This window comes from Embleya sp. NPDC025285 (assembly GCF_055558835.1).
Map to the genome: position 1 here is coordinate 55,823 of NZ_JBVHLU010000012.1, position 57,671 is coordinate 113,493.

At 71.0% G+C, this 57,671-nt stretch carries 49 protein-coding genes and 2 pseudogenes; 28 read left to right on the forward strand and 23 right to left on the reverse strand.

Annotated elements, in window-relative coordinates:
• Positions 1-196 precede the first annotated feature (196 nt).
• Positions 197-457, forward strand: a complete 261-nt coding sequence (locus ACZ4FV_RS10475; RefSeq protein ID WP_395861250.1) for a hypothetical protein — start codon at positions 197-199, stop codon at positions 455-457.
• Positions 458-684: 227 nt separating this feature from the next.
• On the opposite strand, the gene ACZ4FV_RS10480 is transcribed toward ACZ4FV_RS10475, so the two are convergent.
• From ACZ4FV_RS10480 to ACZ4FV_RS10490, 3 genes are all read right to left on the reverse strand, one after another.
• Positions 685-2,067, reverse strand: coding sequence for a glutamate decarboxylase (locus ACZ4FV_RS10480; RefSeq protein WP_402236337.1), 1,383 nt, complete (start codon positions 2,065-2,067; stop codon positions 685-687).
• A gap of 150 nt (positions 2,068-2,217) precedes the next feature.
• On the reverse strand, positions 2,218-2,616 hold the full coding sequence (locus ACZ4FV_RS10485; protein WP_395861246.1) for a DUF7144 family membrane protein: 399 nt from the start codon (positions 2,614-2,616) through the stop codon (positions 2,218-2,220).
• Positions 2,617-2,881: 265 nt separating this feature from the next.
• Positions 2,882-3,334 carry a DUF3052 domain-containing protein gene (locus ACZ4FV_RS10490; RefSeq protein WP_402236334.1) on the reverse strand — a complete coding sequence of 151 codons (453 nt, stop codon included), beginning with the start codon at positions 3,332-3,334 and terminating at the stop codon, positions 2,882-2,884.
• Positions 3,335-3,701: 367 nt separating this feature from the next.
• On the opposite strand from ACZ4FV_RS10490, the gene ACZ4FV_RS10495 reads away from it, so the two are divergent.
• Positions 3,702-6,320, forward strand: coding sequence for a hypothetical protein (locus tag ACZ4FV_RS10495; protein WP_465322429.1), 2,619 nt, complete (start codon positions 3,702-3,704; stop codon positions 6,318-6,320).
• A gap of 144 nt (positions 6,321-6,464) precedes the next feature.
• Here ACZ4FV_RS10495 and ACZ4FV_RS10500 read toward each other — a convergent pair whose 3' ends face one another.
• Complete coding sequence (locus ACZ4FV_RS10500) at positions 6,465-8,576, reverse strand: SpoIIE family protein phosphatase (RefSeq protein ID WP_465322431.1); 2,112 nt, start codon at positions 8,574-8,576, stop codon at positions 6,465-6,467.
• A gap of 497 nt (positions 8,577-9,073) precedes the next feature.
• On the opposite strand from ACZ4FV_RS10500, the gene ACZ4FV_RS10505 reads away from it, so the two are divergent.
• A complete protein-coding gene (locus ACZ4FV_RS10505) occupies positions 9,074-9,385 on the forward strand; it encodes a chaplin (RefSeq protein WP_395861238.1) in 312 nt (103 codons plus the stop codon).
• A 157-nt stretch (positions 9,386-9,542) separates the two neighbouring features.
• Here ACZ4FV_RS10505 and ACZ4FV_RS10510 read toward each other — a convergent pair whose 3' ends face one another.
• Positions 9,543-9,899, reverse strand: coding sequence for a MarR family transcriptional regulator (locus ACZ4FV_RS10510; RefSeq protein WP_395861236.1), 357 nt, complete (start codon positions 9,897-9,899; stop codon positions 9,543-9,545).
• Between the two features lie 252 nt (positions 9,900-10,151).
• On the opposite strand from ACZ4FV_RS10510, the gene ACZ4FV_RS10515 reads away from it, so the two are divergent.
• The 3 genes from ACZ4FV_RS10515 to ACZ4FV_RS10525 are packed head-to-tail and all read left to right on the forward strand — an operon-like array spanning position 10,152 to position 10,999.
• On the forward strand, positions 10,152-10,544 hold the full coding sequence (locus ACZ4FV_RS10515; RefSeq protein WP_395861234.1) for an STAS domain-containing protein: 393 nt from the start codon (positions 10,152-10,154) through the stop codon (positions 10,542-10,544).
• Positions 10,541-10,777: a DUF2795 domain-containing protein gene (locus tag ACZ4FV_RS10520; RefSeq protein WP_395861232.1), complete on the forward strand. Its 237-nt coding sequence runs from the start codon at positions 10,541-10,543 to the stop codon at positions 10,775-10,777. The genes ACZ4FV_RS10515 and ACZ4FV_RS10520 overlap by 4 nt, the downstream gene beginning before the upstream one ends.
• A 51-nt stretch (positions 10,778-10,828) precedes the next feature.
• Complete coding sequence (locus tag ACZ4FV_RS10525) at positions 10,829-10,999, forward strand: hydrophobic protein (RefSeq protein ID WP_395861230.1); 171 nt, start codon at positions 10,829-10,831, stop codon at positions 10,997-10,999.
• Positions 11,000-11,228: 229 nt separating this feature from the next.
• On the opposite strand, the gene ACZ4FV_RS10530 is transcribed toward ACZ4FV_RS10525, so the two are convergent.
• The 3 genes and pseudogenes from ACZ4FV_RS10530 to ACZ4FV_RS10540 all read right to left on the reverse strand — a co-directional run.
• Entirely contained in the window at positions 11,229-12,155 is a 927-nt protein-coding gene (locus tag ACZ4FV_RS10530) for an aldose 1-epimerase family protein (RefSeq protein ID WP_465322432.1), read from the reverse strand.
• A 74-nt stretch (positions 12,156-12,229) separates the two neighbouring features.
• Positions 12,230-13,600, reverse strand: a complete 1,371-nt coding sequence (locus tag ACZ4FV_RS10535; protein WP_402236325.1) for a chloride channel protein — start codon at positions 13,598-13,600, stop codon at positions 12,230-12,232.
• A 191-nt stretch (positions 13,601-13,791) separates the two neighbouring features.
• A pseudogene (locus ACZ4FV_RS10540) lies at positions 13,792-14,289 on the reverse strand (DUF389 domain-containing protein); the annotation flags it as partial.
• A gap of 1 nt (position 14,290) precedes the next feature.
• Between ACZ4FV_RS10540 and ACZ4FV_RS10545 the strand changes: the two are divergent.
• Positions 14,291-14,596, forward strand: a pseudogene (locus ACZ4FV_RS10545) (GMC family oxidoreductase); the annotation flags it as partial.
• A 213-nt stretch (positions 14,597-14,809) separates the two neighbouring features.
• Here ACZ4FV_RS10545 and ACZ4FV_RS10550 read toward each other — a convergent pair.
• The 5 genes from ACZ4FV_RS10550 to ACZ4FV_RS10570 form a co-directional block, all read right to left on the reverse strand.
• Positions 14,810-15,829 carry a cytochrome d ubiquinol oxidase subunit II gene (locus tag ACZ4FV_RS10550; RefSeq protein WP_402236322.1) on the reverse strand — a complete coding sequence of 340 codons (1,020 nt, stop codon included), beginning with the start codon at positions 15,827-15,829 and terminating at the stop codon, positions 14,810-14,812.
• Positions 15,826-17,331, reverse strand: coding sequence for a cytochrome ubiquinol oxidase subunit I (locus ACZ4FV_RS10555; RefSeq protein WP_395861222.1), 1,506 nt, complete (start codon positions 17,329-17,331; stop codon positions 15,826-15,828). Before ACZ4FV_RS10555 ends, ACZ4FV_RS10550 begins: the two co-directional genes overlap by 4 nt.
• Positions 17,328-18,698, reverse strand: a complete 1,371-nt coding sequence (locus ACZ4FV_RS10560) for an NAD(P)/FAD-dependent oxidoreductase (protein WP_465322433.1) — start codon at positions 18,696-18,698, stop codon at positions 17,328-17,330. The genes ACZ4FV_RS10555 and ACZ4FV_RS10560 overlap by 4 nt, the downstream gene beginning before the upstream one ends.
• 4 nt (positions 18,699-18,702) lie before the next feature.
• Positions 18,703-19,542, reverse strand: a complete 840-nt coding sequence (locus ACZ4FV_RS10565; protein ID WP_395861218.1) for an SDR family oxidoreductase — start codon at positions 19,540-19,542, stop codon at positions 18,703-18,705.
• A gap of 565 nt (positions 19,543-20,107) precedes the next feature.
• A complete protein-coding gene (locus tag ACZ4FV_RS10570; RefSeq protein ID WP_395861216.1) occupies positions 20,108-20,704 on the reverse strand; it encodes an NADPH-dependent FMN reductase in 597 nt (198 codons plus the stop codon).
• A gap of 112 nt (positions 20,705-20,816) precedes the next feature.
• Between ACZ4FV_RS10570 and ACZ4FV_RS10575 the strand changes: the two genes are divergently transcribed.
• Entirely contained in the window at positions 20,817-21,653 is an 837-nt protein-coding gene (locus ACZ4FV_RS10575) for a helix-turn-helix domain-containing protein (protein WP_402236314.1), read from the forward strand.
• Between the two features lie 315 nt (positions 21,654-21,968).
• On the opposite strand, the gene ACZ4FV_RS10580 is transcribed toward ACZ4FV_RS10575, so the two are convergent.
• Positions 21,969-23,057, reverse strand: coding sequence for a DUF8189 domain-containing protein (locus tag ACZ4FV_RS10580; protein ID WP_402236313.1), 1,089 nt, complete (start codon positions 23,055-23,057; stop codon positions 21,969-21,971).
• A 337-nt stretch (positions 23,058-23,394) separates the two neighbouring features.
• Between ACZ4FV_RS10580 and ACZ4FV_RS10585 the strand changes: the two genes are divergently transcribed.
• Positions 23,395-26,037: an ATP-binding protein gene (locus ACZ4FV_RS10585; RefSeq protein WP_465322435.1), complete on the forward strand. Its 2,643-nt coding sequence runs from the start codon at positions 23,395-23,397 to the stop codon at positions 26,035-26,037.
• 154 nt (positions 26,038-26,191) lie between these two features.
• Here ACZ4FV_RS10585 and ACZ4FV_RS10590 read toward each other — a convergent pair whose 3' ends face one another.
• A complete protein-coding gene (locus tag ACZ4FV_RS10590) occupies positions 26,192-27,712 on the reverse strand; it encodes a hypothetical protein (RefSeq protein ID WP_465322437.1) in 1,521 nt (506 codons plus the stop codon).
• Positions 27,713-28,380: 668 nt separating this feature from the next.
• Between ACZ4FV_RS10590 and ACZ4FV_RS10595 the strand changes: the two genes are divergently transcribed.
• Together ACZ4FV_RS10595 and ACZ4FV_RS10600 are read left to right on the forward strand one after the other, a co-directional pair.
• The gene (locus tag ACZ4FV_RS10595) at positions 28,381-28,608 is read left to right on the forward strand and encodes a glycine zipper domain-containing protein (protein WP_465322438.1); all 228 of its coding nucleotides are present in this window, start codon (positions 28,381-28,383) and stop codon (positions 28,606-28,608) included.
• Between the two features lie 563 nt (positions 28,609-29,171).
• A complete protein-coding gene (locus tag ACZ4FV_RS10600; RefSeq protein WP_465322439.1) occupies positions 29,172-30,260 on the forward strand; it encodes a carboxylate-amine ligase in 1,089 nt (362 codons plus the stop codon).
• Positions 30,261-30,678: 418 nt separating this feature from the next.
• Here the strand turns inward: ACZ4FV_RS10600 and ACZ4FV_RS10605 are convergent, their stop codons facing one another.
• The 4 genes from ACZ4FV_RS10605 to ACZ4FV_RS10620 all read right to left on the reverse strand — a co-directional run bounded on the left by ACZ4FV_RS10605 (position 30,679) and on the right by ACZ4FV_RS10620 (position 35,552).
• Positions 30,679-32,583 carry a pentapeptide repeat-containing protein gene (locus ACZ4FV_RS10605; protein ID WP_402236302.1) on the reverse strand — a complete coding sequence of 635 codons (1,905 nt, stop codon included), beginning with the start codon at positions 32,581-32,583 and terminating at the stop codon, positions 30,679-30,681.
• Positions 32,584-32,871: 288 nt separating this feature from the next.
• Positions 32,872-33,810: an alpha/beta hydrolase gene (locus ACZ4FV_RS10610; protein ID WP_465322481.1), complete on the reverse strand. Its 939-nt coding sequence runs from the start codon at positions 33,808-33,810 to the stop codon at positions 32,872-32,874.
• A 690-nt stretch (positions 33,811-34,500) separates the two neighbouring features.
• Entirely contained in the window at positions 34,501-34,683 is a 183-nt protein-coding gene (locus tag ACZ4FV_RS10615; RefSeq protein WP_402236300.1) for a DUF397 domain-containing protein, read from the reverse strand.
• Positions 34,683-35,552 carry a helix-turn-helix domain-containing protein gene (locus tag ACZ4FV_RS10620; RefSeq protein WP_402236297.1) on the reverse strand — a complete coding sequence of 290 codons (870 nt, stop codon included), beginning with the start codon at positions 35,550-35,552 and terminating at the stop codon, positions 34,683-34,685. The genes ACZ4FV_RS10615 and ACZ4FV_RS10620 overlap by 1 nt, the downstream gene beginning before the upstream one ends.
• A 205-nt stretch (positions 35,553-35,757) precedes the next feature.
• Here ACZ4FV_RS10620 and ACZ4FV_RS10625 point away from each other — a divergent pair, with 205 nt between their 5' ends.
• Genes ACZ4FV_RS10625 through ACZ4FV_RS10645 form a run of 5 tightly spaced genes read left to right on the forward strand, consistent with a single transcriptional unit; the run spans position 35,758 to position 37,958 of the window.
• Positions 35,758-36,201 carry an ATP-binding protein gene (locus tag ACZ4FV_RS10625; protein ID WP_402236294.1) on the forward strand — a complete coding sequence of 148 codons (444 nt, stop codon included), beginning with the start codon at positions 35,758-35,760 and terminating at the stop codon, positions 36,199-36,201.
• Positions 36,198-36,467, forward strand: a complete 270-nt coding sequence (locus tag ACZ4FV_RS10630; protein WP_402236292.1) for a hypothetical protein — start codon at positions 36,198-36,200, stop codon at positions 36,465-36,467. The genes ACZ4FV_RS10625 and ACZ4FV_RS10630 overlap by 4 nt, the downstream gene beginning before the upstream one ends.
• Positions 36,464-37,342 (forward strand): hypothetical protein, encoded by an 879-nt coding sequence (locus ACZ4FV_RS10635; RefSeq protein WP_465322440.1) that lies wholly within the window; start codon positions 36,464-36,466, stop codon positions 37,340-37,342. The genes ACZ4FV_RS10630 and ACZ4FV_RS10635 overlap by 4 nt, the downstream gene beginning before the upstream one ends.
• Positions 37,339-37,761, forward strand: a complete 423-nt coding sequence (locus tag ACZ4FV_RS10640) for a hypothetical protein (RefSeq protein WP_465322441.1) — start codon at positions 37,339-37,341, stop codon at positions 37,759-37,761. The genes ACZ4FV_RS10635 and ACZ4FV_RS10640 overlap by 4 nt, the downstream gene beginning before the upstream one ends.
• Complete coding sequence (locus ACZ4FV_RS10645) at positions 37,758-37,958, forward strand: hypothetical protein (RefSeq protein ID WP_402236286.1); 201 nt, start codon at positions 37,758-37,760, stop codon at positions 37,956-37,958. Before ACZ4FV_RS10640 ends, ACZ4FV_RS10645 begins: the two co-directional genes overlap by 4 nt.
• Positions 37,959-38,045: 87 nt before the next feature.
• Here the strand turns inward: ACZ4FV_RS10645 and ACZ4FV_RS10650 are convergent, their stop codons facing one another.
• Positions 38,046-38,717, reverse strand: coding sequence for an NAD(P)H-binding protein (locus ACZ4FV_RS10650; protein ID WP_402236284.1), 672 nt, complete (start codon positions 38,715-38,717; stop codon positions 38,046-38,048).
• A 144-nt stretch (positions 38,718-38,861) separates the two neighbouring features.
• Entirely contained in the window at positions 38,862-39,833 is a 972-nt protein-coding gene (locus tag ACZ4FV_RS10655; RefSeq protein ID WP_395861179.1) for a GlxA family transcriptional regulator, read from the reverse strand.
• A 71-nt stretch (positions 39,834-39,904) separates the two neighbouring features.
• On the opposite strand from ACZ4FV_RS10655, the gene ACZ4FV_RS10660 reads away from it, so the two are divergent.
• The 4 genes from ACZ4FV_RS10660 (at position 39,905) to ACZ4FV_RS10675 (ending at position 44,520) form a co-directional block, all read left to right on the forward strand.
• Positions 39,905-40,546, forward strand: coding sequence for an HD domain-containing protein (locus tag ACZ4FV_RS10660; RefSeq protein ID WP_395861177.1), 642 nt, complete (start codon positions 39,905-39,907; stop codon positions 40,544-40,546).
• Positions 40,547-40,684: 138 nt separating this feature from the next.
• Positions 40,685-41,287: a DJ-1/PfpI family protein gene (locus tag ACZ4FV_RS10665; RefSeq protein WP_402236280.1), complete on the forward strand. Its 603-nt coding sequence runs from the start codon at positions 40,685-40,687 to the stop codon at positions 41,285-41,287.
• Positions 41,288-41,423: 136 nt separating this feature from the next.
• A complete protein-coding gene (locus tag ACZ4FV_RS10670; protein WP_395861173.1) occupies positions 41,424-41,633 on the forward strand; it encodes a hypothetical protein in 210 nt (69 codons plus the stop codon).
• Between the two features lie 382 nt (positions 41,634-42,015).
• Positions 42,016-44,520, forward strand: a complete 2,505-nt coding sequence (locus tag ACZ4FV_RS10675; protein WP_465322443.1) for a hypothetical protein — start codon at positions 42,016-42,018, stop codon at positions 44,518-44,520.
• A 115-nt stretch (positions 44,521-44,635) separates the two neighbouring features.
• Here ACZ4FV_RS10675 and ACZ4FV_RS10680 read toward each other — a convergent pair whose 3' ends face one another.
• Positions 44,636-45,274 (reverse strand): eCIS core domain-containing protein, encoded by a 639-nt coding sequence (locus ACZ4FV_RS10680; RefSeq protein WP_465322444.1) that lies wholly within the window; start codon positions 45,272-45,274, stop codon positions 44,636-44,638.
• Between the two features lie 430 nt (positions 45,275-45,704).
• Positions 45,705-47,144 carry a COG1470 family protein gene (locus tag ACZ4FV_RS10685; RefSeq protein ID WP_465322445.1) on the reverse strand — a complete coding sequence of 480 codons (1,440 nt, stop codon included), beginning with the start codon at positions 47,142-47,144 and terminating at the stop codon, positions 45,705-45,707.
• 202 nt (positions 47,145-47,346) lie between these two features.
• Between ACZ4FV_RS10685 and ACZ4FV_RS10690 the strand changes: the two genes are divergently transcribed.
• From ACZ4FV_RS10690 to ACZ4FV_RS10725, 8 genes are all read left to right on the forward strand, one after another.
• Entirely contained in the window at positions 47,347-48,072 is a 726-nt protein-coding gene (locus ACZ4FV_RS10690) for a response regulator transcription factor (RefSeq protein ID WP_395861167.1), read from the forward strand.
• 305 nt (positions 48,073-48,377) lie between these two features.
• Positions 48,378-51,617: a hypothetical protein gene (locus ACZ4FV_RS10695; protein ID WP_465322447.1), complete on the forward strand. Its 3,240-nt coding sequence runs from the start codon at positions 48,378-48,380 to the stop codon at positions 51,615-51,617.
• The gene (locus ACZ4FV_RS10700) at positions 51,614-52,318 is read left to right on the forward strand and encodes a DUF4255 domain-containing protein (RefSeq protein ID WP_395861163.1); all 705 of its coding nucleotides are present in this window, start codon (positions 51,614-51,616) and stop codon (positions 52,316-52,318) included. The genes ACZ4FV_RS10695 and ACZ4FV_RS10700 overlap by 4 nt, the downstream gene beginning before the upstream one ends.
• On the forward strand, positions 52,315-54,531 hold the full coding sequence (locus ACZ4FV_RS10705; RefSeq protein ID WP_395861161.1) for an ATP-binding protein: 2,217 nt from the start codon (positions 52,315-52,317) through the stop codon (positions 54,529-54,531). The genes ACZ4FV_RS10700 and ACZ4FV_RS10705 overlap by 4 nt, the downstream gene beginning before the upstream one ends.
• Positions 54,532-54,700: 169 nt before the next feature.
• Positions 54,701-56,239, forward strand: coding sequence for a phage tail sheath family protein (locus ACZ4FV_RS10710; protein WP_395861159.1), 1,539 nt, complete (start codon positions 54,701-54,703; stop codon positions 56,237-56,239).
• A gap of 38 nt (positions 56,240-56,277) precedes the next feature.
• Positions 56,278-56,718 carry a phage tail protein gene (locus ACZ4FV_RS10715; RefSeq protein WP_395861157.1) on the forward strand — a complete coding sequence of 147 codons (441 nt, stop codon included), beginning with the start codon at positions 56,278-56,280 and terminating at the stop codon, positions 56,716-56,718.
• Positions 56,715-57,194: a hypothetical protein gene (locus ACZ4FV_RS10720; protein WP_395861155.1), complete on the forward strand. Its 480-nt coding sequence runs from the start codon at positions 56,715-56,717 to the stop codon at positions 57,192-57,194. Before ACZ4FV_RS10715 ends, ACZ4FV_RS10720 begins: the two co-directional genes overlap by 4 nt.
• Entirely contained in the window at positions 57,191-57,349 is a 159-nt protein-coding gene (locus tag ACZ4FV_RS10725; protein ID WP_228387052.1) for a DUF6760 family protein, read from the forward strand. Before ACZ4FV_RS10720 ends, ACZ4FV_RS10725 begins: the two co-directional genes overlap by 4 nt.
• Positions 57,350-57,671 lie beyond the last annotated feature (322 nt).

A 57,671-nucleotide genomic window follows, 5' to 3' on the forward strand; every position in this document is an offset into this window, starting at 1 on the left:
TCGAGCTCCCGGTTTCGTGCGCACAGCCCGCAACGCGACGCGTCGGACGCCACCGAGGTGGCAACGGGCCGGCCAGGCAACGTCGGCATGGGGGACATGTCGAAGGGGTTCCGGCTTCGGGAGGCGGACACCGCGAAGCCTTTCGGTAGGCTCTGTCGTCGCATGTCGATGGGTCTGCAACCGGAGGGAAGACACCATGACGACGCGAGCGACGTTGACGGACACGATGGCCTTGTCGACCGGCGACTGCGCAGTCTTCATGACTGTCGAGAGCGGAGAGTTCACCCGAGGGCAACGCGTCAAGGTGACTCGCGACGCATGTCTCCTGGGCGAAACGGTGATTCATTTCGGATTCGCCGCGGCGGCGGCGGACGAGGAAGGCAACCGTTCATCTCATGCCCTGATCAAGGGCATTGCCTGTGTTCGCGGTGACGTGATCGAAGGCTTGGAAGGGTGACGTGCCTCCAGGCAGCGAGGAACTCGGCTACCCGGAGGCCACGTTGGGCCTTTGATCCGGGCCGGTAGTCCCCGGCGCCGTAACCGGTTCGACACAGCCGGGACGGGTTGACGGCGGTGCGACCGGACTTGCTCGGCGGGGTGGGACGGTGTGGCGACCGATGGACCACAGGCGCTCGCGGCCCCGGCCCACGACCGGCCCGACCGCGGAGAGCCGTTCGAGGCCGGTCAGTGGTGGAAGCCGCCGCGGTTCTCGTCGCTCGGGTGGCCGTCTTCGAGTTCCCTGATGGCCCGGCGCATGTCGTCGGCGAGCAGATCGATCTCGTCGCGGTCGACGCCGTGGCGCACGAGTACCCGCTGGATGACGGTCTCCTGGCGGTCGGGCGGCAGCGGGTAGGAGGGCACCTGCCAACCGCGCATCCGGAGCCGGTCGGTGAGGTCGTACAGACTCCACTCGCGCGTGTCGGAATCGGTCAGCGTGTAGGAGACGGCCGGCAGCGCTCCCACCCCGTCGTAGAGCAGGGTGAAGGGGCCCATGTCGGCGATCTGCCGGGCCAGGCCCTGGGCCGTGTGCGCACACGCCTCGTAGACCCGCCGATACCCCTCCCGGCCCAGGCGCAGGAACAGGAAGTACTGGGCGATGACCTGCCCGCCGGGGCGCGAGAAGTTCAGGGCGAGAGTCGGCATGTCGCCGCCGAGGTAGCTGACGTGGAAGACGAGGTCGGCGGGCAGGGCGGCGGTATCGCGCCACAGGGCCCAGCCGACACCGAGCGGGGCCATGCCGTACTTGTGGCCCGACGAGTTGATCGAGGCAACGCGCGGCACCCGGAAGTCCCACAGCAGGTCGGGATGCAGGAAGGGGGCGATGAACCCGCCGGAAGCCGCATCCACGTGCACGGGGATGTCGAGGCCGGTTTCCGCCTGGATCCGGTCGAGTTCGGCCGCGATCTCGGCGACCGGCTCGTATGTGCAGGTGTAGGTGACACCGAGGATCGCCACGACGCCGATGGTGTTCTCGTCGACGTAGTCGCGCAGTTGGTGCGGCTCGAGGCCGGTCGCTCCCGCCTCCACCGGGACTTGGCGCAGCTCGACGTCGAAGTAGCGGGCGAACTTCTCCCAGCACACCTGTACGGGCCCGCACACCAGGTTGGGCCGATCGGTCGGCAGGCCCGCCTCACGCCGCCGGTTGCGCCACCGCCACTTCAGCGCGAGGCCGCAGAGCATGGCGGCCTCGCTGGAACCGGTGGTGGAGCAGCCCACGGCATTGTCGCCGCCGGCCGGCGCGTGCCACAGGTTCGCGAGGATGTTGACGCATCGCGACTCGATCTCCGCGGTCTGCGGGTACTCGTCCTTGTCGACGATGTTCTTGTCGAGGCACAGATCCATCAGGCGGCGCACCTCGTCGTCCGCCCAGGTGGTGCAGAACGTGGCGAGGTTCTGTGCGGCGTTGCCGTCCAAGAGCAGTTCGTTGCTCAGCACCTGGAAGACGATGTTCGGGGGCGTCGGGAGTTCGGGGATGGCTCGCTTGGACAAGGGGCGTTCGCTCAGCGGGGAGGCGAAGACGTCGTCGGCGGGGCTACCGACCTGTTCCCTGGCCTTGTGCAGAGCCATCAGAAAGCCTCTCATATCGCCGTATAAGCATCTCCTTCCGAACAATACGAGTGAACTCCGACGCCCGATAGCGGGCATACTCCGCCCGAGGTTCAGCGGTACGCGCCGCCCGGGATGTCGGACGCGGCACGGCCGACCGTCCTGCGTGGCTTACCGGTTGCTCCGTTGTGGGCCGGTACACAACGCCCAGATGATGGCGATGTCGATGGCGATCACGATGATCGACCACACCGGGTAGTGAGGCAGCCAGACGAAGTTCGCGAGCATGCTCAGCCCCGCCAGGAGTACCCCGAGGAAGCGGGCCCAGAGGGCATTCGTGAACAGGGCGAGGCCCGCGAGGAAGACGACGATGCCCAGGATCAGGTGGATCCAGCCCCAGCCGGTGGTGCTGTACGAGAAGGAGTAGTTGCGCGTCTCGACGATGACATCGTCTTTCGCGATGGCGGCGATTCCTTGGAAGACCGCCAGGACGCCGCCGATGGTCATCAGCACCGCGGCGAACGTGGTCCAACCCGACGAGTGAGTGGCTCGTTGTGTGTGCGTGGCCATGTCCAGGCCTCCCTATCGGGGCAACCCCTGGGGTGGATGTCCCCTCCTCCCACACTGACCCCTCCGGTGGGTCCCTGCGACTGGGATCACCCGGTTCCACCGGCAAACGGGTCCGTGCCGCGTATTCGTCCTCCGAGGGGCCGCGCCCGGTCCACGACCATGCCGATCTCCCATGGCAATCGGCGCCGTGCGGATGCGGGCTCCCGGAGCGGGTACCGATGCGGGCGCCTGGGCACGTCACTCGGGGAGCGGTCCGAGGCGTGCCTCAAGGACCCTGCTCGCGCGGTGTCGATTCGGGCTGGACCAGAGGGTTGCCGGACCATGCCCCGAGGGTGACGGTGCCGATGGATGCGAGGCCGGCCGTTTTCGCCGCTTCGGCGATCTCGCTCGGATCGGCGTGGCCGGGCCGGCCCGTCTCCGGAGTGAGGACCCAGAGCACGCCCTCGTCGGCAAGGGGTGCCGACGCATCCGCGAGTTCGTCTGCCAGGTCGCCATCGCCTTCCCGCCACCACAGCAGGACGACGTCCACGACTTCGTCGGTTTCGTCGTCCACCATCTCGGTGCCGATCGTGTCCTCGATGTCGGCACGGATCTCGTCATCGGTGTCATCGTCCCAGCCCAACTCCCGGACCACCGCGGACGGAACGATGCCCATCCTCCGCGCGTAGTCCTGCGCACCCCCGGCAGCCACCATCACGGCCCCCTTCTCGAAACCCACGCCCTGGCACGACGATGCACAAGTACGCAAAGCGGTTCTCAGTCTCATCGCCGGGGTGGCACCCGTTCAAGGCTCGACCCGAAAACATTCTGGCGGCAGGCCTGTTGACTGAAGGGGCGATCGTGGCCGCCGGGGCACCTCGGGCGCAGCACACCACAGCACATCGGCGCCGCAGCACCACACCGCACCGGTTCATCCCCTGCCGAGTACGAGGGTGGACCGGGGGCGCTCGTGTCGCCGATGCTGGGCACGGCGCCGTCGGGCGCGTCGGCTGGTACCGGTGCGGCGGAGGAGGGACCGGTGCACACGACCGCGAGGGCGCCGCGTGGCGAACATGCCGGCGACGACGTGCGGAACGGGGTGGCGGATGGTATTCGGGAGCGCGTCCGATCGGGGCGCCGCGGCGCTGGTCGCGTTGCGGTGGGGAGACCGGGCCTGGGCCGATGAGCTCATGGGGCGGTTGCGTGCCCCGCTCCTGGACGCGCTCGCCACGGCACCGATGCTGCCGCCGACGCTCGTCCGGGCCGCGGTGGCCGGCGAGGACGCCGAGGCGCTTGCGGCGCTGGGCAGGAACCAGACCCCGACGCCGGCTGCCGCATTGGCGATCGCGACGCTCGGCAGCCCGGCTCTGGGGGTGCGCCTGTACCTGGCCGAGTTTCCCTTCGGCTCCGACGTGCTCGGCCGGTTCGGCCCCGCCACACAGCCGGAGCCGGTCGGCGACCGTGCCCGGGCCCAGGCCCGCAGGACCGAGATTCGGCGCGCCGTGGCGAACGCGCTCCCGCTCAGGGGCGCTGTGCTGGCCGCCGCCGATCCGGCCGATCCGCGGTGGCGCAGGCCCGGCGGCCTGGTCGAGCGGGTGTTGGAGACCCGGGCGGACGACCGGCTCATCCCCGCGCTGCGTGGGCCGTTCCCCGAGTTGATCGGCCACGCGCTGCGGGTACTCGGCGTGGATCTGCCCCGGCCTGTCCTGCTCGACGCCGCCCGCAGGCTGTTGGAGTCCGACGGGGAGTCGTTCGACGCCTTCGTACGTGCTGCCCGGATGCACGCCGACTTCGGCCACGCGGACCTGGCGGGCCGATGGCACGAGGCTGCCGCGACCGCCTTGCCGGTCGACGACGCCACCTTCGCCGATCACCTGCTGCTGCTCGGGTTGCGCCACCTCGACAAGCGGGTCCCGCGCGGCGAGTGCAAGTATACGGACGACCAGGACGAGGACTGGAACGCCGACTTCGCCGTCTACGCCCTGCATGCGTTCGCGAAGGTCACGGCCGATGTGCCGCTGTGGGACCTGGTCCGGGCCGAACACGCGCGCCGCCCGTTCACCGGTCCGGGACTGGCCGCGCTGACCCGGCGTCCGGACTGCCCGGCGGACCTGGCCGCGCAGGCGTACGCCGAGGAGCCGTACCGGGTCCTGTCCCTCGCGCCGCGCGTCCCGTTGGCGTGGATCACCGCGCTCCGCTCCGACCGCTCGAGTGGCATGGTGGTGGGGCCGGCCTTGTCGCGCGGCCTGGCGGAAGGCCGATTCGACCCGGCCGAGGTGCTGGCGACGGTCAGCCCGGCGGTCGACGTCTTCGCGCACCTTCCCCTCGACGCCCCCGGTGTCCGCGAGGCCGTGACCGGCCTCGCCGCCCGCCTCGGCGCGAGCCCCGGGCCGTGGGAGGCGATCATCCAGGAGCGGGCCTGGCTCTTCGGCACCGCACGGCAGTTGGTCGACTCGGCGCTCACCGGACGGATGCCCGAACACCACCCGGTCACCTTCGCACGCACACCCCACGCCGCGAACCGCGTCGAGGCGGTGTTCCAGACGTTGTTCGCGTGCGCCGGGCCCGAGGCGCAGGACGCACTGATCCCCTCGCTGCCGGAGCGCCACCTCGAACTGCTGTGCATGCCCGGCGTGGTGACCGAGGCAGTGCGAGCCGAGATCCTCGCCCGTCGCGGGTCGGCCGCGGCTGTGGCGATGGCGACGTTCGCGGCGGGCTTGTCGCCCGCGGAGACGGCCGCGCTGCTGGACCGCGACGAGCCCGAGGTCAACACCCTGTTGTACGCTCGCGCGCCGCTCACCCTCGAACAGCGCGTGCGCCTCGCCTCCGGCACGGACCGGCACGGCCGCCCCCGGGCGGTACCGGTCTCCGAACAGGTCGCGGCGTGGGGCGGGCGGCACCCGTCGCCCGCGGAGCACCACGACCGGGTCGCGGCCGCCCGACAGTCGGGGCATCCGCTGGTGCTGCGGCACTTCCCCTGGCGCTTGGCGGGGCGGACCGCTGGGCCGCAACTGGCAATGCTGGTGCGGCTGTGGGAATACGGCGGGCCGGACGACGTCAGGGAGTTGCTGGGCTGCGCGACCACGCCGCGCTGTGGTCATCCCGCGTGCCCCTGGCCGGCGAGGACACAAGCGGTGGTTCGTCGGGCGTTGGCCGCCGGCCCGGCCGCCGGACTCGACCTCTTGCGCCGGGCGGCCGAGGAAGCGGTGCGACCCGAAGTGCTGATCGCGGAACTGCGTGTGGCCAACCCCAGGGTGGAACACCCGGTCCATCCCGGCCCCTTGCCGTGGCCGGAGATCCTGCGGGCACAAGCCGAGCGGTCGTTCGACGCCGACGTGATCTCGTTCCTCCTCGCGAAACCCGACTGTCCCGCCGAGTTCTACCGCGCCGCACTGCGCAGCCCCGCCGTCTTCCAAGCTCGGGCGCCGGCTACCTGGGTGGCGCAGGGCCTGGCCCGTGGCGTGATCACCGTGCTGGACGTGGCGGGCGCGTGTACGCCGGCGGCCCTCGCGTTCCGCGCAGTCACCACCCACGCCCGACAGAGCCGCCATTTCCTGCGCACCCCCCAAGCCCGCGAACTCATCCGCCGGGTGCGCACCCGTCTCGACAACCCCGATGCGTGGGTGGTCGCCGTGCACCTCCTGCCGGACTTCCCCGGCACCCTGCTCGAACTCGTCGACATCGCCGCGGCGTCGGGATCCTCGGAGCCGCGCCGGCGGCCATGACTCCGCGCCCGGTCACCGGCGTCCCGCGCCACCCACCGTTCCGGTCCGCACCGGCCGCCGGGGATCGGCGTGCGCTTCGGTCGGCTCGCGCTTGGCCGCCGGAAGCGGCCGGGGCGCCGGCCCGGGCGGACCTCGTCCACGGGGTCAAGGTCGATCGGGTCCGGGGGTGCGACGGTCCACGGCCACCGTGCCGGCTTGTGCGATCAGGAGAGCGACGTCGTCGTGGTCGTCGGGGTGTCGCAGGGCTCGCAGGAGCCACTGGCAGGTGTCGTCCAGGGGCAGGCGGGATTCGTCGAGGGTGCGCAGCAACGTGTCCAGACGTTCGTCGATGGCGTGGTGGCGGGTTTCGACGAGGCCGTCGGTGTAGAGAACGAGCCGGTCGCCCGGGTTCAGCTCGAAGTCGGTGGTGTGGAAGGAGATGCCGCCGACGCCGAGCGGTGCCCCGGACGGCAGGTCCAGCAGTCGGGGTCGCCGTCCGGCGGGGGCGAGGACCGGCGGTAGGTGGCCGGCGTTGGCGATGTGGCACCGGTGCCGGTGCGGGTCGTAGACGGCGTAGATGCAGGTGGCGATGTAGTGCTCGAGTCCGTCGGTAATCCTGTCGAGGTGTTGGAGCACGTGGTCGGGAGGCAGGTCGAGGTCGGCGAAGGCGCAGGTGGCGGTGCGCAGTCGGCCCATGGTGGCGGCGGCGTCGATGCCGTTGCCCATCACGTCGCCGATCACCAGCGCGGTTCTGTCGTCCGTCAGCGGAATGACGTCGTACCAGTCGCCTCCCACCTCGTGGGATGCCTGGGCGGGCTGGTAGAAGGAGGCGACGTCGAGGCCGGTGAGCTCGGGTGGGCGACCGGGCAGGAGACTGCGCTGGAGGGTCTCGGAGACGTTGCGGACGCTCTGGTGCCAACGGGCGTTGTCGATGGCGACGGCCGCGCGTGCGGCGAGTTCGACGGCGAGGATCACGTCGTCGTCGTCGAAGGGAAGCGGGTTGCGGGCGCGCAGCAGGTCGAAGGCACCGAGGACCTCGTTGTGGGCGATCAGCGGCACCGCGAGGTAGGAGTGCACCCCGGCCCGGGCGAAGGCGGTCGCGACGTCGGCATCGGGGGCGATGTGCTGCAGATCGCTGGTGTCGGCGTGGGCGACCACGACGGGCTGCCCGGTGTGGACGCACTGCGTGATCAGACGGTCGGCGCTGTACGCGGCGAGGTCCCCGACCTTCAGGGAGTCCGTCGCCGGTGTGGGGTAGGCGGAGGCGACGGCGAGCGCGCGGAACATCTCCGGCCCCCGGTCCACGGATGCGCTGGTACGGCGGAAGGCCAGGACGGCGTCGAGGACGTCGACCGCGGCCACGTCGGCCAGGTCGGGCACGGCGACCTCGACCAGTTCCTGGGCCGTGGTCTCCACCTCCAAGGTGGTGCCGACGCGGGCGGAGGCGTCGGCGATCACGGCCAGCCGGCGGCGGGCCCGATCCGCCTCGGTGGCGACCCGGTGGCGTTCGCTGACGTCGACCACCGTGGTCGCCACTCCGATCACCCGCCCGCCGGAACCTTCGAGCCGGAAGTACGAGACCGACCAGGCGTGGTCGTGGTCGGGGTCGGCCGGGGTGCGGCCGACCGTGTACTGGTCGATCAGGGGCGTGCCGGTGAGCAGCACTTGGCGCAGCGCGGACTCGATGGTGTCGACGTCGAGGGACGGGACGATGTCGACGGGGTGCCGCCCGATGTGGTCGGCCGCCGATTTGCCGTTGATACGTTCCAGCGCCGGATTGACCAGCAGATAGCGCAGGTCGGTGTCCAGCAGGGCGATACCGATGGCGGCTTGCGACACCAGGCGCTCGGACAGGGCCAGATCCGTCTCCACCCGCCGCAGCATGCTCTGGTCGGCGGCTATGCCGAGGGCGTAGACGTCGCCCAGGTCGTCCAGGAGGCGCATATTGCGGAACTCCACCAGGCGCGTCGTGCCGTCCCTGCGGAGGATCGGGAACGCGCCGGCCCAGCTCGCGCCGGTGCTCAGGATCTCGGCGAACAGCTTGACCACCAGGTCCCGGTGCATCGGGTGCACCAGCACGTCGGCCGCGTACTGCCCCAGAGCCTCCTCGGCCGTGTGGCCCAACACCTTGTCGGCCTGCGGGCTCCAGAACACGATCTTCCCGCGGTCGTCCAGCACGATCGCCGCGACGCTCAGCAGGTCCAGCAGCCCTCCGGGCGGCGAGGGCACGGCCGCCTGGCCGTGCTCGTCCCGTGGGGGCGACTCGTGTGCACTCATTCCATACAGCTCCCTCCCCAGCGCGGCCAACGCGGTCACGCGCCGGCTGAGGGCTTGTCTCCATGCTGCTCCCGAACCCGGCGCCGCACGATCCGGCGGCCCCGCGGCACGGGTCCGGAGGCCGGCACCGCTGAACCCTTCCTCAGCGAGCCACGTCGATCCGGCAGCCCCCGAAGCCCGGCGCACACCCCCGCCGTCGCGCGCTTTCAGGGGTGAGATCGGGGTCCCGGGCGAACGTGACGGCCGGCGAGTCGGTGCGGCTCGCCTTCGTCGCCGCGCTCGGGCACCCTGCGGGCGGGCCGGGCGTCGGCATGTGTCCCTGCCACCGAAATCGGCGACATCGGCGAGACCGTCTCCGGCTGGGAACCCACCGTCCGACGTGTGGTGTGCGTCGTTCGGGTGAACGGTTGCCGGGGCCGAAGCCTTTGGGCGTGTGGGTCGTTGGTCGGGACGAGGGCGTCGGGACGGTCCGGCGCCGCAGCGAAGAGGGAGTGTTCGTGGGTTCGTTCAAGAAGGTCACCATGGTGATGGCCGGCACCGCAGCGGTCCTGATGGCGGGCGCGGGCGCCGCGCACGCCGAGGCCGACGCGGACGGCGCCGCCGTCGACTCCCCCGGTGTGGCCTCCGGCAACAACATCCAGGTCCCGGTCCACGTGCCGATCAACCTGTGCGGCAACACCGTGAACATCGTCGGCGTCCTCAACCCCGCCATCGGCAACACCTGCCTCAACATCGACGGGGACGACGAAGGGCACAAGGGGCACGACGGCGGCCACGAGGCGCCCCAGCACGGCGACCACCGAGGCTGACCCCTCCGAGGGCATTTTCCCGGACGTTCCTCCACGTCCGACACACCGAGACCCCCGCGCCTGCATCCCGCGGGGGTCTCGGCACGCCCGACCCCCGTCCCGCGTCGGGATAGTGCCGGGGGCGACCTCGGCCCCGGTTGCGGGCTCGGGCATGGGGTCAAGGCGCCCGGGTCCCGGACGGATCCGTGTCGACGTCCGCCGCGTCCGCCGCGTCCGGGTGCTCCTCTACGGGCAGGTCGAGGGCGTCGGCGACGGCCCGGCCCCGGTCCGCGGGATGGCGCACCTCCGTTCCGGGGACGATGCGGTACGTGTTGCGGCGCCCGCTGCGCTCCCGGATGAGATACCCGCCGTCCTCCAGGTCGGCCAGGATGCCCTGGACGGCGCGCTCGGTCAGCAGGCACACGGCCGCGATGTCGCGCACACGCGCCTGCGGATCACGAGCGATCACCGAAAGCACACGGGCGTGACTGGTGAAAAAGGTCCACGACGGCCGGGCCTCGTCCGCATCACTCATGACACCCATCGTAAGCTCGTTCATTCCGGCATCACTACACCGGAAATAGAGTTCCCGAATTCCTTGACGTGCTTTTGCCGGCGTCCGATCCTGGAGTTGACGGGACGCGGGTCAAACCGACCCGACCGGTCCGCACCCCGATCGAGATCCCCACCACGGCACCCGAGTGAGGGAATGGCAATGTCCCCACGTCGCCCCAACACCCGCCGCCGGGGCACGAGTCGCCCCGGACGCCGCCGGCACGGCGCAACCATGACGCGGCATCTCCGTGTAAACGCCGCCACAGACGGCGCCCGAACCCTCCTGCGGATCGGCGGAGAGATCGACATCGACACCGCGCCACAGCTTCGGCGAGCCCTCGACACCGTCCTGGGTTTCGGAGCACGTCGAGTGAACGTGGACATGCGCGCGGTGACGTTCTGCGACAGCACCGGAATCCACGCCCTGCTGTACGCACGAGCCAGAGCCGTCGAGCGCGGGATCGCACTCACCCTCGTACCCTGCGACAAGCTTCGCCGTCTCCTCGACATCACGGGCACCGCGCACCTGTTCACCTGTCTCGCGTTCGCTCCGCCACCCCGTGCGACCGCGGGCGGCTCCCCCAGGGGACCGGGTGACGACGGCATCGAGGGGGCGTCGCCATGAGCGCCCCGGCCTGTTCCGGAACGGACCCCACGCCCATGGAGGTCCACTGCGCGCTCCGAGGCGCGACCTATCCCGCCCGGCCCGGCGGCCTGATCGCGTACGCCCGCGCCCACCACGCGCCCCCGTCGGTCCTGCGCGTGCTCGCCACGCTGCCGGACCACCCGATCGTCGGACCCAACCAGGTCTGCATGGCCCTGTTCGGCCGACACCGGGAAACCCAGCCCGGGCCCTGACCAACCGGTCTCGGCCGCCCACCCACGACCAGTCTTCGACAGGTGATCGTCATGATCCCGCTTCTGCTCGTCCTCCTACTGGCGCTGGTGCTCTTCGGCGCCGGATTCGCCCTCAAAGCCCTGTGGTGGATCGCCATCATCGTCCTCGTCGTGTGGCTCCTCGGCTTCGTCTTCCGAGGCACCGGCGCCGGGGGCGCGCGAGGCCGCTGGTACCGCTGGTAGCCCTCGCGGGGCAACCAGCGACGCGAGGTGAGAACGCGGCCGGCCGTTCCGGTCCCCCACCATGCACACGGGGCGACCGGGACCGGCCGGACGAACCCCGACCGCGGGTTCGACACAGGTCGCCCGGGGGCATCGCGGCTCGGCGGGGGCCGCCACGCTGCCCCCGCCGAGACCGACGTCGAAGAGGCCGAGCGTCGCCGAACGGGCCGCGGGTCACGTCGTCTCGGTGTCAGCGTCGCTCGGTCCACGCGTGCAGGCCCCACCTGAAAGTGTGCTCGGCACCGGGCTCGAGTTCCACCAGACCGGCGCGGCTTAAAAACGCGTCCGCCGGGCAGGACATCGGCTCCACCGCGATGCCTTTGCGCCGCGCCGGCTCGGGGAGCGTGTCTCCCGTGTACACCTGCACGAACTCGACTCCCTCGCCGAGCCACAGGTCGGTGCCGTGCGATCCGGAAGGGTGCGCCAGCCGTACCGCGGCAAGACCGGAGGAGTCCCGCTCCAATTTCGTGAATGCCGTGTCCAGGTGCTGCGCGCCCACGGCCCTGGGGATGCGGAAGTCGAAGAGTGAGCCGGCCACCGGTTCGGCCGCCGCGGGCATGCCCGAGTCGTCCGCCGGAAGCCATTTTCGGGCCGGGAGGGTGAGCACCGCGTCGTCCACCGGGTCGGTGCCCACGGTGAGGTAGGGGTGCCGGCCGACACCGTAGGGCGCTGTGCCGGTACCGACGTTCCGGGCGACCACGGCCACCGCCGGCCCCGCCGGCCCGAGCGCGTACTCGACCCGGACGTGGAGGAGGAAGGGGTAGCCCGGCTGTGGCCAGAGCGTGACCCCGAGAAGTACCCGATCCTCGTGCTTTTCCAGCACCTGCCAGGACGTCCAGCGCAGCAGCCCGTGGATCGCGTTGCCCTTCTCGGGCTCGGTCAGGGGCAGCCGGAAGTCCTCGCCGTTCCACCGGTACCGTCCTCCGCCGATCCGGTTCGGCCACGGCACGAGGACCTGGCCACGGCCGCCCACGATCGGCTCGTCGGCGGAGAAGCCGTCCAGTACCGGCCGTCCACCGACGAAGTAGCCGCGCAGGGCACCGCCGAGTTCCACGACGGCGGCGGTCTGTTCGCCTTCGCGCAGCACGATCTGCCGCCCTGTCGGACTCACGGACACGATCGGCCTCCACCTCGGGTGCCGGGTCAGGTACATACGGCCCGAGCGGCCCCATGTACCGAACGGGCGTCGGACTAGGACGGGTCGGCGTGGGCGCCGACGGGCTCGGAGCCCGGTGGCGTGGCGGGCGCAACGCGGGGCACGGGGACGAGTCGCAGCGAGACGACGTACGAGACCACGACCGCGACGATCACGAGCGGCATCACGGTGAGCGCCGAGGACCCCAACAGCAGGGTGGCCAACAGCACCGAGGTCATCGGGAGTTTCAGCATCGCCACGCACATCGCGCCGATACCCATCGCGAACCCGGACGTCAGATCCAGGCCGGGGAGATGGGACAGCGCGATCCCGCCCACCGCGCCCACGAACATCGAGGGAAAGACGAGACCTCCCCGAAAGGCGCTCAGTGACACGCAGTACGCCACCGACTTGCAGAAGATGAGCAGGACGAGCGCGCCCACCGAATATCCGTCACTGCCGGCGAGCAGCGGGTCCAGCGCGTGCTGCCCCGAGTACAGCACCCCCGACGCGTCGTACCCCGACCCTTCGGCATACACGAGCGCGGCGAGCCCGACGATCGTCCCCATCGCCACGGTGACCGGCACCCTGTGCCGCTCCACCCGCGGCTCCAGATACAGGGCGCCCCGGCGGATGCCCGTGCCCAGGAAGGCCGCCGCAAGCCCGATGACGAGGGCCCAGCCGAAGGACGCGAAATCCGGCACATCGGCGGCGGGCACGTCGTCGAGGGTCAGGGAGTAGGTGCCCAGGCCGGTCCACGAGCCCAGGCCGATGAAGACGAGCGAACCGATGCCGGCCGCAAGCAGTCCCGGCACCAGCACCATCCCGAGCATCGGCCCACCCAGGCCCGATGCCTCCATCAGCAGGAACGCCCCCAGGAGCGGCGATCCCAGCAGCGCGCTGACCGCGGCGAAACTCCCGGCGGCGCCCACGGCGGCGCTCACCTTCGGCCCGATGTCCCGCTTCACCAGCCGTGCGCCGAACACGGCGAGGCCGGCGCCGAGAGCGATGAGCGGCGCCTCGGGCCCGAGGACGACGCCGATCCCGAGGGAGGCCAGCGCCGCGAGCGCGATACCGGGCAGCTCCTTCGCGGACGCCGCGCCCGTCGAGCCGAGGCCCTCGGCCGGCTTGTGCCCGCCCTCCCCCGGTAGATGGTTGATGATCAGCCCGACCAGCAGCCCCGCCACGGCGAGCAGCGGTACCGGCCACCACGAGGGCGTGTCGTCGAAGCCCAGCGCCTCGGGCAGATCCGTGTAGGTCAGCGACTCGAACCGGGAGACGAGGGCGAGGAATCCGAACGCCGCCGCCGAGATCGGGACCCCGAGCACCGCCGCTATCGCCAAGAGCCCCAGGTACCCGCGAGAACGGACCGGCGCGAAGGGATCCGGTGACACCTTTTCGGGCACTCCGGCAGGCGTGGCCGACACTCGCATCGTCTCCTCAGCAACGGAACCCACCCGCAGGCGTCGGCTCACAAGCCTTTGTCCGGTGATATCACGCGGCTGGAGCGGGTTCCGCGTCCCCGGCCCGGGGAGCCCCGGCATGTCCCGCACCGTCATGCCCATGGCGCAATCGGACCGCGGCCGAGCCGCCATTCGGGGCCTCGATCACGGCGTTCCTACCCGCCGTGACCGGGCCGGCTGCCGGTTTGCCCGCGGCGCCGGCCGACCCGCCGCCAGATCTCCCGCTGGAGGCGGAGCGTTGCGGTGCCCACCGCGACCAGGACCACGATGTTGACCAGCAGTTGCACGAGCGACCCCCATGCCTCTCGCCAGGCGGCGAACGCGACGGAGACACCGACGTCGGCGGCCGCCGGGATGGTGGTGACCGAGATGAACACGCCGAGCAGAGCACTCGTCCTCGCCTCGGTGAGCGAGACGATGCACACGATCCCGGCCAACGTCGCGACGGCGACCGAGAAGAAGTTGGGGGTGTTGATGAGATTGGACACCGGCCGCAGTCCCAGGCCGAACGCCCGCGACTCGAGGTCGAATGCGCGAATAAGGAGGCTGAACAACAACGTGGCGACGATCGCCGGTACGAAGCCCACGAAGAGCGCGCGCAGACCCTGTCGGATTCTCGTGCGATCACGGCGGTCGATGCCCAGCGCGACGCTTGTGCGGCACAAGCTCCGGAGCAACCTCGAACACCTGGGGATGCACCCGCACCACCTGCTCCCGCACAGCCTCTACCTGCACAAGGGCATGCCGATCGGTGCCACCGCGCACCAGGCGGGCACCGTGCGATTCGGCACCGATCCGTTGAGTTCGGCTCTCGACGTCAACTGCAAGGCCCACGACCTGGACAACCTGTACGTCGTGGACACGAGCTTCTTCCCGAGCATCGGCGCGGTCAACCCCTCGCTGACCGCCATCGCGAACGCCCTGCGGGTCGGTGACCACTTGGCGGAGCGCCTGGGCTGAGCCTCCCCGTGCCGGGCTCCCCGGCCGGGGAACGCCCTTGTCCACAGGTCACATTCCGCTTCTCGGCCGGGGATGACAATCGTCGCCGCGTGACTTGCGCATCGGGCTTGCCGGCGGGCCGCCCGTCTCCGCCGCGCCCGATGCGGTGCGGTTCTGTGCGGTGCGGTGCGGTGCGGTGCGGTTCGGTTCGGTGCGGTGCGATGTGGCAAGCCGTCACTCCCCGACGTCCTCGTCGGTCAGCGGTTCCAGCACCCCGTGCGTGTCGAGGCGGTACAGCACCACGAGCGCCGGGCCGATCAGCACGACGGCGATGAGTGCGACGATGAGCATCCAGCGCAGCGACTCGCTGTCTCCCGCTGCCTGCCGCACGGTCAGCGAGGTGGGCACCAGATAGGGACGCTGCGCGAATCCCCAGGCCGCGACCGTCAGGGCGACCGAGGCCACCGAGGTGTAGCGCGCCCATCCGGCGTTACGGCCGGAGACCAGCCAGGCCGTGGCGGCCACGGCACCCGCGGCGACCAGGATCAGCACGAGCCCGATCCCGTGGGTGAGGCCGTGCCGGACGTACGAGGCGTGCTCGTCGGTCACGGCCAGGGCGAGCACACCCAGGACCACGAGGGCCGCGATGCCGATCCAGGCGCGCAGCCGGAAGTAGCCGACCAGGTCGTGGGCGCCGAAGCGGCGCGCGTCCGAGGTGAGGAACACCGCACCGAGGAAGGCGGTGGCCGCGACGGTGAGCAGTCCGGCGAAGATCGAGGTCGTGTTCGCCCAGGCGTCGGCCGAAGCGGTGGTGCCCGGCTCGACCCGGCCGGAGGCGACTCCGCCCGCGGCGGCTCCCAGAAAGAACGGGGTGAGCAGCGAGGAGATCGCGAACACGGCCCCGTACACCCGGCGTTCGGCCAGCCTGCGGGTGGGCTTGCGGAGCGCGAATCCGGCGCCGCGCAGGAGCATGCCCACGGCGGCCAGCACCAGCGGCAGCCACAACGCGGTGAACACCGTCTGGAAGAACACCGGGAAGCCGGTCCACATGAGGATCAGGACGAAGATCAGCCAGACGTTGTTGACCTCCCACACCGGCGCCATCGCGTGATCGATCAGCCGGCGCGGGGCCTTCCCGCGCTCCGCACCGCCGGCCAGCAGGTCCCAGAACCCGGCGCCGTAGTCGACGCCGCCGCCGCAGACGTACGCGGCGATCACCACCAGCAGGATCCAGGCCACGGCGTCGGCGATCACGGCCCGCTCCCGGGGTCCGGGCCGGTGCCCGATCCGCTGCCCGAAGTCCCCAACGGAGCAGAGGGCTTCGGGCCGGTGGTGACCAGTTCGCCGCGTGGGCCGTACGGGGTGTCGCTCTCGGGTCCGTCGGCCGGCACGCGGCCGACTTTGGAGTCGGCCAGGCGCCAACGACTTCGCATCTTGAGGAGCACGCCGAGAAACGCCCCGAAGATGAGGCCGTAGAGCACCACGATGACGGCGAACACGGTCCACAGCGTGGCCGCCCCGGTCGGTGTGACCGCTTCGGAGACCCGCATGTTCCCGTAGACGATCCAGGGTTGGCGACCCACCTCGGTGGTGATCCAGCCGCATTCCACGGTCACCACACTGGCCGCACCGGCAAGGGCGGCGCCTCGGAAGAACCACCGTGACCGCGGCAGGTCACGGCGGCGCAACCAACACCAGCCGTACCACAGCGCCAACAGGATCAGCAGGCTGCCGATGGTCACCATGATGTCGAAGGCCCAGTGTGCGATCGTCGCCTGGGTCGGGGTGGGGCGGTCGGAGGCCGGCACGGCGGTCAGCCCGGTCACCTTGGTGTCGGGGCTGAAGCCGGCCAGAATCGAGTCCAGTTGGGGGATTTTGAGACCCCCCTTGACACTTCCGTCCGATTGCAGGCTGCCGAACATGTACTCGGGTACATGGGTGTCGGTGTTCCAGACGAGTTCGGTGGCGGCGAACTTGACGGGCTGCTTGTGGAAGACGGACCGGGCGATGGAGTCGCCGAGGACGAACTGCACGGGGGTCAGGACGGCGGCGATCGTGAACGGCACCCGGAACCCGAGCCGGTGGTAGCGGTCGCGGCGACCGCGCAGCCACCCGACCGCGTAGACACCGGCCACGACGTAGCCCGCGGTCAGGAACATCGCGACCACGAAATGCCAGTACTGCGGTCCGAACATCGGCGTGAAGATCACCGATCGGATATCGACGTTCACCGGCTTGCCGGTCGGATCGAGGGTGAAGCCCGCGGGGGTGTTCATCCAGGCGTTGGCGGCGATGATCCCGAACGCGCCGAGCAGCGCCGCCAGCGGCAGGGGGACGCCCAACCAGAAGTGCGTCCACGGCTTCAGCCGCCGCCAACCGTACAGGTAGATCGCGATCAGGATCGCCTCGAGGAAGAACGCCCAGGCCTCGACCCCGAATCCGATGCCGAAGACGTCGCCCCACCGACCCATCATGCCCGGCCACAGCAGTCCGAATTCGAACGACAAGACCGTGCCGGTGACGATGCCGACCGCGAACTGCACTGCCATGACGGCGGACCAGCGCCGGGCCAGCAGCATGGCCACCGGGTCGTTCTTGCGCAGACCCCGATGGTGCATCACCAGCGTGATGAACGGCAGTGCCACGCCCAACGGCACCAGGGTGATGTGGGCGGCCAGCGTGAACGCCATCAACTGCCGTGCGGGAAGCAGCTGTTCCGGTGCGGCTGCGGCCAGCAGCTGGGGCATGAGGTTCATGCGGGCCTCGACGACTCGTGCCGGGCGACCTCGGGGTCGTTCGGCGGACCGGGGGATGTGGCCGAGGGCGGGGCGGGTGGCGGGTCGGTCGCGATGAAGGCGCGTTCGCGGCGGGAGCCGGTGGCGAAGACCACCGCCCAACTCGGCAGCGCCCCGATCCGGCTGCGGAAGCCGGTGAGGAAGACGATGTGGATGAGCAGCCAGATCAGCCGGCCGATCAGGCCGGACGCGTGGAACCGGCCCATCTTGACGACCGCCTTGCCGCGGGAGATGTACGCGGCGCTCCCGAGATCCAGGTAGCGGAACGGACGCGCCTTGCCGGTCCGGCCCTCGACGGCGTGGCGAATCCGGCGGCCGGCGTAGGCGCCGCTCTGCATCGCGACCTCGGCCAGACGGGGCAGCTTGTTCAGGCTCATCAGGTCGCCGACGACCCGGATCTCCGGATGGCCCGCGATCGTCAGGTCGGGCTCGACCCGGACGCGTCCCGCCCGGTCCTGTTCCGCCCCGGTGGCCCGGGCCGGCGCCGTCGCCAGCGGCGGTGCCTCGACCCCGGCCGTCCACAGCACCGTGCGCGCCTCCACCTGCTCCGTACCGCCGTCCTTGTGGCGTACGGTCAGGCCCTGTTCGTCCACGTGGGTGACGATCGAGCCGAGGTGCACCTCCACGCCGAGGTCGTCCAGGGTTCGGGCGGCCCGACGGGACAGGACGGGGCCGAAGGCGGCGAGGACCGCGTCCGAGGCGTCGAAGAGCAGCACCCGGGCCCGACTCGGGTCGACGGTGGAGAACTCCCGGTTGAGCGTGTGGCCGGCGATCTCCCGAATCTGGCCTGCCAGCTCGACTCCGGTCGGGCCGGCCCCCACCAGGGCGAAGGTGAGCCATTGCGCGCGCTCGCGTTCGTCCTCGGCGGCCTCGGCCATCTCGAACGCGCGGTAGAGCTTGCTTCGCACGTTCAGCGCGTCTTCCAGCGTCTTCATGCCCGGGGCGTGGGCCGCGAACTCGTCGTGCCCGAAGTAGGACTGGCGCACGCCGATCCCCACGATCAGCTCGTCGTAGGGGAGTTCGAGCGTGCGGCCGTCCGGCCGCTCGGCGTGCACGACCCGTCGGGTGACGTCCACGTCGGTCGCCGTCGCCTCCAGGCAACGTACCTGCTCGTGGCGGCGCAGGACGGCGCGCAGCGGTTGCGCGATCTGGCCTTCGGACAGGATGCCGGAAGCACACTGGTACAGCAGGGGCTGGAACAGGTGGTGCGCACAGCGGTCGACCAGGGTCACCGCGACCGGGGCGCCGCGCAGGGCCCGTACGGCGAACAGTCCGGCGAAGCCGCCGCCGAGGATCACCACCCGACGAGGAGTGACGTGGTCCTCCACGCCCTCACCCTCCGGTGGCGAAGCCGGGGAAGAGCGTCATGCCGCCGTCGACGTAGATCGTGGTGCCGACGACGTAGTCCATCAGGTCGGAGACCAGTGCGGTCACCGCGTCGGCGATGTCCTGCGGATCACCGACGCGACGGTAGGGAATCAGCTTGAGGAGATCGGCCTCCGCCTCGGGGGTGTCCCACGCGCTGCGGTTGATCGGAGTACGGATGGCGCCAGGGGCGACCGCGTTGACCCGGATGCCCTGCGGGGCGAGTTCCTGCGCGAGGGTCTGCATCAGCATCAGGACGCCGCCCTTGGAGGCGGCGTAGTTCACGTGGCCCGCCCACGGGATGATCTGGTGGACCGAGCTCATGCAGACGATCTTCCCGACCGAGCGGGAGACCTCCGGGACGGCGCCGCGGCGCAGGAACTCCTTGGTCGCCTCCCGGGCGCACAGGAACTGGCCCGTGAGGTTCACGTCCAGGACCTTCTGCCACTCGGCGAGCGACATCTCGGTGAAGGCGGCGTCCCGCTGGAGCCCCGCGTTGGCCACCATGATGTCGATCGTGCCGAAGTCCTCGACCATGCGCGCGATCATCGCGACGACTTGGTCCTCCCGAGAGACATCGGCCTCGTGCGCGTAGGCCCGTACGCCGAAGGACTCGATCTCTCGGACCACATCCTCGGCGGCCTCCCGGCCGGCGACGTAGTTCACGACGACGTCGGCACCCGCCCGTCCCAGTCCGATCGCGGTCGCCTTGCCGATGCCGGAGTTCGCCCCCGTCACCAACGCTTTCTGCCCTCTGAGGATGGGCGGCAGCACCGGCCGGCCGGGCCTGTCCACACCTGTGGTCATCGCGCTCTCCCATCATCGCCCCGCACGGCGGCACCGAAGCATCACCGTGTCCGACGGCACGCCGTGCGACGCCGAGCGACCCGACCCGCCCACCCGATCGGAACAGTCGCACCCCTCGGATGGCTCAAGCTCGGCGCCGCCCGCCGCACCGCCCTCGTCCGGACCGAGCGTGCCCCCCGGCGCTTGTGCCGTGCGGGGGCGGCGCGGGGAGGGCGGGCCGTCGAGCTGTTGCGGGCACATCCGCGTGGATGGGTCGTCCGAAGATCCGCGTGCCCCGGGCGGCCGACCTCCGGACGTGGCCCGTCATCGCCTGCCACATCCGCTCCGGGCCGGCCCGAACCCTCGTCGCCCATGGGAGAATCCCGCCGAACCGCCCCACTCCTGCCCGGGTCCGCCGCGCCGGTACGGCCGGCCGCGCCTGGAAGATCGGCGCCGACGGCCCGATCGTCCAGCGCCCACGGGTCGACCCCGTACGTCCGCTCCGCGAACGCCATGCGGCCGAGCGCGAGCCGGCCGACCGGCGGATCGGTACACCCGGGCGGCACCTACTCCATGGCCGCCGCGCTCACGCCGGGTACGGAGCCGCCTCGCGAGCGGCTCGGAGTGCGCCCGCCCACCAGGACAGCTGGTCGAGGAGGGTCTTGGCGTACCCCGGCGCGTCGGCGTCCAGCGGCCGGCCGTCCTGCCATGCGGTGAAGTAGTTCGGGAAGGCGAGGCCGTCGCGAACGGTGACCGCGTGCAACTCGGTCAACACGTTCTCGAGGTGCAGGACCGCGTGCCGCCCGCCCGCCGCGCCGCCGTAGCTGACGAAGGCGACGGGCTTGGCCGTCCACTGCGTGAAGTGCCAGTCGATGGCCGCCTTCAACGAGGCGGGGTAGCTGTGGTTGTACTCGGGCGTCACCACGATGAACGCGTCGGCGTCCTCCAGCGCCGACGTCAACGCCGCCATCCCGGCCGGGCGGGGGTAGTCGTCGCCCGCGTACTTCGGGGACGCGGCGGGCAGCGCCAGCGGGATGTCGATTTCGGCCAGATCGACGACGTCCACGTCGAAGCCGCCGTGGGTGGCGGCCTGTGCGGCGACCCACGAGGCCACCACCGGGCCGAACCTTCCGTCTCGAACGCTTCCGACGATGATCAGCAACCTGTGCTCGGTGTTCTCCATGTCCACCACGATCAGGCGACGCCGAGGCGGCAACCAGACCGGGCTCAGGCCGGCCCCCGCAGGGCCGGCCTGAGCCCTCCACACCCCGCCGACACCGCCATAGGCTCACCTCATGGGTACGCCGTTGGGAGACTTCATCCGCGCGAAGCGGGACAGCATCCAGCCGGAATCGCTGGGACTGCCGGACCATGGACGCCGCCGTGCACCGGGTCTGCGCCGCTCGGACCTCGCCGCGCGCGCGGGCATCAGCGTGGAATACCTGACCCGCATCGAACAGGGCCGGGACCGCAATCCCTCCACGCCGATCGTGCACGCGCTCGCCGACGCGCTGAGTCTGGATCCGTCGGAACGCGAGCACCTGCGCTACCTCACCAAGATCACCGGCGGTGAGTGCCCCTCGCACGCGCGGCCCGCGCCGCCGAGCCGGGCGGTGCGACCGTCCGTCCTGGAAACGCTGCGTCTGCTGGACCCGGGGATCGCACTGGTGACGAACCGGCTCGGCGACGTCCTCGCCCACACCGAAGGCTTCGCGGCGCTGGCCGACGGAACGGGACTTCTCGACGCCGAGGCCCCGAACCTCACCCGCTACGTCTTCACCGACCCGCGCGCCCGCGAGTTCTTCGCGGACTGGGACGACGTCGCGGACGAGCGGGCCTTCGACCTGTGGCTCGGGCCGAGTATCGAGAACACCGCGTGGTTCACCGCGGAACTCGCCCCCGTGGCGGGCCCGGACTTCACCCGCCGCCTGAAGGGGAACGTGGTGCCGCAACGCGGCCCCCTCCGACTCGACCATCCCGCGGGATACGCCTTGCGATTGCTCCGGGAGACTCTCGAACTGCCGTCGGACGCACAACAACTGGTGGTCCTGCTGCCCGCGGACGAGGCCACGGCGCAGGCTCTGGAAGAACTCCGCCACGGGCCGAGCGGTCGGCTCCGGGTGGTCTCGTAACAGCTCGTGCGGCCCGCCCCGGAGACAGTAGTGCGCCCCTCGGACGGCGTCACCGGGCGCAGGATCCGCTCGGCGGCGGGCCGGCTGGCATCCCTGGGCCCCGCCCGTCGACCGGTTGTCGCGCGGGGCGGAGGCCGGCGACGTACGAGCGGCGGTCCCGCGCCGCGCCGCCGGCGACCGGATCGACACCGGCGCCGCCCCGCCGACCGGCTCTCGGTGCGAGGTGAGCAAGCCATGGGGGCGGCGCCGATCCGCGGGCGGTGTCCCGGGTTCACGGGCACACCCGCCCGCGGAACGCGGCCGGCGCCGGTGCGGTTACTGCACCGGGTAGAAGTGGTTCGGGACGACCACCCCTCGCCACCCGTGCCAGGTTCCCTTCCAGCGGTTGGTCAGGAACTCCTTGGTGTGGCCCGGGACGAACAGGTCCAACGTCCCCACCTGGTGGCTCACCACGATCGGGGTCGCCTGGCGGTAGAGCCCGGCCGTGGAGTCGTTGGGCTTGGGAAGCTTCTCCCAGTTCCAGCCCTCCTGGTCGCGGTAATAGGCGTTCCACACGTGGCCGTCCACGCCCATCGCGAAGATCTCCTCGGCCCACCAGCCCCAGTTCACCGCGGTGGGTGCGCTGGCCAGCTTCACCGGCTGGTTGCCGACCCGATGCCAGGACTCCCAACTGGACGGTGTCGACTGGCGTCCCTGTGTGCGGTACAGGTAGCCGTCGGCCCCGCGCGCGTACAGCCGCATCACGTTGATCTCGGGGCTTGCCCCCGCGCAGGCCGAGGTGAACTCGACCGGACCGGGGCGGGTGAACCCCCAGCCGGACGAGGAGAACGTCGACTCGTTCCAGGTCGCGGTCCAGAACTGCTTGTCGGTCCCGCGGACCGCGTAGTGCAGCAGGTGGTCCGCGGACGACCACACGGCCGTCATCGAGGTGTTGTCCGGCGGGCTGTGCGGTCCGTTCCAGCCGGTCACGCCCTGCTGGTAGTCGCGCCAGTGGTGCCAGGTCGCCGAGTCGAGGCCGCGCGCGAAGACGTCGATGCGTTGGCGGTTCTTCCACAGCGTCGCTCCGGGAGCGGAGGTCAGCGCCCCGCCCAGGGCCTCTTCGTGGACCGTGGCGAAGCCCGGCGTCCAGTCCATCGCCACGAGTTGGTCCGCCCCGCCCTGGAACCAGCCGCCCACCTTGAAGATCCGGAACCAGCCGCCGGTCGGCCCGCCCGGGCGCACCGCGACGCCCATGTAGGAACTGTCCAGCGCGAACGCGTTGTTGACCAGCGCCTCGTCGGACTCGACGGGCGGTTCGACGGCTTCGATGTCCAACCGGGGCGCGGGCCGCTGAACCCGACGGTCGGGTTCGGACGGTGGTTCTCCGGTACGGCCGACGACCGCCGGGGACTCCACTTGGGTCATTTCTCCCCCACATTGATATTTCCGTTGAGTGTTGCCTTGCCTTGCCGTGCCTGTCGACGCCTCGCGTCGTGACTCGCCCGCGGGCCGCGGGCCGCCGTGGATCGAAGGCCGTCGCCGCCGTTCCCCCCGGCGAGGTGCCGACCCGATCCGTTCTACGGGCGTTGACCTGTGGTGGGCATCGGTGGTCGCCACCTATGTTGGGAGCGTGGCCACCTAGACACGCCCTGGCACGGACGCGTGGCCGCAAACGCCGTGGACGGCACCGGAACTGCCGTGGACGGCACGCATCGAGGCGACAGCGGATCGGCAGCGGGGCAGGATGTCGGTTGGGGGCGCCATGCTGGAACGCGACCGGGAATTGGCCGAGTTACTCGCGGCGAGCGACGACGCCGGGCATGGGTGGGGCTCGGTGGTGCTGGTGTTCGGCGAGGCCGGGATCGGCAAGACCAGCCTGGTCCGAGCATTCACGGAAGCCGTCGGAGCGGATGTGCGCGTGCTCGTCGGCGCCTGCGACGACCTGATGGCGCCGCGCGCGCTCGGTGCGTTGCGCGATGCCGCCGCGGGCACCGGCGGCCCGCTGGAGCGGACTCTCGCCGAAGGGGCGGCGGGCGAGGCCGTGTTCGCCGCGATCTCCGCGGAAATGTCGCAGGCGGGCCGGGTGGTGCTGGTCGTCGAGGACGTGCACTGGGCCGACGACGCGACCCTGGACGCCCTCACCTATCTGGCCGGACGCGTCGACGACCTCGGCACGGTCCTGGTCCTCACCTTCCGCGACGACGAGCTGGGTACCCGGCATCCGCTGCAAAGACTGCTCGGCGCCCTCACCCGCGCCCGGGTGCGCAGACTCCCCCTGCGACCGCTGTCCCCGGACGCCGTCGCCCGACTCGCCGCCGGATCCGGACGCGATCCGCGGACCCTGCACGCCGTCACGTGCGGCAACCCGTTCTACGTCACCGAGGTCCTCGCCGACACCCCCGGAGAGGTGCCGGAGACCGTCGCGGACGCGGTGCTGGCCCGGGTACGTGTCCTCGGCGAGGACTGCCGCACCGCGCTGGAGCAGTTGTCCGTGGTGCCCACCCACGTCGGCCTGCGCCTCGCCGAGGAACTGCTCGGCGACCGGCTGGACGCCCTGGCCGAGGCGGAGCGGCGCGGCATCGTCGAAGTACGGCCCGAGGGACTGGCGTTCCGGCACGAGCTCGCCCGCCGCGCGATCGAGGGCAGCCTGCCCGCCCTGCGCCGCCGTACCCTCGACCGTGCCGTGGTGCGCGCCCTGCTCGCCCGGCGGGAACCGGACCGGGACCGGCTCCTGCACCACGCGGTCCGCTCCGACGACGCCGAAACCATCGCGGCCCACGCCCCGGCCGCCGCCCGGGAGGCGGCGCGCGCCGGCTCGCACCGGCAGGCGCTGACGCACTTCGAGGCCGCCCTGCGCCACCCCGACCGCTTCACCGCCGCCGACCGCGCGGGCCTGATGGACGACTACGCCTGGGAGCTGTACAACGCGCACCGCTTCACCTCGGCGGTACGCGCGGGCCAGGAGGCGGTGCGCCTGTACGAGCCGTCGGCGGACCCCGCGGCGTTCGGCCGGGCGCTGGTCCGGCTCTCGCGCCACCACTACATGACCGGGGAGACCGACGCCGCCGAGGACGCCGTGTCCCGGGCGGTCCGCGTCCTGGACCCGCTCGGCCGCACCCCGGAGCTGGCGTCCGCGCTCACCCATCAGGGCGCGCTGCTCGCGCTGACCGGCCACAGCGAACGGGCCGTCCGCGTCCTCGACCAGGCCCGGCGGCTCGCCGGTGAACACGGCTGCCCGGATCTGATCTCGTTGTGCCTGAACTATCTCGGGGTGGCCCGGGCGGACCTGGGCGAGCCGGCCCCCGCGCTGCGCTGCGTCCGCGAGAGCCTCGCCACCGCCCTGCACGCCGGGTCCCACGAAAGCGCCGCCCGCGCCTACACCAACCTCGCCGAACTGCTCTACCGCTTCGGCGACTTTGCCGGGCTGGACCGGTGCGTCGAGGAGGGACTGGCGTTCACTCGCGAATGCGGCTTCTGGTCGCACGCCTACAACCTGGACGTGCACCGCTGCCTGGCCCTGATGCGACGCGGTGAGACGGCGTCCGCCGAGCAGGGGCTGCGGGCACTCGTGGAGGGCGTCGACGACCCGGGGATGCTCTACGTCTACAGCGTCCCGCCGTACGCGAGGCTCCTGGCCCGCCGCGGCGACGCCGGCGCCGAGAAACCGCTGATCCAGGCGTGGCATCGCGCGTTGCGCCAGCGCTCACTGCCCGGACTCGCCTACGCCGGGATCGCCTACGCCGAATGGGCCTGGCTCGCCCGCCGACCGGAAGCCGCCGGCGCCGTCCGCGACCTACTGCTGCCGTTTCTGGACCGGCCCGGCAGGGAGTCCTTCCGCGCCGAACTCCTGTGGCATCTGGCCCGATCGGGGCCGGCGGCCGAGCCGTTCGAGGGCTGCCCGGAGCCATACGCGGCGAGCCTGCGCGGCGACTGGCGAACTGCCGCGGAGGGCTTCGCCGCCGCCGGGGCACCCTACGAACAGGCGCTGGAGCTCGCCGAGTCCGGGGAACTCGGCCCGACCCTGACCGCACTGGGCGTGCTGGACCGACTCGGCGCCTCGGCCGCGGCCGACCCGGTCCGCGCCCGACTGCGCGCCCTCGGGCTGCGCCGCGTGCCCCGCGGCCCCGTACCGACCACCCGCACCCATCCGGCGGGACTGACCGCCCGCCAATCCGACGTCCTCGAACTGCTCGCCGAAGGCCGCACCAATGCCGAGATCGCCCGGCACCTGGTGTTGTCGGTGCGGACCGTGGAACACCACGTCGCGGCGATCCTCGACAAACTGGGCGCGACCTCGCGCCGCGAGGCCACCGAAACCGCCCGCGCCGCGGGCCTGTTGCACCCGGGCCCCGCGGCCCCGACCCGGTGGGACCCGGAATCTCCCGGCACCGTCGGGTTCGCGTAGTCGCGGACGCCGACGACGCGCTCGGGTCGGTGATCGCCGACCGGAGCGCGTAGTGGCCCCAGGTCGCGGCCACATCACCTCGTCCGCACGGGCGATGGTCTGTGTCGGGCGTGGCCCGGGGTCGCGTCCGACGTCAGGAGTTCCTCGGGTGTTGTCAGCCCATGGCGGGGCCGCGCGGGTCCTGTCTCGTTTCTCTCGAGTTCTGACCCTCGCGTCGACGAGGCGTTGGGTCGGCTCCCTCACCGGCGGGGGTCGAAGACGGTGTGGACGAGCCGGCTCCCCGGGGTGAACGGGCCGGCGTGAACGTGCGGGCCACAGTGGACAGGGTTCCGTTGGCCCACAGACTTCTCGGGTCGGGTACGCGAAGATCCGGGATTGTGGCGTCCGCGCTTCCCGGGGTGGTCTCGGCCGTCGTCCTCGTCCCGGCTACGGGGACCGGCAGGACCAGCGGTATCGTCGCCGGGGATTCGGGCGACTGCGGCGATGGCAATACGCGTTGTGGCTTGGGGATCGGTGCCATCGGTTCGGGGGAAATGCTCGGGCGGATCCACGGGTTGGGGGGAGGTATCGGCCGGAGCGGTTCGGCGGCCGCGGCCAGGAGATACGCGTTGTTTTGCGGGACGTATCCCGATCTCCAAGAACGGTCGAGCTCGGTGACCTGCATGCCGTGCAGGAAGTCGTTCAGAAAGCGGGGCCGGTCGTCGGCACTCCGACCCAGGGTCCACATCAACTCGGCGAACAGCTCTTGGGGCAGGCCCTTCTGCGAGTCCCCGCCGAGGACGGCCCCGGCCACCGTGTCCGCGTCCAATTCGCCTGCGTTATTGGCATAGGTACCGATCTTCGTCGCGACCGTTGCGGCCGCCTGTTGGTTGCGGAGCACCGTATCGGAACCGAAAAGTCTCTGATGGAGATCGGCTTTCCGATTGCTGATCGTCCCCGAATCCGCGCCGGACGCCTCGATGCTCCGAAGCTCATTTCCGTAGCGGTGCACGACCGCTCCCCAGATGGCCCGCATTTCGTCGGGTCGCACGCTGTTGAGCACGATGTTCGGAACGTTGCGGTACAGTTTCCCGGCTCTCCGGCGGGCTTCTGCGGCCCAGCCGATTCCGTGGCCGAACTCATGGACCGCCGTGCTGGCCACGCCGAATCTACGGTGCGCGCCGAAGGCGTTCCTCTCTTCTTGCAAAAGACCGCGAAGAAAATTTTCCCGATTGTCGGTTCTGAGGAGTGTGGACTTGAACCACAATCCTAGTTGCGCGGGATTGTCGCCCTGCGTGGCCACCGCGCGGGCGTTGGGAAAATTCCCCGGGACGGTGTCGTCGATCGTCACGGACCGCAGGTCGACCTCGCCATATTGCCTGGCCATGACGAGCAAGGAAAGAGCGGTCATTCTTGCATGCAGCGGATCCGTTTCCGGGTGTATCGTAACGAATGCTCCGCCTTTGCTGCCCCGTATTTCCGTCAAACCCTGCCGCAGATATTCTTGGATTTCACCCGTTCCGGTCAACCGGTCGAGCTTCCAGTAATCGTAATAATTTCGGGCGACGGCCGGATCCTGCAACGATGCATCATAAGCAATTCGATCCATGCGGAACCGCAGAGCTTGGGCCGATTGGAATTCCGCCCAGGCCCGGGCCATCGTCCGCTGGTGTTCCTCCTGGGCCTGCCGGTTCATCGATGACAACGACCCCCTGCCCTTTGCCGTTTCCAACGAAAAGAATGAGTTCGGCGTGACGTCGGATTACTCGGCCGCGGGGCCGGGGCCGAGCAGAGCGCCGTCGCTTCCGTGGCTCGTCTCGGACGATGGTGTCTGCTCGGACCGACTCCCCGTGCCGGCGCCGGCGCCGAAGTCGATGTGTGGGCGTCCGCGCATCACGCATCGGCAGGCGGCGTGGGAGATCCTATTCGTCCCACACCCGGGAATCCATGGGGAGTTACAGCCACAGAAGCCGGACTCCGGGCGCGCAGACAAGAGCAGTTGGCGTCGTCTCGTCGTCGTGGGCCACCACTTGATGCGAGGGTCCTCTACCAGGTGGCAGCAACGCATCGCACTGGTCGACCTGGTGGGTCGGATCAGGACCCGGCGCACCCAGCTGCTCGACCGCCCGCACCCGCGCCCACGAGGCGCCCACCCGGGCAAGTGCCCCTTTGGGCGAAATCCTCGGCCTCGCCGTGGTCTCCGGTCCTCAAGTACGCGATCCGCACGAGTCGCCGCGATCCGCGGCTTCCTGCTGCTGGAACGCCTTGCCGGCCGGTGAGAGGGCCTGCGCACGTCGTGGCACCGCGGGACGTCCAAGTTGACCGATGCTGTGAAGCAATATGCGGGTTCGACATAATGATCATATGCCAAACGAACGCAACGACTCGGTATCCGCCTCGGGCAATGCCGTCGCCGTGGGCCTTTCCCTCGGGCTCGCGATGGGTGTCGTCCTCGGACTGCCGGTCTTCGGCAACCTCGCGCTGGGCATTGCCCTGGGCATGTGCCTCGGCGTCGCGGTGGGCGGCACGTTCGCGGCGCGAGGACGCCGGCAGGGCGGTACCGCCGAAGGTCCGCAGGACGGCTCGCGCTGACGGCGGCACCGGAGCGCGAACTTCGCTGAGTACAGGCTCGGCCGCGGGTGGGGTCACCGACGAGGCGCCTTCGGACTTCGCCCGTCGTCCGGGCACGCGGTGCTTCCGGGCACGCGGTGCTTCCGGGCACGCGGGTGCTTCCGTGTCACGGCGTGCCGCCCCCGCAGGGTCACTCGATCGGACCAACGTGGCGCGAGCCGTCCTCACCCGCCGCAGGCTCCGGGCAGGCCCCGCTCGGACGCCGTCCGTAACGCGCGTCACGGAACCGCGCGGCCTGCTCACCGGTCGCTGCGGCGCCCCCCTCGTGCCCGGTGGCGACGCGGCAGGGCGGCCGTGATGGTGGAGATACCGACCAGGTCCGCTTCGATCGGCGGCCCGGCACCAACCGCCCATGCGAGCGCCCCGGCCCCTCCCGCTCATCCCGCGGCGGCCCGCACGCCGTACTCGATCGGGCCGGAGGATCGCCGATGTCAGATCCCCGCAGTACCCACGCCACACCCGCCGCCGGCGCGACTGACGTCACAGGTCCGGCCGCCGAGTCCACCGCGGGTAACGTGCCGACGATGGGGGTCGAGGAGGAATTCCTCCTCGTCGACGCGCACTGCCCGCACCCGGCACCCCGCGCCGAAGCGGTTCTGGCCGAGGCCGACGACGGCTGCGACACCACCCACATCGAGGCCACCCGCTACCAGGTGGAGTCGGCCACCCCCATCGCCCACACGGCCCAGGAACTGCGCACCCACCTGCTCACGCTGCGCCGCCGCCTCGCAGCCGCCGCCACCGCGCACGGCTGCCGGCTCGTCGCCTCCGCCACCCCGGTGGTCCTCGCGTCCCCGCCCGCGTCGCGGCTCGTCGACGCCCCCCGCCGACACGAACAACGCGCCCGATACGGCTCGCTCACCGACACACTCGTCGTCTGCGGGTGTCACGTCCACATCGGCACGCTCGACCTGGACACCGCCGTCGGCGTCCTCGGCCACATCCGGCCCTGGTTGCCCACGCTGATCGCGCTCGGCGCCAACTCGCCCTTCTGGGAAGGCCGCGACACGGGACATGCCAGCTGGCGGGCCGTCTCCGTCTCCTGCTGGCCCGCCTCGGGATCCCCGCCGCGCCTGGACTCGGCCGAGCACTACCACCGCACCCTGGCCGATCTCGTCGCGAGCGGTGCCGTAATGGACGCCAAGATGATCTATTGGGACGCGCGCCCCTCCGCCCACTGGCCGACCGTGGAGATCCGCGCCCCGGACGTGTCCACCAGCGTGGACGAGGCCGTCCTGCAGGCCGTCCTGGTCCGCGCGTTGGTCACCGGCGCGTTGCGTGCCGTCCGCGACGGCCACCCAACCCCCGACATCCGTGACGGCGTGCTGACCCTGGCCCGCTGGCGCGCCGCCCGCGACGGCCTCGAGGGCCGGGCCGTCGACCCGCACACGGCGGACCTGCTCCCCGCGAACACTGTCGTCGACGCCCTGATCGACCACGTGAGCAGCGACCTCGACGCCACCGGGGATCTGCCCCACGTGGAGCGGACCCTGGCGACACTGCGTCGCGACGGTTGCGGCGCCCGCCGCCAGCGACGTGCCTTCGAACGCCGCGGGCTCCTGTCGGACGTGGTGGACCACCTCGCCGAAGCCACCATCGACCAGAACGCCTGACTCGTTTCGCCATCGAATCCCGCACCACTCGCCAGCCCAGCTGGTGGCACACCCGGCCCCGAACGCCGCCACGCCACCGAACTCCTCAGCCCCGCCGAGATCGCCCCCGAACGCACCATCGTGACGCCCGGGTTGTCCAAGAGCCTGCCCCTCGGCGGTCGGCGCTCGCCGCCGCCCTCTTCCCCGCGGGCGCCGAGGGCGACCGCAGCCGAACCGCCGTCGTCACGGTGGCCGGCGAGACCTGGTCCGCGCTGGTCCCGCCCCACGCAGGAGTCGCCCGCTACGCCTACCGGGAACCACCCGAGATCCCCGCCCACTTGGCCACGAGCGCCCGCCCCTCGACGTGCGGTATTCGCTTCTCCAGGCCCCGGGGGCGGTTCGTGCCGTGGCGCGGCCGTGCGGTGCGCGCTGTGCCCGGTCAACGTCTGACGCGGTTGCGGACGGCCAGGACCGCCAGACCCAGCAAAAGAAGCCGGCTCAGCCTTGAGACCGACTCGATATAGCCGCCGGCGGTCGTCAGGGGCTGTCCCGAGGAGCGGAACACCACAGAACCGAGCGCGACGTCCAGGGACTTCTCGAAACGCTCGCTGGTGAACCGGTCCCCGGTGGGGTTCCTGGGGCTGGTCTCGCCGATCTCGAAAGTGACCGTGCTCCCGCCGGCCGGTACGCGGTCTGCGGCCTCCCGCTTCGGTGAGTCCTGCGGAATCCCGGCCCACATCAGCAGCGACACCGTGAGGACGATGGAGGCGGCGAGCCAACCCAGGGCGCGGGAGGCACGCAGCCCGTACCCGGAGAGCAGCCAGTACGCGTGAAGCAGTCCACGTTCGGCGCGAGTGGTGCCGGTGCGGTCGTGGCGGCGCATCTCCCGCTCGCCGTAGGCGAAGTCCGCCGCCCACGGCTGGTTCCCGGCGTCCTCCTGAGCCCTGCGCAGCGCCCGGTACACCGGCTCCAGTTGTGCCGGGCCGACTTGCCCGGCGTCGAGCACGGCCCTGTTCCAGCCCCGCGCCGCCCTTGGCCGACCCGCGCGCCAGTGATGCTCCTCGGCCAGAGTGCGGCGCGGGGTGAAACACGAGCCATGACCCCATCGGCGTGGGCGGGGCGGGGTCGTGTCGAAGACGCAGACGCCCTCCAGCCGCATCCGGTCCAGATGCACCGCCCCGGTGAACAGGCACCCGGAGAGATCGATGTCGGCCAGGACCAGGTGCCTCGTGTCCGCCCCGCGCAACGAGACCAGGCGCACCCGGGCGTCGGGCGCGCCGGCGAAAGCCTCTTCCTCCAGTGTCCGTCCGTCGGGCAGGGCGAAGGGGGCAGCCTCCGCGACGACGGCCAGAGGGGAGGCGAAGGACGAGTGGGAGAAGTCGGCCGTGGCGTAGCGCAGACGTATCTCGGCTGTCGACGTCCAGCGAGTACGCCGGCACTCCACCCGGCGCGCGGCGAACGACACAGTGACCGGCCCACCGAATACCGCTCCGGACAACCCCACCTGCCCGGCACACACCAACGGCCCCAGATGGTCAGACCCCTCGAAGCTCGCCCGGTCGAACCTGAGTTCGCCTCCGAAGGTGGCCGCCTCGAACCTGGCAGCGCCTCGGAAGGTCACCGACTGGAACAGGGCGTGGTGCTGGACGACAGCCGACCGGAAGTCCGCCTCGCCCGTGAAGGTCGCAGATTCGAACATGGCGATGTACCCGAAGACCGCCGACTCGAAGATGGCTCTTTCCTTGAAGGTCACCTCATCGAACCGGACGGTCTCCCCGAAGGTCGCCGACTTGAACCAGGCGCGGCGTTCGAAAGACGCCGAGGAGAACTTGGCGACGTCCTCGAAGTGCGCGTCTTCGAAGTCCGCGTTTCCCTCGAAGGCCGCGGCCGTCTCGAACGTGACGATGTCCTTGAAAGTCGCCCGACTGAACCCGGCGTCATGCTCGAAGGTCACCGAGTCGAACAGGGCCAATTCCTCGAAGACCGCCATCTCGAACGTGGCCCGGCCCCCGAAGGTCGCCGCTTCGAACTCGGCCTGGCCCTTGAAGCGCGCCGAGTGGAATACGGCGGTCCCCCGGAAATCCGCCCGCTCGAAACTGGCACCTCTCTGGAAGATCGCCGCATCGAACCCGGCTGCACTCTCGAAGACCGCCGAGCCGAAATCGGCGAAGCCGAGGTGGAGAGCCCTCGTGGGAGTGCGCAGAGCGTCCAGGAGCGCCGCGAGGAGGGGCTCGGCGAAGGTGGTGCCGCGATGGTCGATGTGGCTGCCGGGGCCCAGACCGGCCAGGTAGGCGTCGTGTTCGGCCCCGGTCAGGTGGGCGAGGCAGGCCGTATGGCCGGACACGTGGACCCCACGGCATCCCACCGGGTCCGCTGCTGTGGCATCACGGCCACAGTGCGGCCACTCCGGCGGTTCCAGGGGCCGGGCGGGGTGCAAGGTCGGGTGCGGGTGCGGCACGGTCATGCCCGAGGGGACGAGGAGCACACGCGGGTAGTTGCACCCAGGCTTCCCCGGCACCGTACCGAAGCTCCTGCCGCAACCTGCCACGCGTACGGTCGGCCACGAGCACGCGCACGGCGTGTTGCCGTCTCGGGTCGCCATTGCGCTGGAAGCGGTCGCTCGGGTACACGATCACGGCGCCGGCGAGGCCGTTCGCGGTTGGGTGATGCGGTCGAGCAGCCAGGTCTCGATGCCGTTGAGCGCTGTCTGAGCCATTGCGGTGGGGTGCCCGGTGAAGCCGTGCGGCGCCTCCGGGTAGACCCGGAGTTCGACGTGATTCCCGGCGACGGAGAGTCGACTCGCCATCGCGAGGTTGTCTTCCAACAGCACATCCGCGCTTCCGACGACCAATAGCGCCGGAGGAAGATCGCGAAGGTCGGCGTAGATGGGAGAGATATCCGGATGGGTGCGGTCCGCGACGTGGCCCGCGTAGGCCCGGATGAAGTACTCGTCCGCGATCCGGCGTCCAGCCGGCGTCTGTGCGCTCAGGTCGTAGGTGCCGAACTGGAGTACGGCCCCCGCGAATTCGTCGACGACCCCGCTGTCCCTCAGTCGGAGCAGGGTCGCCAGCGCGAGTGTGGCTCCCGCCGAACTCCCGCCGATCACCAACCGGTCCGCGCCGAAACGCTTACGCGCCTGTTCCACGAGCCACAGTGCCGCCGCCGCACAGTCGTCGGGCGCGGCCGGCCACGGATGCTCCGGCGCCAGGCGATAGTCGACACTGACGACCGCTAGCTGGAGGGCGTCCGCGAGCCGACGGTTGCGCACGTCTCCTCGTGCTGCGGAGTCCATGTAGAAGCCGCCTCCGTGGATGTCCAGGTAGACGCCTCGTGCTCGCTCGTCGGACGGAGTGAAGATCCGCACCGGGACACGCGCTCCCGACGCTTCGGCCATCTCCTCGACGGCCGGTGGATCGGCCGGGACAGACGCGCACCTCTGCGCGCGGACCTCCCTCAACTCCTCCGCGCTGCCGGGCCCACGACCGGCCGCCCTCGAACGGTAGAAGCTCCGAGCTTCATCGACCTGCTCGGGCGGTAGGTCGGCGAACAAGTTGCCCAACGCGAAGCGCACGGCGCCCTCCAGTCGTTCGAGATCTCGTCCCCACGCTATTGCAGGTACGTCCGGCGCCAGGGAGGCAGGACGCGCACCCTCCGATCCGCCGGGCTCGTCACCGGTGTGTGTGCCCTCGTCCCACTGAACGACCAAGGGCGCGTTGCTGTTCGCGGCTCGATGCCAGGCGACCGGGTCGCGATCGCGGTCGATCACGGACGTGTAGGTGCCCGTGGCGACGTCGAACGACCAGACGCGGCGCGGGAGGAAGTCGGCCCGCTCGACGGCGGCGAACGCGTGCTCCCATCCGGGAGGCATGGCGTCGATGGACGCGAGATACGCGCCGACCCCCCGCGTCGTCACCTGTCGTCCTTCTTGTGCTTCCCCGGGCCAGGGGGTGAGCTGCCATCGGGGTGCGGGTCGCCTGGCTTGGGACTCGGGTCGGGTTTGGCCGGTTTGATCGGCGCATTGCCACCGTCGTGGTCTCCCATGCGTTCCCTCCCCGGGGGCCTCGCCGCATCCCTGGGGCGAAACGCGCTGTCGCGTCGGTAGTCCCTGCGGATGCGGCCTGGTGCGGGCGGAAGCGTGCTCTCCGGGCAACATACGGGCGACACGCCCGGGATAGGACAGTACGGTGACCCAAATGAGGACGTCCCCCACTGTCCGGGGGACGTCCCCTCCTGTCGCTAGGGACGTGTTGCAGCAACCGGCCTATCCACGAAGCACGGCAGTCATTGCTTCCCAGGACGCCGAGTCGAACGCGAGCACACCCCGCGCCCGGTCCTTGGTATCCCGAACGAGAGCATGCCCGTCGCGAGCTGCGCTCTCGATGCAGTTGTCCGTCCCCTCGCTGGCCTTGGCCTTGCGCCAGTGCAGTTCGGTGGTGCGTGCCATCAAGATCCACCCTTCTTGGCTTCGAGCAACTCGCCGAGGAATCTGAGCGATTCCAGAGACGGCAACGCTTTGGTCCGGATGTGTTCGTGCGCCGTTGCGTAGACGTCGACGGTCTCCGGCTCCGGATAGAGCGTGGCCGTCAGGCTTGTCACGCTCGCGATGAGCGGCAAGCCTTCGATGTCCAGCAGCGAGAACGGACCCTCCATCCCAGCGTGTGCGCCTGCATCATAGGGAAGCACCTGCACCGTGACGTGCGGTAGTTCCGTCGCGAGTTCGAGAATGTGACGAATCTGCTCGCGCATGACGTCAGGACCGCCGACGGTTCGCCGAAGCGCGCCCTCGTCAATGACTGCCCAAACACGCACCGGATCACGGTCGGTGCGCCGCAGGATGGACTGCCGCGCGAGCCGAATCTCCACTCCGCGATCGATCGCCTCCTGGGTGCTCCAGATGCGATGGGCAGCGATGATCTCGCGGATGTACGCCTCGGTCTGGAACAGGCCGGGCACCAGAAGCGGCGCATGTACATAGATGCGCCGAGCGGCGTCTTCGAGACTGATGTAGTCGAGATGGATCTCCGAGATGTGCCCGACGTGGGCGTGCCACCAGCCCTTCTTGGCCGCGTCACGGGCAAGCGTGATGAGGGCTTCGCGCTTGGCCGGGTCCACGATTTCGAGCTTGTCGAGGATGTAAGGCATGTCGCGGGCCTTCGGCGCGCTGTGCCCGTTCTCCCAGGTACTCAGCGTTCCGGTCGAGCGGTCGATGCGCTCTGCTGCGGCACTCATCGTGAGCCCGAGTTCTTCGCGCGCCCTGATCAGTTCCTGGCCGAGCCACGCCATGCGCACGGTCGGCTGCTTCCGAGGTGCCATCCGAACCACCCCTTCCTTGAACGCAGTTGGGCCTCACTCTAGAGGTCGAGCGGACCCTGATCGTCATTTTCTAAATCTTCAATTTCCGAAACTTGTGCATTTGAAGGCTATGGGTGTAGACCTGATTCATCACCCATTGCACTCGCAGGATCACGAAGCGCAGCATGATCGTTGCGCCGCGCCACCCCAACCCAAGGGGACAGCTGTGCCTACCGACGCCTCCACTTACCTCGACCGCCCCAACGCTTGTGCGCGGGCGACCTGGTTACTGCACCTCAAGCCGGGCCTGGATCAGCCCGTGAAGTGGGCGCGCGAACACGTGCAAGCGGCCTGCGAGCAATGGCAGGTGGCCGGTGACGACCTCGTCCTCGTGATGGCCGAACTCCTGACGAACGCGTACACGCACGCACGCCTCACGCCCGGCAAGCGCGTGCTGGTGAGGATCCACTGGCGCAAGCATGTGAACGAGATGATTCTGGAAGTCGTCGTTCCCCAGCCTCGGTTCGAGCTGCCCGAGCCCGCGGAACCCGATCCGGACGCGGAGAGCGGACGCGGTCTGGCGATGGTGCGAAGCCTGACCCGAACGTTCTCGTGCGAGGAACACACCCCGGGGCTGCAAACCTTCACCGCGATCCTGGCGGCAGCGTGAGCACCCCGAACGAGCCACCAGAGCAACCGAAGCGACCCGAGCGACCCAACCTCGCATGTCCTCCCGACTACGGCACGGTCATCGAGTACCACTCGCCCGATCCGCCCTGCCGTCGCCGCGGCGTCGTGCAGCGCTGGTGCGGCGACCACGTCGTCGTACGCCCGTTGAGCCCGCGGGCCACCCCCGAGCGCCCCTTCGACTCGGCGCCCTGGGGAGCGGCGACCACCGTGATCGTCCGCGAGCCACCACCCCTGGAGCAAGCGTGAACGAGTTCAACCCACCCTTGGCATACGGTCGCCGCAACGTGCGGGCGTCCGGCAAGTCGCCCCTGGTCCGCACCGTCGACCTGCTCCCCCGCCTTCGTACGTGGGCACTGGCCCGACCCGTCGAGGGCGTGAACGTGGCGGACGTGTCCTCCATCCACCGCCCGGACTGGACCGGCAACCTGGCGCCGCTGTCCTGGACCACCGCGACGCCCACCCTTCCCCTGGCTCCGCGCCACCTGGACGCGATCGCCGAGGGCATCGGGCGACTCGACGGCGCGCTCCACCGCGCCCTGACCTTCGAACCGATCCACGACGGAACCGCCGTACTCGCCCACTCGGGAGAATTCACCGAGGAGTTGGGAGTGTTCGCCGACCAGCGCCGGGTTGCACTCATGGCGACAGCCCACCTACCGCAGGAGCACCCCCATCGTTCGTTGATCCCCCCGAGCGGCGTGGACGCGGTGTTGTCCGCGCCGGCAGGCACCGTGGTGTGGTCGATGGGCCCGGACGATGTCCGCGTCGATCCCGAAACCGGTGACACCTGGCTGCTCGGCTGCGGGGCGGAGCCGACCCACGGGCCGTTCGGCGCGAACCTGGCCGACATCGTCAGCCGCCTCGGACACCACCGGCTCGAACACAGGACATTGCACGGCCTGTCCACCCACTACAACAGGGGACTCGTCCGCGCGCTCGGCGGCATGGCACCGCACCTGAGCCCGGCCGTATTCGCCGTGCTCGTGGAGACGGCCGCGACCGGTCCCGTCGGGTCCGAAGCCCCCGAATCGGAGAGGTGGGCCGCCGTGCGTCCCGACGAGTTCGAGGTCCTGGTCCCGCTGGGCCTGAAGCACCTCTCGGCCCCCGAGGAATCCTCGTGAACAGCCCGAAAGCAGGCGTCGACCCCGACGTGCAGGTCACCAAGTACCCCAAGTCCGGGATGCGTCATCACGGCGACACCAAGCAGTACTACGTCTCGTCTCCGCGCGACGGATGCGTCCACTGCTGCGCCGACGTCCTCAGCCTGAACCCCCGGGAAGCCGAGGCGACGGTCATGGGGCTGCTGCGCGCGTTCCCGGTCTCCGACGCCAACCGCGTCGCCGCCGAATACCTCACCCATCTCCCGCAGACCCTCGAAGCGGAATCCCTCGACACGGACGCTCTCATCCGAGCCGCCGTCCACGCGGCGCGCATCGCGGCCAGGCTCGTGGCGCCCGCGCACAGCCACTGCTTACGGAAGGCGATGGCCTCGACCCTGGGCATGGCCCCACACCCGACGCCAGGCGGGAGTGCGCGATGAGCGCCCGACGGTTCGGCCCGTACGTACCGGGTCACCCGGTGCACGTCCCGCGCGAGACGTTCCGCCCGTTCCTTCCCCTCGTCGACTCGGTCGACCTTCAGGACGTCCCGCATCCGCACGGCCGTCCATCGTGGTCGCGTGGCGGCACACCAGGTGCGACACCGCAGGCCCACCGCGATCCGGGCTTCGACACCTGACGAAGCCACAGGGCCAGCCATTCGGGCAAGTTGCGCCCACCGCCGGTCGAAGGGGCCGCAGTCATCGGTCTCGGGCCCGGGGGTTGATCAACTCCCGCCGGCCGCCGCCTGGTTGATGTCCGGGCTGCGCAGGATGCGCTCGCCCGCACCGTTGCGTGCCACGACGGCGAGCATCGCGCGACCCAGATTCTCGGTCGTGGTCACGTACTTGGGGGCCACCCGGCGCAGCAGCGGGTACAGCCGGGAGATCACCACGTAGAGCCTGCGATAGGTCGGGGTCCGGGACATCTCGCCGTGTGACGCGTGGATGAAGCCGGGGCGGAACATGTACGCGCGGAACGGCATCGCGAGCAGTTCGTTCTCGGTGCGGCCCTTGACGCGGGCCCACATCGAGCGGCCGCGTTCGGTGCTGTCGGTGCCTTCGCCGGAAACGTAGACGAAGGTGAGCGCCGGGTTGGCGGGGAGGGCTCGGGCCGCGGCGAGGGTGTAGTCGTGGGTGATCCGGCGGTATTCGTCCTCGCGTTTGCCCACGGACGAGATCCCGAGGCAGAAGAAGCACGCGTCCACGGCTTCGAATTCGGGGGCGAGCGCCGAGAAGTCCGTGAAATCCGCGTGCACGATCTCGCGGAGCTTGGGGTCGGCCGTGCGGAGCGGTGCCCGGACGACCGCGGTCACGCGGGTGACGCGGTCGTCGCGCAGGCATTCGCGCAGGACGCCTTGGCCGACCATGCCGGTGGCGCCGAAGAGGAGCACGTGCACTGGGATCTCTCCTGGATAAGGGGTGGGCCGCGATGCTCGTCAACGGCCAACCGCACTCGGCCGCGAGGTCGGCGAGACGTCGGGTCAGGACCGGGTCGGCGAGCTTGGACTGGGCGTACGCGAGGTTGGGGCGGTAACGACGGATCAGAGCGGGCGGTCGCCGGTGTCGAAGGTGCCGCGGTAGATGCTGGGCGGCACCCCGAGTCGGCGTTTGAACAGGGTGCGCAGGTTGGCCGGGGTACCGAGGCCGGATTGCCGGGCCACGGCGTCCATGGGCAGGTCGGATCCCTCGAGGAGTTCGCGGGCCCGGTCGATGCGGGCGTCGAGCAGCCACTGCATGGGCGGCAGGCCGGTCTCCGCGTGGAAGCGCCGGATCAGGGTGCGCCGGGACAGCCGGGCCCGTCGGGCCATCTGATCGACGGTCAGCGGCTCGTCCAGGTGGCGTACCGCCCACGCGCGTACCTCGTCGAGGCCGCCGCCGCGCTCGGGCGGGGTGGGGTGGGCGATGAACTGCGCCTGACCACCCGCGCGATGCGGGGCCGCGACGAGGGCGCGGGCACGCTGATTGGCGACTGTGGCGCCGAGGTCGGTGCGGATGATGTGCAGGCACAGGTCGATGCCCGCCGCGACGCCGGCCGAGGTCAGCACGTCGCCCTCGTCGACGTAGAGCACCTGCGGTTCGAGAAGCACGGACGGATGGCGCCGGGCCAGTTCGGCGGCACGCTGCCAGTGGGTGGTGACGCGTCGTCCGTCCAGCAGTCCCGCGCCGGCGAGCAGGAACGCGCCGGTACAGATCGACACCATGCGGGTGCCGCGGGCGGCGGCCGCGGCGAGGGCCGTGCGCAGCGGCGGCGACGGGGGATCGGGTGGGACCAGGCCGGGCACAACGATCGTGTCCGCGTGCGCGAGGGCGTCCAGGCCGTGCTCGACGAGCAGCGCGGGCCCGCCGTGGACCGGGACGGGGCCGGGGTGCTCGGTACACACGGTGACCGCGTACGGGCTGCCCGGCCAATCACCGAACGCCTGGATCGGGATGCCGAAGTCGAGCGCCAGGACTCCGGGCTGGGCCAGCACGACGACCCGGTGCGGTCGGCAGGGCGGGGCTGGGGCGGGCATGGCACGATACTATCGAGATGTGGCAATCGTGTCACTCCCCTGGTCGGCGACCCACTGTCTACGGTCGGGGTATGAACACAGTCGCCGCCGTTCCCACCACACCGACGGCCCGCCGCGCGATCGAGTACGTCCGGGCCTGTGAATCGGCGCCGATCGCCGAACACAGCTTCCGCAGCTACCGATTCGCTGCTCTGTACGCCGCGCACCAAGGGCTGCGCCCCGGCGCGGACTTCGACCCCGACCTGCTGTTCCTCGCCTGCGCGCTGCACGACCTCGGGACGTCGTCGCACGCCGAGGGAAGGCAGCGATTCGAGGTCGAAGGGGCCGACCTGGCCGCGGCGTTCCTGACCGACAACGGGCTCGCGTCCGCCGACGTCGATCGGGTGTGGGAGGCGATCGCGCTACATACCTCGGCGGGCATCGCCGAGCGCCGCGGCGTCCTGACATACCTGACCCGCAAGGGCATCACCATCGACTTCGGCGTCGACACCGAGTGTGTCACCGATGCCCAGGCCCGGGCGATCCACGCCGAGCACCCTCGACTGCGGATGGCCGAGACTCTGGCCGAGGAGATCGTCCGGCACGCCCGGCGCGGTCCGGAGAACGCGCCTCGCTACAGCCTCCCGGGCGAACTGCTCCGCGAGCGGGGGTGGGACGGGAGCGGGCGGACACAGATGGAGGAGGCGGCAGCGAGTTCGCGGTGGGGGGCGTGAACGGGGCTGTCGGCTCCCGGTCGCGGCGTCGCGGCGTCGCGGCGTCGCGGCGTCGCGGCGGGACACGGTGCGCCGAACGACCGCGAACGGAAATCCCCGGAACGGAATCCCCATGACCACGAGCGAACGGGCGGTCCGATGACGACCTACGGTGTGCTGATCTTCGACGAGGCGGAGGAACTGGACTTCGCCGGGCCGTGGGAGGTGTTCGGTGCCTCCTCGTTGCTGCGCGGTGGGGTCGACAGCCTCGTGCTGATCGCCGAACGCCTCGATCCGGTGCGGTGCAGCCGGGGCATGCGGGTGCTGCCGGACCGCACCCTGGACGACCACCCGGACCTGGACGTACTGCTCGTCCCGGGTGGGCGCGGTGCGCGCGTGGTCCAGCCGGACAACCCGGTCGTCACGTCCTGGCTGTCCCGGACGGCGGCGCGGACCGACTGGGTCGCGGGAGTGTGCACCGGTGCGTTCCTGCTGCACGCGGCGGGCCCGGCGCGCGGTCGGCGGGTGGCCACGCACCATGCCTACGAGGACGAATTGCAGGCACGCGGCGATGTCACGGTGGTGCGCGACGCGCGCTACGTCGTGGACGACACCCTGCTCACCAGCCAGGGCGTCTCGGCCGGCATCGACAGCGCCCTGTGGTTGGTCGGCCGGATCCACGGCCGCGACCACGCCCGGGACGTACGCCGATACATGCAATACGACCCGGCGCCGCCGTACCTGGCCGACGAACCACTGTGACCACGGGCGCGACGCGACCCGTTGGGGACGGCGTCCATCTTCTTTACCGGAGGTTCAGCGGGTGGTCGGTTACGGGCGGTGTCGAGGGGCGCAAGCTCATTGGTGGCACGGCTACTTCGGGGGAGTGGGAATCGGCATGGACGCACTGCTGCTTGTCGCGGTCTCGGTGGCGTTGGTCGGGGTGATCGGACTGCTCGTGGTGCTCTCGTTCGGCCGACGCGAGGGCGACTCGGGGTCGCGGGACCTGCTGCGGGTCGGAGAGGACGCCGGCAACGACCCGGTTGCGGCGGGCAATCGGGCTTCGGGCAGCACCGCCTGGATGCGTGGCGGCGGGGGCGGACTGTGAGGTGATTCCGGGTCGGGCCGCCCGAAGCGGGCGGCCCGGCATACGTCCGACGGGGGTCGCCGGGACGATCGGATGAACCCTGTGACCGCCCGGCGGCGCACCACGTTCGAGGCCCGGGTCGGTTCACCCGTCTCGACCGCGACGAGCACCACGTCCTCGAAGCGCTCGCCGCGGACGGCCGCATCGGCTTCGCCCGGCGGTCGGGACGGCGAGTCCGGCACCGATGTTGGGCGGTCTGACGCCGGCGGGCGTCGGAAACGATCCGGAGCCGCCGTCGAGGGCAGCGATCTCTGCCCTCGAAGGCACCCTCGCGGACATGTGCCTCCCGCCACGGTTCACGAGACCATGACCTCGGCCCTCGTCGGCGTAGGAGGTCGGGTCCATGAGGCAGCGACAGGGCGAGCGGCCGGGCGCCGACGCGCACGACCACGCCGGACGCGACGGTCGCGAGCGGCCGCAGCACCGACCGACGCGGCCCCTCTCCCCCGCGCCCGCAACCCCCGGCCGGCTCACTCCCGCCACCGCGCTCGCCTTCCAGGGCTCGATCGGCAACGCCGCCGTGACCCGGATGCTCCGCGCGGATCCCGCCTCGCCCCCGCCGCTGCCCATCCAGCGCATGGACGGGGGCAACGGCGGCGCGGGGCAGCCCCCGCAACAGCCGCCCGCCGCGCAGCAGCCGACGCCCGAGCAGGTCAAGGCCGCGATCACCGCACTGGTGGACAACCCGCCCATGGTCAACTACGGCGCTCGCCGACAGGGCCGCGCGCATGGCGAGTTCTGGATGCGCTTCGCCCGCTCCAAGCAGGGCGAGGAGGCCGAGGAGACTCTGTCCGAGACCAGCGCCCTGCTCTTCGACAGCATGAAGGGCGCCCAGGAACAGGCCCGCGACGAAGACCCGGACAACGCCGCGGAGGACACCAACAACCGCGAAGTGCAAGGCATGCTGATCAACGACCGCCTGGTGTTCGCCTCGAACTACAACTCCTCGATCGACACCCTCGTGGAACGGGGGACACAGCAGGCCGGTGCGGATCCGACCCTGCAGGAGCTGCTGGAGATCGAGCAGAGCGACGAAGGACGTACCCGGGGCCTGCGCGGTCACGAGGCCGAGAACCTGCGCGCGAAGTTGTCCAGCTTTCGCCGCAAGAACGAGGCGATCCTCACCGAGCAGCGCGGCGCCGGCGAGCAGGGCCGAGGGCCGGACGCCACGGCCATGGCGCTGCGGGCCAAGACGGACTCGCCCGTCATCGTCGTGGACATCGAGGACCCGGACCTGCACACCATGCTCACCGACCGCGACCACGAGGGCCGGGTTTTCCTGCTCCGATTCGCGGCACTGGACCCCAGGACCATCACCAGGGGGAGGCACCAGGGGCAGCAGACGCAGGAGGGCTCGGTGCACGCGGAGCAGAAACTGCTCCTGGCTCTGCGCCACGCCGGCATCCACCCGCGGCGGGACGTCCGGGGGCCCATCGCGATCATGGGCAAGTACCGGCCCTGCATGGGCTGCGCGGCCGCGCTGATGTACTACCGGGAGCGGATGGGATACGCGGGTCTGAGCTTCGACGAGAACTACGGACACTACTTCCAGGGCTCCGTGGATTCCCTCTACACACACCAGCGCCACGTCATGGACCGGAACTACTACGACTACATCCGGCAGATGGTGCAAACCGACATCACCAGCACTCCCGCGATGGCGAACGAGGCTGCCCCGCAGGGAGCCCAGTTCCGGCGCGGCGGCCCCACCCTGCGCGTGCCCGGGCGCTACGCGTCGCGACAGGCCGACGTGACCCCGCCCACCAGCGACGCCGAACTCGACGACGACGGGATGTACACCCGGGTGCAGCGGCCGCTGGCGGACACCTGGACGCTGGACACGGCTCCCGCCGGGATCGGTCAGGGCTCGGCGACCCACACGATCCCGCGCCGCAAGTACGAGCGGCTCACCGATGATCAGGCCCGCGAACTCGACGGACTCTGGAACGGCACGAAGGGCGCTCCGCCCACCGACGAGAGCCGGCGGAGGGCGATAGAACTCGCGGATGAGTACAACACGCGCGACCGGATGACCCTCGAATACCTGGCGGGCGTCGTCGGCCTGCACCACGACCGCTTCGGCGGCTACATCGCCCGCTACCGCAGCGAGGGCCACTGGAAGCACGTGCCCTCGCGCTCCGGCAAGGTCGAGAGTGTGCCGAAGAACCGGAAGAAGGGCGCTCCCGAGAAGCAGTTCACCAAGGGCGGCGACCTGGACGAGGCCGGCAAGGACGTCATCAAGGGGGTGATTCGCAGCCTGCCCCGCAACTCCTGGTGCGCGGACTGGGAACGGATCCACCGCGGCGGCGCCGGCGGCGAACTCAACCCCACCCAGGCACCCGACGACCTGCTCAGGACACTCGCCCGACTCCGGCGCGACCAGGCATACAACGTGCCGAGCATGTCCAAGTACCTGCACACGGGCGACAAGGGCGACAATCTACGCAAGGCCATCAGCCGCAAGGGCGACAAGTTGCTCGCCGCACACGAGGCGTCCACGAAGCCCGTGAAGACCGAGGACGTCGACATGGATCCGCCGCCGTCAGGCCGCCCGGCCGGATCCTCGTCCCGTCCCCGAGGCGGACAATCGCAGCGGCCTCCCACCCGTCCGGGGCCGAGCTCGCACGGCGGCCGGGCCGGGAGCAGCATGGCCGAAAGCAGTGCGACCGGTGCCGGGCGCGCGCGACCGGTTCCCGAGGTCCCGGGCTACACCCTTCGCTTGGACGCGCGCAGCGGCCAGCCGTACTACCTCGACGAGGACTCCGGCTTCCACTACGCGTTCATCGACGGTCGCATGGTCCGCCTCTACGACGACGATGACATCGAGATGAGCGACGCCGGAAGGTGATGCCGTGCCGCCGGCAACGCGCCTCCGGTGGCCCGTACGGCGTCCACCACCCGCGCCCGGCACCGACCGGTCGGGAAGGTCACGGCGGCCGCCTCGGTGCGGGGTCGACCGTCGGCTACGCGGTGCCGGTGTCCACGAGAGTGGGGGTCGGGCCGCTCATCACCTTCCGTGCCTGCGCCTCCGCGGCCCTCTCCCAGCGGTCGTCGGGGTCGGAGACGGCCAGGCCGCGATGGTCGACCTCGCCGCCGACCGGGCCCTGCCGCTGCTGGAGGTAGTGGCCCAACTCGTGGGCCAGGGTGTGTTTGTCGCCCCCGTCGGAGCCCATGACCACGTGGTGGCTGGAGGTGTACGCGCGGGCGCCGACCTCGGCCGCGGAGCTTCGGGCCAACTGCCCGCTGTGCAGGCGTACTCCGGAGAAGTCGGCACCGCCGAACCGGGCCTCCATCTCCGCCCGCAGTCCGTTGCCGAGCGGTCTGCCCGGGCTGCGCAACACCTTGTGCACCAACGAACGTTGCACCGGCGGCTGTTCGGCGACGTGGCCGCAGTCGGGCCCGTGCTCGTGGCGTTCCCGCCGGATCATCCGCGCCACCGCGGCATTGCCGACCGATCGCTGCAGGTCGGCCACCCGGGCGGGGCTCGGCGCGGATCCTGGCGCGAGTCCGACGGGCCTGGATGCACCGGATCCCCTGCGCTGCTCCGGCTCGGGGGTCGAGCCCGCCGGGGTGCGCGGCCGGTCGGCGGCGGGTGTACGCATATCCGAGCCCTCCCGAATCCGAAGAGGTCCGTCGATCGCGGCGGAGCGAAGCGAGCGGCGGGCCGGCGAACGTCCTGCGATGCCTTCCTACGGCGTGGCCGGAGGCAACGAACAGGGCCCGGCGGGCAGCCTTTCGGGCAAAGCGGGTTGCCCGTCGGATCCAATCCCAGGAACCGGTGACCCACAGGCATACGTACGACCGTGCTTGGGGAATGCCCCATCCCGAGGCGCGGTTGCGCCTCATCGACCGCGGAATCGCCGCCGGATGCCCGACGAGCCCTTGTCGGGGGCAACGACGACGACACGCGGCGACCCCACGAGAAGGCACGAGAACACGCGTCTCGGCAGGCCGATTTCGGCCGGCCTGCCGATGTCGGCTCTTCTCATGAGTGCCGGAGGAGGTTAAAACTGTCCGGTGTGACGGATGTTGTCATTGGGTTCTGCTGAGCACACCACTGACGTTGAGGACTTCATGGCACCCGGCCGCCTGCTGTCCCGTGGCGGGTGTCCCGGGCTTGGCGCAGGTCACGGCTGCCGTGACGGTCGCGTTCGCGGGAATCTGGATGGGGGTCACCCAGTGGTAGTCCTGATTGCGGAATGTCTCCAGTGCAATCGTGGTGATCTTCTGCTCGCCGAAGGAAATCGTCACCAGGCCCTCGTCGCCCTGGAAGTTCGAGACCACGATGTCCGTGATGGCAAAGACGTTTCCGTCCGGGACGCGGTATGTGCCCGCCTTGTCGGCTCCGCCGTCCGTCTGCACGTCGATGGTCGCCGAACTCTGCCGCCCGGCCCCGCCGCTCGTGCCCGTTCCGGTGCCCGAGCCGCCACTCGCGCCGGGTTTCGCCGGGCCGTTCGCGGGGGCCGTCGACTCGCCTTGGCCGACGCCCTGGCCCTCGGCGGCATTCGGCGCGGCGTTCGCCTGCTGCTCCCGGGCGTCTCGCGCCACCTCCTTCTCGGCGGCCTTGGTTCCGGCCTGTTTCGCGGTACTTCGCACCGAAGGCCGAACCAATGCGAACCAGGCGACCAGCAGGGCCAACAGCACCGCCAACAGGATCAACAGCCACTTCGGCAGCACCGGGAGCTGCACGAACTCCCCCGGCAGGGCCACCGGTTGCGCGGTGATCGCATCCCGGGAAGGCTGCTCGACGACGGCCACGCCCCCGGGCTTCGCGGCGGGCTCGGGGGAGGCTGCGGAGGCGGTTCCCGACGCGGTCGCGGACGTTCCGTCGGGGCCTGCCGGGCCGACGCCCGCCACCGCTTCGACAGCCTCGACGGTCCCGGCCTCGGCCTCGAACGCCCACGTGACCGACGCCCCGAACCAGATCAACTTCCGGGCCCGGACCCGCAATCGCGCCTCGGCGGACTCGCCGGGCGCCAACCGCAGTCGCTCTGGCGTACACGCGAGAGCGAGTTCCTCTCCGGCCTGTCGCCCCACCAGGGCGACGTCGACGGCGGCGTTCCCCTGGTTCCGCACCGCGACGCGATACCGCCCCTCGAGCCAGCCGCGCCGGCGCCGGGGATCCAGCTCCGCGCGCAATTCCCGGAACGCCTCGACGACGACGGTGGTCTCCGGTACCACCACCGACTCCGGGTGTTCCGCCGGCAGGACGCGGACGCCCAGAGGTATCTCCCCGGCCCGCACCTCGGGCGACCTGGGCGGCGCGAGGCGGATCGTCACCTCCTCGGACGTGCCCGGGTACAGCGAGACGCGCGCGGGTTCGACGGTGCTCCACGCGGCGCAGTCGCCGACCACCTCCAGCACGTACGCCTCGACGATGTCGCTGTCGTTGCGCACGGTCAGGGTCGTCGTCGCCTCACCGCCGGGCGACACCGTCACCGGTGGGATTTCGATTTCGGCAGGTGTGGTCACGACCCGAACGTAGGTCGCCGACCCCTCCCCACCGCAGAGACGGGAGGGCAACGGGCGGGCAGACGCGCTGCCCCCGGCGCGCACGGCCGCACTGCGCCCACCTGTCCGGCACGCGCCCACGACCGCTGACCGACGGCAGTTCGACGGGACGCCCCAACGCCCCCCACCCAGCGGCAGAACTCCAACGAACGGACACCGAGCGATGACATTCCAGGCCTCGACGTCGGAGCCACAGACCCCTCGCCCACCGCACGGCCCCGCGACGACCACGAAGATCGTGCGCGACCCCGCGCCGGCCGAGGCGCCCGGCCGCGTCTCCGTCGCCGTGTACGCGGAGGACCTCATCCTGCACACCGGCGTCGTGCAACAGCTCCGCCGGCGCCCGGAGATCAAGCTGCTCACGGACGCCGAGGCGGAGGGGGCGCAGACCTCCATCGTCGTCGTGGACACCGTCGACGACGCCACCGTGCAGCTCCTGCGCCGTCTGCAACGCAACACCTCCACCCGCACCGGACTGGTGGTCGGCGTGTTCGAGACGAGCTCGCTGCAGACGATGATCGAGTGCGGAGTAGCCGCCGTCTTACGCCGCTCCGAGGCCGACCAGGACCGGCTGGTCCACCTGGTGACGGCCATGGCGAACGGGGAGGGAGTCCTGCCGGGCGACCTACTCGGCAAGCTCCTCGACTACGTCGGCAGCCTCCAGCGCACCGTGCTCGACCCCCGAGGACTCACCCTCTCCACCCTCACCGCCCGCGAGGCCGACATGCTCCGGCTGGTCTCGGAGGGCTACGACACCGCCGAGATAGCCCGCAAGACCTCGTACTCCGAGCGCACCGTCAAGAACGTGCTGCACGACGTCTCGACCCGCCTGCAATTGCGCAACCGGGCCCACGCCGTCGGCTACGCCATGCGCCAGGGACTGATCTGACCCCGCGTCGGTGAACGGGCCCCGGGGTCGGGAGCGAACCCCGGGGCTCGTACGACGACCGCACGAGCAGCACGACGACCCGGCGAGCAGGTCGACCGGCGCGAGCGAGACGAGCACCGGGGACGGGTGCAATGAGCCGGCGCGGGTGCGATGGCCGCAAAGGGCAGCGGTACTTCCCCCGCCCCGGGTACTCCCGGCCTGTTCCACACCGGCCCGCGACCGCAAGGCTGGCCTGCGCGGACCTGTGGACGCCGGCCCGCGCGAATCCATGAGGGCCCCGGCTCGGCCCGACTGTGAGGTGGAGCGTGATCGGCACCGTTGGCTCGACCCCCGGGCGCGGCCGATTGGGTGGACTGACCGGTGTCGCCCTGCTGTTGGTCCCGTTCGCGGTGCTGGGCGTCACCTCCGCCGCGCTGCTCGCGCCGAACGCGGCGCCCCCGCCCCGGGCCGCGCGGGCCGATCTCGCGGACCCGCCGGGCACCGGGCGAATCACCTTCGCCGGCACCGAACACCGCAGCATGGGCCGGGTATCGACCACGGAGCGCAGCGAGCCGCTCTTCGGCCCCGGCCCCGCGCACTTCGACGCGCAGTCCTCCGCACGCGGCGATCAGCTCGTCTTCACGAGCCTGCGCGACGAAGCCCGTCCGCAGGTGTACCTGCGCGACGCCGCGGGCGGCATCCGCAGGCTGACCACCGGACGCGACGCCGCACACCCCGAACTCGCCCCGGACGGACGGTCCGTGGTCTTCGAATCGGCGGAGCCCGGCGGCCCCGGCGGGGGCACCCAACACGATCTGTGGCTGGTGGGCACGGACGGAAACAACCTCCGCCGCCTCACCGACGGCCCCGCCGACGAGACCTCCCCGACCTTCTCCCCCGACGGCACCCGGCTCGCCTACTCCAGCAACGCCGACCCCGCCGCCGGCCGGCAGATCCTCGCGCGCGCCATAACCGGCGGCCCGGAGACCCGACTCAGCCACGCCCCGCCCGGCGACGCGACCGAACCGGCCTGGAATCCGGTGGACGACCCCGCGCATCGCGACCGAATCGTCTTCACCCTGGACACCGGACCGCAGACCGGACCACGCCTGTGGGAAACCACCGGAAACGGCACCGACCGCCCCCTCCTCACCGGCGGCCCGGCCGGCTGGCGCACCGAGTCGGCCGCGTGGCTGCCGGGGGGCGACGGCCTGCTCTTCCTCAGCCCCGACCAGACCTGCGGCTGCGACCCGTTCGCCAACGTCTACCGGGTCCAGGACGCCCCCGACGCCGTCCCGGACCTGGTCCTGAAGGAGAACCGCGCGGTCGACGCGCCGACCTGGCTCGGCTCGCCGACGAGCGGAACGGTCCTCGTCACCCGGACCACCGCCGACGCCTCGCACGTCGCGACCCTCCAGGACGCCAGGCCCGACGGCTCGGATCCGCGCGACCTCGGATTCGCCATCCTCGAGGAGGATCCGGAGGCCGACACCAACACCGACCCGGCGCGCGACCCGCTGTTCAACCCCCGAGCGGGCTTCGACCCCTGGACCGAACGGCAGAACTACACCCCCGACGGTCGGCGGATCGTGGCGACCCGCTTCGAGGACGGCGGCAACGGCCGACGGATCGAACGCATCTGGCTCACCGACGCCGACGGCGCGAACGCCGGCGCACTGCCGCTCGCCGGACGCGGCTCCGACGATTGGGACACCGACCCCACCTTCTCCCCCGACGGCACCCTGCTCGCGTTCACCCGCACCTCCCCCGGCGGTGTCGGACCGGCCTCCGGCCCCGGCCGGATCCTGGTGGCCAACGTCGCGACCGGCGCGATCGTCGCCCGGATCGACCCGCCCGCCGGACAACCGGCCGGCTCCGACGCCCAGCCCACCTGGTCCTCGGACGGCACGACGATCGCCTTCACCCGCACTGCCGTGATCGACGGCAACGGCGGCAACAAGCACATCTGGACCGTGCCGGTGGGCGCCCTGGACCGGCAGCGCGACCTGAGCGCGACCATCTGCCCCGCCGGTTGCCAGGTCATCGACGACAGCCCCGCCTTCTCCCCCGACGGCCGTTCTCTCGCGTTCAACCGCAAGGACGGCGGCGGCCGTGTCAACGAACGCGCCGGCATCCTCCTGACCACGCCGACCGGCGCCGACTGCCGTGTCGTACTCCCGCTCGGACTGCGCGAGGACCCCACCGCCTGCGGCCGGAACCTCCCCGACACCTCCGCCACCGGTCCCTTCCAACCCCGCGACGTCGCCTGGTCGCCCGACGCGAGCCGACTGGTCCTCAGCTCCCGCCGCGCCCTCGCACCCAATTCCCCCGAGGGCCTGTCCACCCTCGACCTCGCGTCCGGCGTGCTGACCCCGTTCGCCAACGGCCTGCCCGGCCGACAGAAGGAACCGGGCTACCAGCAGTCCGTCGACCTCACCGTCGGCGCCCCACCCACCGCCCCACCGGTCGAGATCGGCGCCACCGTCCCGCTGACCGTCACCGTGACCAACCACGGCCCCGCGGCCTCCCCGGGCACCGTCTTCACCGTCGACGCCCCACCCGGCCTCCGGCTGGACACCCTGACCTCCACGGCCGGCACCTGCGCCCCCGGCTCCCCCCAGTGCGACCTGGGCGTACTCGCGCCCGGCGCGAGCGTACGGGTGACCGCCCGACTGACCGGTGTGACCAGGGGCGACCAGCAGGTCGGCTGGTCCGTCGCCGGCGCGGTCGTGGACCCCAACCCGGGGGACAACGCGGCGCGGACCGTCGTCCCGGTGGTACCGGTGACCCCGCCCTCGTCACCACCCCCGTCCACGCCGCCCCCCTCCACCCCTCCACCCACCTCGCCGCCCCCCGCGTCTTCTCCGGCACCGCCGCCCACCACCCCGCCCGCCCCACGGCCGCCCGCGCCGCCGGCGCCCCTGGCCGGCCCCGGCGTCACGGTCACCGCACAGCCCAATCCCGGCTTCGTCGGCGGCCGGGTCGTGGTCACCTACGTCGTGCGCAACGGAAGAAACGCCCTGGCAACCGGACTTCGGCTCACCCTCGGCCTCCCCGGCGACATCCCGACCGGTCCGCTGCCGGCCGGCTGCCGCGCCGGAGTGTGCGCCCTGGGCGACCTCGCGCCCGGCGCCTCCTCCGTCCTACGCGTGGTCCTGGCACCGGATCGGGCCCTGCACACCGTCATCGACACGACGCTGACCACCACCGGTACCGACGCCGACCGCGCCGACAACACCGCCCACCTTCCGCTGGACATCCTCCAGCCGCGCATCATCGCCGTACCCCGCATCGGGAAGCCGGGATTCGTCACCTCCGTCCGCGGCGTCAGTTTCCCGCCCGGCGCACCGGTCACGCTCACCTGGAAACCCGGAATCACCGCCGCCGCGACACCCGCGGCCGCCGGGACCGACTTCAGGTTCATCGCCCAACTGCTGATCCTGCCCAAGGACTCCACCGGACCGCGCGTCATCACCGCCACCGGCCCCGGATTCTCCCCGGTCAGCACACCGTTCCTGGTGGTGGCCGGCAGCATCGGCCCGCCCGACGAAGTGAGCCGCCGATGATCCACGAAGTCGACGAGGCACTAAGGCTGTTGCTCACCGAGGCCGGACTGGGCGAGAACGGCGTCGACCTCGTCTTCGACGCCCCGACCAGCGACTGGGCCGCCCGGCGCAACGCCCCAACGATCAGCGTTTTCCTGTACGACATCCGCGAGGACATCGGCCGGCGCAGGACCGGTGAGACGGAGGAACACGACGACGCCGGCCTGGTCGTCGGCCGACGTGCCCAGCCGCGCTGGTTCGACCTGACCTACCTGGTCACCGCCTGGACCAACCGCCCTCAGGACGAACACCGCCTGCTGTCCGAAGTGCTCCGCTGCCTGATCCACTCGGACATCCTGCCCACCCGCCTGCACACCGGCACCCTCGCCGAACTCGGCCTCGCCGTCCGCCTCGAGGCCGCCGGCCCCGGCGGCAACGGCCCCTCCGCCTCGGATCTGTGGTCCGCCCTCGGCGGCGACCTCAAGGCCTCCATCAACCTGCGCGTGTCCGCCCCGCTCGCCGGCGAACGTGTCCCGACGGGCCCACCGGTGACCGAGGGCCTGGTGGTGCGCACCGCCGCCGGCGCGCGGGACGTCGAGACGGGATCCGGCCGTCGGCTGCGCTACCAGGGCGTGTCCGACCCCGGCCCCGACGGCTTCGCCGCCGAACGCGAACGGCCCCTGCCCGCGGCCCGCCGGCGTCGCGGCGGTACCAGCGGATGACCCCCGACCTGCACACCCGCCCCGACGACACCGACGTCGGCCTCCGCGACCTGTGGGAACGGCTGGCCCGCGTCGAGGACCGGGTCCGACACGCCGTGGCCGCCCGCCGGGCGGTCGACCCCGATCCGGACGACCCCTATCGAGGCCAGTACCTGACCCCCGAGGCGGTCGAACGTATCCTGGACGACCCGCCGGCCATCCTGCCCGCCGCCGGCAACGGTGCCCGGTCGTCGGCGCGGCATCGGCCCACCGGCGGTCGACTCGGCCGCCTCGCCGCCGACTTCACCCTCACCGCGCTCGACGTCGAACTGCTCCTGGTGGCGATGGCGCCGGACATCGACCCGCGCTTCGAGCGCCTGTACGGCTACCTCAACGACGACCTCACCCGCCGCCGTCCGACCATCGGCCTTGCCCTGGAACTGTGCGACCTGCCGCTCGCGGGAGCGGGGCGCTTCCGCCTCTCCCCGTCCGCGCCCCTGGTCGCCGCCGGACTCGTGGAGATCGGCGACGCCGAATCACCGCTGCCGTCAAGGGTGTTGCGCGTTCCCGATCGCATCACCGCGCACCTGCTCGGCGACGACACGATCGACAGCCGACTCCTCGGCCTGGTCCACGTCGGGCGAGCCGGACCCGACCCCGATCCCGAACACACTCTCCGGGTCGGCCACGCCGTGGGCACCGGCAACGGGCTGGTCCACCTGCTCGACCGCGGCGGCGACCCGGGCCGCCTGGCCGTCGACGCGCTCGCCGCCGTCGGTCGACGCCCCTTGGTCGTGGACGTACTCGCCCTGGTCGCCACCCCGGCACCGGCACGGCTGGCCCGCGCCCTGGCCACCGAGGCCAGGCTCGACGGATCCGGCGTGGTACTGGGCCCGTTGGAAGCACTCGGCCTCGAACGAACCGGACACGGCCGACTCCTGCACGAGGTGTGCACGGCGTCCGGCGGAATGCCGCTGATCACCCACGGCAGCAAGGTCTGGGATCCCCTGTGGTCGCCGGAGAGCCCCCTGCAGTTCACCGTCACCCCGCCCTCGCCCGCACGCCGGGCCCGGCAGTGGCGGCGTGCCCTCGCCGACGCCACCGCAACCCCCGCCACTCCCGACGGACCCGACCCATCCGACCCATCCGACCCATCCAATCCGCCCGACCTGCCCGACGACGAACTCACCGATGCCGTGGTCTCGTACCGGCTCGACACCGACCAGGTCCGCAAGGCCGCCACCGTCGCCACCCGGATGGCCGAACTGGACGGACGTGCGATACGTTCGAACGATCTGCGCGCCGCCGTCCGGGCGCAGAACGGCGCGGGGCTGGAACGACTCGCCCGCCGCGTGCAACCCGCGGTCGGCTGGGACGATCTCGTCCTGCCGACCACCACCCGCCGCCAACTCGGCGAACTCGCGCTCCGCGCGCGGCACCGCGAACAGGTCCTCGGGCAATGGCGGATGCGCCCCGGCGGCGGCCGGGGGCGCGGCGTGATCGCGCTGTTCGCCGGCGAGTCCGGCACAGGCAAGACCATGTCCGCCGAGGTGGTCGCCGCCGCGCTCGGGATGGACCTGTACGTGGTGGACCTGTCCACCGTCGTGGACAAGTACATCGGCGAGACCGAGAAGAATCTCGAACGCATCTTCGTCGAGGCCGCCGAGGTGAACGGAATCCTGCTCTTCGACGAGGCGGATGCGATCTTCGGGAAACGCTCCCAGGTCAAGGACGCCCACGACCGCCACGCCAACGTCGAATCCGCCTATCTGCTACAGCGCATGGAGTCCTTCGACGGCATCGCGGTCCTGACCACCAATCTGCGCGCCAATCTCGACGAGGCGTTCACCCGACGACTCGACGTCGTCGCGGATTTCCCCATGCCCGACGCCCGGCAGCGACTCGCCCTGTGGGATCGCTGCCTGGGCCCGGAGCTGCCCCGCGACCCGGAACTCGACCTCGAATTCTGCGCGCGGCGCTTCGAGTTGGCGGGCGGTTCGATCCGCGCATGCGCGGTGACCGCCGCCTACTTGGCGGCGGAGACGGGCCGGCCGCTCACGATGGAACAGGTCGTGGCGGCGATCCTGCAGGAGTACCACAAGCTCGGCCGACTGGTCCTGGAAAGCGAGTTCGGCCCCTGGCTGGCCGGCGGTCCCGGCGGGCGGGATCCGGACGTCGCACACCGCGACGCGGGCGACCCCGTCCCGGGTCCGACCGGCCGCCCCCGCCGCTGAACCCACCCCCGGGCACGGCTCGGGCCCCCGCATGCCCCGGCCGAGTGCCCTGAAAGGCAGTGTGGTTGCCCCGGGTGCGGGACCTTGGGGCCTACGTGCAGCGGGACTTCGAGGGCAAGACTCGGCTTCGACCGAGATCCGACCCAGTGGGCCAGCCGAAGGAGCGAGCATGCCGACGTACCTCACCCCGGGCGTATACGTGGAGGAGGTGCAGTCCGGAGCGCGGCCCATCGAAGGCGTCGGAACCGCCGTGGCCGCCTTCGTAGGCTTCGCGGAGACCGGCCCCTTCCACCAGCCCACCCTGGTGACCAACTGGGACCAGTACGTCCAGACCTTCGGCACCTTCACCCCGGACACCTATCTGGCGCACGCCGTCTACGGCTACTTCGCCAACGGCGGCGGCACCGCCTACGTCGTCCGCGTCGGCGGCCCCGCCGAGGGGCCCGACAACGAACCCCAGGCCCTTCCGCCGGCACCCGTTCCCACCGCGATCGGCGGATTCCTCGTCTCGGCTCGCCCCGGAGCCGGCACCGACCTCTCCGTCGAAGTCGCCGACGTGGACGGCGAGAATCCCCCGGAGGACCGCTTCAAGCTGCTGGTCCGGCAGGACGGCACGGTGGTGGAGACCTACGAGGCCTCCACCCGCAAGAGCGTCCGGGGATACCTGGTCAACCAGGTCCGCGAGTCCAAGCTCATCGAGGTCACCGAACAGCCGGGCACGGCCCAGACCCGCCCGGAACGCCAGACCGTCGCCCTCCCGACCGCGCCCGCCGCCGCCCCGGACACCGGCGTGGCCCGCCACGACGCGGCCGAGTACGTCGGCGACGCGTCGGCCCGCACCGGATTCTCCGGCCTGGAGGCGATCGACGAGATCACCATGGTCGCCGTCCCGGATCTGATGAGCGCACACCGACGCGGCGACCTGGACGCCGAGGCCGTCAAGACCGTGCAGCTCGCGGTGATCTCGCACTGCGAGCAGATGGGCGACCGAGTCGCGATCCTGGACCCGCCGCCCGCGCTCAACGCGCAGCGGGTGCGCACGTGGCGCAACGACGACGCCGGCTTCGACTCGCGCTACGCCACCGTGTACTACCCCTGGATCAAGGTCTTCGACCCGGCCACCGGCCGCAACACACTGGTGCCGCCCAGCGGCCACGTCGCCGGCGTCTGGGCCCGCAGCGACGGCGAGCGTGGCGTGCACAAGGCCCCGGCCAACGAGGTCGTCCGCGGCGCGGTGGACCTGGAGATCCGCCTCAGCAAAGGCGAACAGGACCTGCTCAACCCGATCGGCGTCAACTGCGTCCGAGCCTTCCCCGGACGCGGCATCCGCATCTGGGGGGCACGTACCCTCTCCTCCGACCCGGCCTGGCGCTACCTCAACGTGCGGCGCCTGTTCAACTACCTGGAGGAGTCCATCCTCCTGGGCACCCAGTGGGTGGTCTTCGAACCGAACGACGACCGCCTCTGGTCGAGCATCCGACGCAACGTCACCGCGTTCCTCACCGAGGAATGGCGCCGGGGCGCGCTGTTCGGCCGCACGGCGGAGGAGGCCTTCTACGTCAGGTGCGACCGGCAGAACAACCCGCAGGAGTCGATCGACCTGGGCCGGGTCGTCTGCGAGATCGGCGTCGCACCCGTGAAACCCGCCGAGTTCGTGATCTTCCGCCTCGCCCAGTTCTCCGACAGCACCAGCCTCGTCGACGAGTGACCCGCACGACTTCCCCACCGGAAAGGTGACACAAGGCCATGGCAGAGGGCGATGCTCTTTCCACCCACGTCTTCGGCGTGCAACTGGGCGGCTATCTCGTCGAATCCATCCAGGAGATCAGCGGCTTGACCGTCGAGGAGGAGGTCGTCGAGGTCCGCCAGGTGACCGCCGAGGGCAAGCAGATCATCCGCAAACAGCCGGGCGCGCGCCAGGCCGGCGAGGTGACCATCACCCGCGGGCTCGACAAGAGCAGCGAATTCACCACCTGGATCAAGGAGACGCTGAACAACGGCGCCGTCGACACCGCCCGCCAGAACCTCACCATCGAGATCAAGGACTCCACGGGCGAGACGGTTCGACGCATCCAACTCATGCAGGGATGGGCCAGCAAATGGGAGGGCCCCTCGCTCAAGGCGGGCGAATCCAGCGCCGCCACCGAGGCCGTCACCATCACCTTCGAGGAGATCGTGGTCGAATGAGGCGCAGAACGGTCACCGCCGGCGGCCTGGACGACATCCTCGAGGCCACCGCGCCCACCGAGTCGCATGCCGCGCCCGCACCCGTGCCGAGCCGCGAACGCCACGAACTGCGCACCGAGTTCGAGTTCGAGCTGCCGCGCGGCTACCTCGACGACGACGGCACGCTGCACCGGAACGGCTCGATGCGGCTGGCCACCGCACGGGACGAACTGCGCCCGCAGATCGACCTGCGGGTGAAGGAGAACCCGGCGTACCTGAGCGTTGTGCTGCTCAGCCAGGTGATCACCCGACTGGGCACGGTCACCGACGTGCACGCCGGCGTCGTAGAGCGCATGTACGCCACCGACGTGGCCTTCCTCCAGGACTTCTACCGACGGATCAACAGCGAGGGCCACACTCACGCGGCGGTGACCTGCCCGCTGTGCCACGGTTCGTTCGAGGTGGACCTCTCGGGTGGGCGCCTGGGGGAATCGTGACGTACGCGCTTCCTCGACTGCGAGAGGAAATCGCGTACATCGCCTACCACTTCCACTGGCAACGCGAGGACATCCTCGACCTCACCCACGGCGAACGACAGCAGTGGGTCCGGGAGATCGCGCGGATCAACACCCGCGTCAACGAAGGCGGGTGAACACGTGGGGTTGGTGGATCGACTCCGGCGGCGGGAACGCCGTGCGGCTCTGCCGGACGCGGTCGGCGTCCCGACGGACGACGAACCGGTGGAAGGCCCGTCAGCGGAGCTGCACTCGGCCGCCGGCGACTGGGACGGTGGTTGGCGGCGGGTCACACCACCGGTGGTGACCACGGCGCGCTCCTCGATCGCGGTCAGCGACGGGCTCCGATTCCGGTCACGGCTCGCCTCCTGGCAGAACCCGGCGTCGGCCGGCGAACTGGGGCACGCGGTACTGCCGTCGGCACCGGCGGGGCTCATTCACGGGGTGGTCCGACCGGGC

Coding starts and splice junctions, on each gene's coding strand:
- ACZ4FV_RS10475 (WP_395861250.1), top strand. CDS start 197: ATGACGACGCGAGCGACGTTGACGGACACGATGGCCTTGTCGACCGGC.
- ACZ4FV_RS10480 (WP_402236337.1), bottom strand. CDS start 2,067: ATGGCTCTGCACAAGGCCAGGGAACAGGTCGGTAGCCCCGCCGACGAC.
- ACZ4FV_RS10485 (WP_395861246.1), bottom strand. CDS start 2,616: ATGGCCACGCACACACAACGAGCCACTCACTCGTCGGGTTGGACCACG.
- ACZ4FV_RS10495 (WP_465322429.1), top strand. CDS start 3,702: ATGGTATTCGGGAGCGCGTCCGATCGGGGCGCCGCGGCGCTGGTCGCG.
- ACZ4FV_RS10500 (WP_465322431.1), bottom strand. CDS start 8,576: ATGAGTGCACACGAGTCGCCCCCACGGGACGAGCACGGCCAGGCGGCC.
- ACZ4FV_RS10510 (WP_395861236.1), bottom strand. CDS start 9,899: ATGAGTGATGCGGACGAGGCCCGGCCGTCGTGGACCTTTTTCACCAGT.
- ACZ4FV_RS10515 (WP_395861234.1), top strand. CDS start 10,152: ATGACGCGGCATCTCCGTGTAAACGCCGCCACAGACGGCGCCCGAACC.
- ACZ4FV_RS10520 (WP_395861232.1), top strand. CDS start 10,541: ATGAGCGCCCCGGCCTGTTCCGGAACGGACCCCACGCCCATGGAGGTC.
- ACZ4FV_RS10525 (WP_395861230.1), top strand. CDS start 10,829: ATGATCCCGCTTCTGCTCGTCCTCCTACTGGCGCTGGTGCTCTTCGGC.
- ACZ4FV_RS10555 (WP_395861222.1), bottom strand. CDS start 17,331: ATGAACCTCATGCCCCAGCTGCTGGCCGCAGCCGCACCGGAACAGCTG.
- ACZ4FV_RS10565 (WP_395861218.1), bottom strand. CDS start 19,542: ATGACCACAGGTGTGGACAGGCCCGGCCGGCCGGTGCTGCCGCCCATC.
- ACZ4FV_RS10570 (WP_395861216.1), bottom strand. CDS start 20,704: ATGGAGAACACCGAGCACAGGTTGCTGATCATCGTCGGAAGCGTTCGA.
- ACZ4FV_RS10575 (WP_402236314.1), top strand. CDS start 20,817: ATGGGTACGCCGTTGGGAGACTTCATCCGCGCGAAGCGGGACAGCATC.
- ACZ4FV_RS10580 (WP_402236313.1), bottom strand. CDS start 23,057: ATGACCCAAGTGGAGTCCCCGGCGGTCGTCGGCCGTACCGGAGAACCA.
- ACZ4FV_RS10585 (WP_465322435.1), top strand. CDS start 23,395: ATGCTGGAACGCGACCGGGAATTGGCCGAGTTACTCGCGGCGAGCGAC.
- ACZ4FV_RS10590 (WP_465322437.1), bottom strand. CDS start 27,712: ATGAACCGGCAGGCCCAGGAGGAACACCAGCGGACGATGGCCCGGGCC.
- ACZ4FV_RS10595 (WP_465322438.1), top strand. CDS start 28,381: ATGCCAAACGAACGCAACGACTCGGTATCCGCCTCGGGCAATGCCGTC.
- ACZ4FV_RS10600 (WP_465322439.1), top strand. CDS start 29,172: ATGGGGGTCGAGGAGGAATTCCTCCTCGTCGACGCGCACTGCCCGCAC.
- ACZ4FV_RS10615 (WP_402236300.1), bottom strand. CDS start 34,683: ATGGCACGCACCACCGAACTGCACTGGCGCAAGGCCAAGGCCAGCGAG.
- ACZ4FV_RS10620 (WP_402236297.1), bottom strand. CDS start 35,552: ATGGCACCTCGGAAGCAGCCGACCGTGCGCATGGCGTGGCTCGGCCAG.
- ACZ4FV_RS10645 (WP_402236286.1), top strand. CDS start 37,758: ATGAGCGCCCGACGGTTCGGCCCGTACGTACCGGGTCACCCGGTGCAC.
- ACZ4FV_RS10655 (WP_395861179.1), bottom strand. CDS start 39,833: ATGCCCGCCCCAGCCCCGCCCTGCCGACCGCACCGGGTCGTCGTGCTG.
- ACZ4FV_RS10660 (WP_395861177.1), top strand. CDS start 39,905: ATGAACACAGTCGCCGCCGTTCCCACCACACCGACGGCCCGCCGCGCG.
- ACZ4FV_RS10665 (WP_402236280.1), top strand. CDS start 40,685: ATGACGACCTACGGTGTGCTGATCTTCGACGAGGCGGAGGAACTGGAC.
- ACZ4FV_RS10670 (WP_395861173.1), top strand. CDS start 41,424: ATGGACGCACTGCTGCTTGTCGCGGTCTCGGTGGCGTTGGTCGGGGTG.
- ACZ4FV_RS10675 (WP_465322443.1), top strand. CDS start 42,016: ATGAGGCAGCGACAGGGCGAGCGGCCGGGCGCCGACGCGCACGACCAC.
- ACZ4FV_RS10680 (WP_465322444.1), bottom strand. CDS start 45,274: ATGCGTACACCCGCCGCCGACCGGCCGCGCACCCCGGCGGGCTCGACC.
- ACZ4FV_RS10690 (WP_395861167.1), top strand. CDS start 47,347: ATGACATTCCAGGCCTCGACGTCGGAGCCACAGACCCCTCGCCCACCG.
- ACZ4FV_RS10700 (WP_395861163.1), top strand. CDS start 51,614: ATGATCCACGAAGTCGACGAGGCACTAAGGCTGTTGCTCACCGAGGCC.
- ACZ4FV_RS10705 (WP_395861161.1), top strand. CDS start 52,315: ATGACCCCCGACCTGCACACCCGCCCCGACGACACCGACGTCGGCCTC.
- ACZ4FV_RS10710 (WP_395861159.1), top strand. CDS start 54,701: ATGCCGACGTACCTCACCCCGGGCGTATACGTGGAGGAGGTGCAGTCC.
- ACZ4FV_RS10715 (WP_395861157.1), top strand. CDS start 56,278: ATGGCAGAGGGCGATGCTCTTTCCACCCACGTCTTCGGCGTGCAACTG.
- ACZ4FV_RS10720 (WP_395861155.1), top strand. CDS start 56,715: ATGAGGCGCAGAACGGTCACCGCCGGCGGCCTGGACGACATCCTCGAG.